Annotated in this window: 45 protein-coding genes (1 of these 45 running past the window's edge); 20 read left to right on the forward strand and 25 right to left on the reverse strand. The window is 65.8% G+C overall.

All coding sequences use genetic code 11. The annotated features are described in order from the left end of the window. Window positions 1–274 (reverse strand): cupin domain-containing protein (locus G3N96_RS12320; RefSeq protein ID WP_206137380.1); only part of this gene is annotated, 274 nt, incomplete at its 3' end. Window positions 275–403: 129 nt separating this feature from the next. On the opposite strand from G3N96_RS12320, the gene G3N96_RS12325 reads away from it, so the two are divergent. Beyond that, a complete protein-coding gene (locus G3N96_RS12325) occupies window positions 404–733 on the forward strand; it encodes a carboxymuconolactone decarboxylase family protein (protein WP_011351062.1) in 330 nt (109 codons plus the stop codon). Window positions 734–951: 218 nt separating this feature from the next. After that, the gene (locus G3N96_RS12330; protein ID WP_206137381.1) at window positions 952–1,785 is read left to right on the forward strand and encodes a class II glutamine amidotransferase; all 834 of its coding nucleotides are present in this window, start codon (window positions 952–954) and stop codon (window positions 1,783–1,785) included. A 24-nt stretch (window positions 1,786–1,809) separates the two neighbouring features. On the opposite strand, the gene G3N96_RS12335 is transcribed toward G3N96_RS12330, so the two are convergent. The 7 genes from G3N96_RS12335 to G3N96_RS12365 all read right to left on the reverse strand — a co-directional run bounded on the left by G3N96_RS12335 (window position 1,810) and on the right by G3N96_RS12365 (window position 15,944). Next, entirely contained in the window at window positions 1,810–2,484 is a 675-nt protein-coding gene (locus G3N96_RS12335) for a GNAT family N-acetyltransferase (RefSeq protein ID WP_206137382.1), read from the reverse strand. Next, on the reverse strand, window positions 2,481–3,809 hold the full coding sequence (locus tag G3N96_RS12340) for an aminotransferase class I/II-fold pyridoxal phosphate-dependent enzyme (protein ID WP_206137383.1): 1,329 nt from the start codon (window positions 3,807–3,809) through the stop codon (window positions 2,481–2,483). The genes G3N96_RS12335 and G3N96_RS12340 overlap by 4 nt, the downstream gene beginning before the upstream one ends. A 64-nt stretch (window positions 3,810–3,873) precedes the next feature. Further along, window positions 3,874–4,791, reverse strand: a complete 918-nt coding sequence (locus G3N96_RS12345; RefSeq protein WP_206137384.1) for a UDP-3-O-acyl N-acetylglycosamine deacetylase — start codon at window positions 4,789–4,791, stop codon at window positions 3,874–3,876. Then, window positions 4,788–12,422, reverse strand: coding sequence for a type I polyketide synthase (locus G3N96_RS12350; protein ID WP_206137385.1), 7,635 nt, complete (start codon window positions 12,420–12,422; stop codon window positions 4,788–4,790). Before G3N96_RS12350 ends, G3N96_RS12345 begins: the two co-directional genes overlap by 4 nt. Before the next feature lie 3 nt (window positions 12,423–12,425). Further along, entirely contained in the window at window positions 12,426–13,958 is a 1,533-nt protein-coding gene (locus G3N96_RS12355) for an LTA synthase family protein (RefSeq protein ID WP_206137386.1), read from the reverse strand. Next, window positions 13,955–14,746 carry an SDR family NAD(P)-dependent oxidoreductase gene (locus G3N96_RS12360; protein ID WP_206137387.1) on the reverse strand — a complete coding sequence of 264 codons (792 nt, stop codon included), beginning with the start codon at window positions 14,744–14,746 and terminating at the stop codon, window positions 13,955–13,957. The genes G3N96_RS12355 and G3N96_RS12360 overlap by 4 nt, the downstream gene beginning before the upstream one ends. Further along, window positions 14,739–15,944: a capsular biosynthesis protein gene (locus G3N96_RS12365; RefSeq protein ID WP_206137388.1), complete on the reverse strand. Its 1,206-nt coding sequence runs from the start codon at window positions 15,942–15,944 to the stop codon at window positions 14,739–14,741. Before G3N96_RS12365 ends, G3N96_RS12360 begins: the two co-directional genes overlap by 8 nt. 429 nt (window positions 15,945–16,373) lie before the next feature. Between G3N96_RS12365 and G3N96_RS12370 the strand changes: the two genes are divergently transcribed. The 4 genes from G3N96_RS12370 to G3N96_RS12385 are packed head-to-tail and all read left to right on the forward strand — an operon-like array spanning window position 16,374 to window position 20,303. After that, window positions 16,374–17,525 carry a hypothetical protein gene (locus G3N96_RS12370; RefSeq protein ID WP_206137389.1) on the forward strand — a complete coding sequence of 384 codons (1,152 nt, stop codon included), beginning with the start codon at window positions 16,374–16,376 and terminating at the stop codon, window positions 17,523–17,525. A gap of 12 nt (window positions 17,526–17,537) precedes the next feature. After that, window positions 17,538–18,329 carry an ABC transporter permease gene (locus G3N96_RS12375; protein ID WP_346778888.1) on the forward strand — a complete coding sequence of 264 codons (792 nt, stop codon included), beginning with the start codon at window positions 17,538–17,540 and terminating at the stop codon, window positions 18,327–18,329. Then, on the forward strand, window positions 18,326–18,982 hold the full coding sequence (locus tag G3N96_RS12380; protein ID WP_071333970.1) for an ABC transporter ATP-binding protein: 657 nt from the start codon (window positions 18,326–18,328) through the stop codon (window positions 18,980–18,982). The genes G3N96_RS12375 and G3N96_RS12380 overlap by 4 nt, the downstream gene beginning before the upstream one ends. A gap of 28 nt (window positions 18,983–19,010) precedes the next feature. Beyond that, window positions 19,011–20,303, forward strand: a complete 1,293-nt coding sequence (locus G3N96_RS12385; RefSeq protein ID WP_346778889.1) for a glycosyltransferase — start codon at window positions 19,011–19,013, stop codon at window positions 20,301–20,303. A 21-nt stretch (window positions 20,304–20,324) separates the two neighbouring features. On the opposite strand, the gene G3N96_RS39855 is transcribed toward G3N96_RS12385, so the two are convergent. From G3N96_RS39855 to G3N96_RS12415, 6 genes are all read right to left on the reverse strand, one after another. Next, window positions 20,325–22,289, reverse strand: a complete 1,965-nt coding sequence (locus G3N96_RS39855) for a GSCFA domain-containing protein (protein ID WP_346778890.1) — start codon at window positions 22,287–22,289, stop codon at window positions 20,325–20,327. A gap of 78 nt (window positions 22,290–22,367) precedes the next feature. Continuing rightward, window positions 22,368–23,267 (reverse strand): NAD-dependent epimerase/dehydratase family protein, encoded by a 900-nt coding sequence (locus G3N96_RS12395; RefSeq protein ID WP_206137391.1) that lies wholly within the window; start codon window positions 23,265–23,267, stop codon window positions 22,368–22,370. Between the two features lie 23 nt (window positions 23,268–23,290). Further along, window positions 23,291–26,311, reverse strand: coding sequence for a glycosyltransferase (locus G3N96_RS12400; protein ID WP_206137392.1), 3,021 nt, complete (start codon window positions 26,309–26,311; stop codon window positions 23,291–23,293). Window positions 26,312–26,372: 61 nt separating this feature from the next. Beyond that, window positions 26,373–27,494 carry a glycosyltransferase family 1 protein gene (locus G3N96_RS12405; protein ID WP_206137393.1) on the reverse strand — a complete coding sequence of 374 codons (1,122 nt, stop codon included), beginning with the start codon at window positions 27,492–27,494 and terminating at the stop codon, window positions 26,373–26,375. Window positions 27,495–27,600: 106 nt separating this feature from the next. After that, on the reverse strand, window positions 27,601–28,638 hold the full coding sequence (gene gmd, locus G3N96_RS12410) for a GDP-mannose 4,6-dehydratase (protein ID WP_071333965.1): 1,038 nt from the start codon (window positions 28,636–28,638) through the stop codon (window positions 27,601–27,603). 211 nt (window positions 28,639–28,849) lie between these two features. Then, window positions 28,850–30,016 carry a polysaccharide biosynthesis/export family protein gene (locus G3N96_RS12415; protein WP_206137394.1) on the reverse strand — a complete coding sequence of 389 codons (1,167 nt, stop codon included), beginning with the start codon at window positions 30,014–30,016 and terminating at the stop codon, window positions 28,850–28,852. Between the two features lie 526 nt (window positions 30,017–30,542). Between G3N96_RS12415 and G3N96_RS12420 the strand changes: the two genes are divergently transcribed. From G3N96_RS12420 to G3N96_RS12435, 4 genes are all read left to right on the forward strand, one after another. Next, window positions 30,543–31,691, forward strand: a complete 1,149-nt coding sequence (locus G3N96_RS12420; protein WP_206137411.1) for a glycosyltransferase family 1 protein — start codon at window positions 30,543–30,545, stop codon at window positions 31,689–31,691. Further along, entirely contained in the window at window positions 31,692–33,662 is a 1,971-nt protein-coding gene (locus G3N96_RS12425; protein ID WP_206137395.1) for a capsular biosynthesis protein, read from the forward strand. It abuts the gene before it with no gap. Window positions 33,663–33,745: 83 nt separating this feature from the next. Further along, on the forward strand, window positions 33,746–35,173 hold the full coding sequence (locus G3N96_RS12430; RefSeq protein WP_206137396.1) for a mannose-1-phosphate guanylyltransferase/mannose-6-phosphate isomerase: 1,428 nt from the start codon (window positions 33,746–33,748) through the stop codon (window positions 35,171–35,173). Window positions 35,174–35,367: 194 nt separating this feature from the next. Continuing rightward, complete coding sequence (locus tag G3N96_RS12435) at window positions 35,368–36,180, forward strand: mechanosensitive ion channel family protein (protein ID WP_174953947.1); 813 nt, start codon at window positions 35,368–35,370, stop codon at window positions 36,178–36,180. A gap of 79 nt (window positions 36,181–36,259) precedes the next feature. On the opposite strand, the gene G3N96_RS12440 is transcribed toward G3N96_RS12435, so the two are convergent. Next, complete coding sequence (locus G3N96_RS12440; protein WP_185634109.1) at window positions 36,260–36,943, reverse strand: DedA family protein; 684 nt, start codon at window positions 36,941–36,943, stop codon at window positions 36,260–36,262. A gap of 173 nt (window positions 36,944–37,116) precedes the next feature. Between G3N96_RS12440 and mutL the strand changes: the two genes are divergently transcribed. Together mutL and miaA are read left to right on the forward strand one after the other, a co-directional pair. After that, on the forward strand, window positions 37,117–39,102 hold the full coding sequence (gene mutL / locus G3N96_RS12445) for a DNA mismatch repair endonuclease MutL (RefSeq protein WP_206137397.1): 1,986 nt from the start codon (window positions 37,117–37,119) through the stop codon (window positions 39,100–39,102). Continuing rightward, window positions 39,099–40,079, forward strand: a complete 981-nt coding sequence (miaA, locus tag G3N96_RS12450) for a tRNA (adenosine(37)-N6)-dimethylallyltransferase MiaA (protein ID WP_206137398.1) — start codon at window positions 39,099–39,101, stop codon at window positions 40,077–40,079. The genes mutL and miaA overlap by 4 nt, the downstream gene beginning before the upstream one ends. Before the next feature lie 5 nt (window positions 40,080–40,084). On the opposite strand, the gene tetR is transcribed toward miaA, so the two are convergent. Then, window positions 40,085–40,717, reverse strand: coding sequence for a tetracycline resistance transcriptional repressor TetR (gene tetR, locus G3N96_RS12455; protein ID WP_206137399.1), 633 nt, complete (start codon window positions 40,715–40,717; stop codon window positions 40,085–40,087). 63 nt (window positions 40,718–40,780) lie between these two features. On the opposite strand from tetR, the gene tet reads away from it, so the two are divergent. After that, complete coding sequence (tet, locus tag G3N96_RS12460) at window positions 40,781–41,980, forward strand: Tet(A)/Tet(B)/Tet(C) family tetracycline efflux MFS transporter (RefSeq protein WP_206137400.1); 1,200 nt, start codon at window positions 40,781–40,783, stop codon at window positions 41,978–41,980. Between the two features lie 62 nt (window positions 41,981–42,042). On the opposite strand, the gene purM is transcribed toward tet, so the two are convergent. Then, window positions 42,043–43,098, reverse strand: a complete 1,056-nt coding sequence (gene purM / locus G3N96_RS12465; RefSeq protein WP_206137401.1) for a phosphoribosylformylglycinamidine cyclo-ligase — start codon at window positions 43,096–43,098, stop codon at window positions 42,043–42,045. A gap of 250 nt (window positions 43,099–43,348) precedes the next feature. Between purM and hda the strand changes: the two genes are divergently transcribed. Genes hda through panB form a run of 6 tightly spaced genes read left to right on the forward strand, consistent with a single transcriptional unit; the run spans window position 43,349 to window position 48,438 of the window. Next, window positions 43,349–44,083 (forward strand): DnaA regulatory inactivator Hda, encoded by a 735-nt coding sequence (gene hda, locus G3N96_RS12470; RefSeq protein ID WP_006484992.1) that lies wholly within the window; start codon window positions 43,349–43,351, stop codon window positions 44,081–44,083. Window positions 44,084–44,094: 11 nt separating this feature from the next. Then, window positions 44,095–44,772 carry an HAD family hydrolase gene (locus G3N96_RS12475; protein ID WP_089424564.1) on the forward strand — a complete coding sequence of 226 codons (678 nt, stop codon included), beginning with the start codon at window positions 44,095–44,097 and terminating at the stop codon, window positions 44,770–44,772. Between the two features lie 5 nt (window positions 44,773–44,777). Further along, window positions 44,778–46,316, forward strand: coding sequence for a polynucleotide adenylyltransferase PcnB (pcnB, locus tag G3N96_RS12480; protein WP_206137402.1), 1,539 nt, complete (start codon window positions 44,778–44,780; stop codon window positions 46,314–46,316). A gap of 35 nt (window positions 46,317–46,351) precedes the next feature. Further along, window positions 46,352–46,894: a 2-amino-4-hydroxy-6-hydroxymethyldihydropteridine diphosphokinase gene (gene folK / locus G3N96_RS12485; protein ID WP_206137403.1), complete on the forward strand. Its 543-nt coding sequence runs from the start codon at window positions 46,352–46,354 to the stop codon at window positions 46,892–46,894. Continuing rightward, on the forward strand, window positions 46,891–47,577 hold the full coding sequence (locus G3N96_RS12490) for a deoxynucleoside kinase (RefSeq protein ID WP_089460444.1): 687 nt from the start codon (window positions 46,891–46,893) through the stop codon (window positions 47,575–47,577). Before folK ends, G3N96_RS12490 begins: the two co-directional genes overlap by 4 nt. Window positions 47,578–47,622: 45 nt before the next feature. After that, entirely contained in the window at window positions 47,623–48,438 is an 816-nt protein-coding gene (gene panB, locus G3N96_RS12495; protein WP_206137404.1) for a 3-methyl-2-oxobutanoate hydroxymethyltransferase, read from the forward strand. 119 nt (window positions 48,439–48,557) lie between these two features. On the opposite strand, the gene G3N96_RS12500 is transcribed toward panB, so the two are convergent. From G3N96_RS12500 to grpE, 5 genes are all read right to left on the reverse strand, one after another. Beyond that, window positions 48,558–50,501: a bifunctional anthranilate synthase component I family protein/class IV aminotransferase gene (locus tag G3N96_RS12500; RefSeq protein WP_206137405.1), complete on the reverse strand. Its 1,944-nt coding sequence runs from the start codon at window positions 50,499–50,501 to the stop codon at window positions 48,558–48,560. 13 nt (window positions 50,502–50,514) lie between these two features. Beyond that, window positions 50,515–51,651: a molecular chaperone DnaJ gene (gene dnaJ, locus G3N96_RS12505; protein WP_043189531.1), complete on the reverse strand. Its 1,137-nt coding sequence runs from the start codon at window positions 51,649–51,651 to the stop codon at window positions 50,515–50,517. Window positions 51,652–51,916: 265 nt separating this feature from the next. Next, window positions 51,917–53,869 carry a molecular chaperone DnaK gene (gene dnaK, locus G3N96_RS12510; RefSeq protein WP_124576547.1) on the reverse strand — a complete coding sequence of 651 codons (1,953 nt, stop codon included), beginning with the start codon at window positions 53,867–53,869 and terminating at the stop codon, window positions 51,917–51,919. A gap of 148 nt (window positions 53,870–54,017) precedes the next feature. Beyond that, complete coding sequence (locus G3N96_RS12515) at window positions 54,018–54,488, reverse strand: thioredoxin family protein (protein WP_206137406.1); 471 nt, start codon at window positions 54,486–54,488, stop codon at window positions 54,018–54,020. A gap of 10 nt (window positions 54,489–54,498) precedes the next feature. Next, window positions 54,499–55,044 carry a nucleotide exchange factor GrpE gene (gene grpE / locus G3N96_RS12520; RefSeq protein ID WP_124576545.1) on the reverse strand — a complete coding sequence of 182 codons (546 nt, stop codon included), beginning with the start codon at window positions 55,042–55,044 and terminating at the stop codon, window positions 54,499–54,501. Between the two features lie 355 nt (window positions 55,045–55,399). On the opposite strand from grpE, the gene G3N96_RS12525 reads away from it, so the two are divergent. After that, a complete protein-coding gene (locus tag G3N96_RS12525) occupies window positions 55,400–55,561 on the forward strand; it encodes a hypothetical protein (protein WP_006476841.1) in 162 nt (53 codons plus the stop codon). Here the strand turns inward: G3N96_RS12525 and G3N96_RS12530 are convergent. The 3 genes from G3N96_RS12530 to hrcA form a co-directional block, all read right to left on the reverse strand. Beyond that, complete coding sequence (locus tag G3N96_RS12530; RefSeq protein WP_011351021.1) at window positions 55,533–55,940, reverse strand: RNA-binding S4 domain-containing protein; 408 nt, start codon at window positions 55,938–55,940, stop codon at window positions 55,533–55,535. The genes G3N96_RS12525 and G3N96_RS12530 overlap by 29 nt on opposite strands. A gap of 5 nt (window positions 55,941–55,945) precedes the next feature. Then, the gene (gene hemH / locus G3N96_RS12535; protein WP_206137407.1) at window positions 55,946–57,010 is read right to left on the reverse strand and encodes a ferrochelatase; all 1,065 of its coding nucleotides are present in this window, start codon (window positions 57,008–57,010) and stop codon (window positions 55,946–55,948) included. Window positions 57,011–57,157: 147 nt separating this feature from the next. Next, window positions 57,158–57,671, reverse strand: the 3' portion of a protein-coding gene (hrcA, locus tag G3N96_RS12540; RefSeq protein ID WP_031399637.1) for a heat-inducible transcriptional repressor HrcA. The gene runs 509 nt beyond the window's last position; 514 of the gene's 1,023 nt are visible here — the last part of the coding sequence; its start codon lies off the right edge, out of view; the stop codon is at window positions 57,158–57,160.

Below are 57,671 nucleotides of genomic sequence, written 5' to 3' on the forward strand. Positions count from 1 at the left end.
AGACGTGTGCTCGTCCGAGCTGCCGGCCGGCCCCTGCGTCGAGCAGGTCGTGCGCGCCACCCGCGGGCAGCAGCACGAAATCGCCGTCGGCGAGCTGCAGCGTGCGCCCGTCCGCGGTACGCAGCCGGCAGGTTCCGGCCAGCACCAGGTGAAACGCCGCCTCGCCGGACGGCAGCGGGTCGTGCGGCATCGCGAACGGCCCGTCGAGCAGGCAGCGCACGTCGAGCTCGACATGGCTGCGGCCCAGCGACAGGAGTTGACTCAACGCATCCATGAGACGATCGCGCTAAAAAATGACACTCTAGCGTATCGAAACCCTCAGCGCGAGCGATCAGAATAGCCCTGCATCGCCCGAGATCGCGGCACCCGCCGCCCTCCTCACCCCTACTCGAAAGGACGCATCATGCTGAACTGGAACGAATACCGGAAGGAACTCTCGACGCGCATCGGCGAGATCGCCAAGCTGTCGCCCGATACGCTGGCTGGCTACAAGGCGCTGTCGGGTGCCGGCGCCAAGACGGGCCACCTCGACGCGAAGACGCGCGAACTGATCGCGCTCGCGGTCGCCGTCACGACGCGCTGCGACGGCTGTATTGCCGTGCACACCGCGGAAGCGGCCAAGCATGGCGCGACCAAGGAGGAAGTGGCGGAAGCGCTCGGCGTCGCGATTGCGCTGAACGCGGGCGCGGCGCTCGTCTATTCGGCGCGAGTGATGGACGCGCTCGGCGAGTGAACCTGATGGCCGCGGCGCTGCCGTCAGGGGGCGCCCGGCCGCATTGGTCGCATGGGCTACATGGCCGCGCGGTTGCGCATCGCGCGTCCGTGCAGGCAACCGATGTATGAAGATTGGCCAGCTTACCTGCCCGAATGACTGGCCACGTGCACCCGGGCACGGATACGCCGCGAAGTCGGCTACCATGCTGCGAACGATCCATCGTGAAGGAGCGCTCCATGTGCCGCTGGCTCGCCTATACGGGTAATCCGATTCATCTCGAGACCGTCCTGTTCCGCGCGAAGCATTCGCTGATCGACCAGAGCCTGCATTCGGAGCTGGGGGCGACGACCACCAACGGCGACGGCTTCGGCATCGGCTGGTACGGGCGCCCCGACGAACTCCCGTTCCGCTACCGCTCCGTGCATCCCGCGTGGAACGACCGCAACCTGCGCGAAGCCGCACGCGCGATCCGCTCGCGGATGTTCATCGCGCACATCCGCGCGGCCACCGACACCCCCGTACAGGAAACCAACTGCCACCCGTTCCGCCACGGCCGCTGGCTGTTCGCGCACAACGGGCTGATCCGCGACTTCCACAAGCTGCGCCGCGACCTGACGATGAAGGTCGATCCCGCGCTGTTCCCGACACTCGAAGGCTCGACCGACTCCGAACTGATGTTCCGCCTCGCGCTGACCTACGGCCTCGAGCAGACGCCGCTGCCGGCGCTCGAGCGGATGGTCGGCGTGGTCGAGGAGAGCGCCGCGCGGCATCGCGTGGCCGACCCGCTCAACATGACGATCTGCGCGACCGACGGCGAACGGATCATTGCAGTGCGCTATTCGAGCGAACGGCAGTCGCGCTCGCTGTTCCACAGCACGTCGTTCAAGCACCTGCACGAGCTGTATCCGCACAACCCGCGCATCGCCGAAGCCGGCGACGACGCGTTCATGGTCGTGTCCGAGCCGCTCGTCGACTTGCGGGGCGCGTGGGAGGAAGTACCGGAGAGCACGGCAATCGTCGCGCAGGGGGCCGATGTGCAGCAGCGGCCGTTCGGGCCGCGGCGGAAATAGCGCGGCAGGCTGCCATACGCGCCGTCAGGCGCGACGATCAAACCGCATCCGAACCGAATCAAGTCCGGCGGGCAGCCGGCGCGAACGGGCGCGCGGCCGCGGCATTGCGGTGAACCCGAGCCGTTCGTACAGCGCGCGGGCCCTCGCGTTGCGGGTCAGCACGTCGAGGACGACATCGCGGCTGCCGTCGGCCGGCAATGCCCCCGTGTCCAGCGCGTCACGGAACAACGCGCTGAAGATCCCCGTCCCGCGCTGTCGCTCGTCGGTTGCGCAATGCGCGACGAGAATCTGCGAACGCTTCGGTGCCGGAATTTCCGTTTCGAGAATCAGCCCGCGCAACAGCTGCCCGATCGTGCGGCGCACGCCGAAGAAGCGCGCCAGTGCCCACACAACATGCACGTCGTCGAACATCGTCCGTTGCCCGTCGTGAATCGCCATCACGGCGAGCACGGTGCCGTCGTCAGCGACCGCGACGCGATGCCGGCGCCACGAAAAGCGCCCATGGCGCGACCGGAATGCCTGCTGCAGGAAAGCGATGCAGCGCGCATCGCTTTCGCCGAGAAAAAACCCGAATTCCGCCACACCGGACGCAAACACGAGCGGCCCGCACGACGCCGCGTCATTCGCCTCGGCCGCACGAAACCGCACGCGCTCGCCGGCACGCGGAGCCGCTTGCGCGAACGCACCGGCCAGCGTCATCCGCTGCGCCCCGCGAGTCGCGATAACACGGCGACCGTCCGGCTGATCTGTTCCGGCTCGTGCGTCGAGCAGATGAAGAAGCGCAGGCGCGCAGCCTTTTCCTCGACGGCCGGATAGAAGATCGGCTGCACGTTGATCCCTTCGTCGAACATCGCATTGGCCCATTGCGCGGCCTTCAGCGAGCTCCCCGTGATCACCGGCACGACCGCGAACCCGGCACTCGTGCCCGTGTTCAACCCGGCGGCGCGCGCCTCGGTCAGGAACTGCCGCCCGCGCGCCTGCAGTTGCGCGACGCGCTCCGGCTCGGCCTGCAGACGCTCGAGCGCCGCCAACGACGCTTCGGCGAGCGTCGGCGCGAGCCCGACGCTGTACAGGAAACCCGGCGCCAGATGGCGCAGCATGTCGACCAGCGGCTGGCAGCCGGCGATGAACCCGCCGCAGCCGGCCAGCGTCTTGCTCATCGTGCCCATCCACATGTCGACCTGGTCGGGCGCGACGCCGCAGTGCTCGCGGATGCCCTTGCCGGTCGCGCCGAGCACACCGAGCGAATGCGCCTCGTCGACCAGCAGGAATGCACCGTGGCGCGTCTTCACGTCGACGAAGCGCTGCAAGTCGGGGAAATCGCCGTCCATGCTGTACAGCCCTTCGATCGCGATCAGCACGTGCCGGTATTCGCGGCGCACGCGCGACAGCAGTTCGTCGAGCGCCTGCCAGTCGTTGTGCGCGAAGCTCAGCCGCTTCGCGCCGCTCAGCTGCGCGCCCTGCACGATGCTGTTGTGCGCGAGCGAATCGTGGACGACCAGATCGCCGGGGCCGAACAGCGCACCGATCACGGTCACGTTCGTCGCATGGCCGCTCACGAACGCGACACAGTCGTCGGTCTCGTAGAACGCGGCCAGCGCGCGCTCGAGGTCGCGCTGCACCGGACGCTCGCCCGCGACCATCCGGCTCGCGGAGGCCGACGTGCCGTAACGGTCGATCGCGGCTTTCGCACGTGACGACACGGCCGGATCGCCGGCCAGGCCGAGGTAGTTGTAGTTCGCGAAGTTCAGGTACTCGCGGCCGCCGATCTGCGTCGTCGCACCGGCCACGCCTTCATGCACGCGGAAAAACGGCGAGTCGACGCGCAGCTTCTCGCCCATCTCGCGCATGATCCGGACCTGCTGATACTGCGGCATCGATTCGAAGCGGCTGCGCGCCGACGCGGTCTGTGCGGCCTGCGTGCCGGGCACGCCCGGTGCCGCGGCAGCATCCGTTGCGCGCTCCAGTTGCCGTTTCAGCGCTTTCGCCGCCAGTTGCTGGCGAAGATGCTCTCCCAGTGCCATTGCTTCCTTCGCTTTATCTCGAAAAGACGCTATGTTACGCCGCGCAATATGAAAAAGCGTGGTGTCACGCGTCGGGAAACTCAGTCCACTGCCATGCGTCGGGTTGGGCCAGCAGCGCGTCGACCAGCCGGAAATTCATCTCGTGGCTCGGCCGCAGCGCACTCACGCGCGCCAGCAGCGGCGCGCCGGCCAGCGCCAGATCGCCGACCAGGTCGAGCACGCGATGCCGGACGAACTCTTCCGGCAGCCGCATCCCGCCCAGCACGCGATTGCCGACGATGGACGCCGTGCACGACGGCCGCGCGCCGCGCAGGATCGGCACCCCGCGCAGATAACCGGCGACGATCGCGGGTACCGCCCACTTCACGCGGCCGTACGAGCGCGACGGCGCGATTTCGGTCGCGAATGCGGCCGGCGTCAACGCACCGTCCCAGTGCATGTCGCCGAAGCCGCGCAGGTCGTTGCGCACGCTCAGTTCGTAACGCGGCGCCGGCTCGATCCGCATTTCGCGCCGCTGGTCGCCGTTGCCATCCGTGACGACGACGGGCCGCAGCACGCGGATGAAGCGCTTCGGCGCATCGAGCGCGACACGGCCGCACGCGCGGATGGCGTCCACCCACGGCGCGGCGCTGCCATCGAGAATCGGTACTTCCTCGGCATCGATCTCGACGATCGCGTGATCGATCTCGCACGCGAGCAGCGACGCGAGCAGATGCTCGATCGTGCGAACGCCGACGCCGTCGGCATTGCGCAGCATCGTGCACAGCGGCTGCGCGCGGCGCAGCGCGGGATCGACCGGCAGCGTCGCGAGCGTGCGCCCCTGCGCGACGCGACGGAACGTGATGCCCGTCACGCCCTCTTCCGGACGAGCGGGCAGGATCCGTACACCGACCCGGCGCCCCGTGTGCAGCCCATGACCGTCGATCGCCAGCGGTCGTGCCAGCGTGCCCTGCTGCGTTGACCAGCCGGACGGCGCGCTCATCGCGCGACCGCCAGCGTCGGCGACGCCTGGCCCGCCACGGACGCCTGCCGCGTATCGAGCATCGCACGCGCTTCGCCGTCGATCGCATGCTTCGCCGCGAGCGCCGCGACGGCCTCCTGCGCGGCATCCGTCGCCGAACCGGCATCCGCATCGGTCGACGCGCCGATCGAATCGACGATACGTCCGGCCAGCGTCGTCACCGACGCGCCCTCGGCAATCGCCATCACCGACAGCTTGACCTCGAACGCTTCCTCGACCGCGAGGCCGAGTTCCATCCCCATCAGCGAATCCATGCCCATGTCGAGCACCGACTTGTCGAGCGCGATGCGGTCCGGCGTCATGTGCAAAATCCGCGCGATCTGCGCCTGCAGCGTCCGCGCCACCAGCGCGATCGCTTCGTCGCGCGGCAACGCCAGCACTTCTTCCCGCAACTGCGTGCCGCCGTCGCGCGCATCGCCGCCGCTCGCGTGCGATTGCAGCAGCGAATACCGGCGGGCCTTCGCGGCCGGCATGCCGCGCGCTACCGCGTGCCAGTCGAGCCGGACCACGGCTTCGCCTGCCGCGCCCGCCACCAGTACGCGCTCGAGCGCGACCATCGCCTCGTCGGACGTGATCGACGCACCGCCGATCCGCGACTGCAACGCCTCGCGCGTATCCGCGTGGCGCGCGAGGAAGCCGACGTCCTCGAGCGGCCCCCAGGCCATGAACGTACCCGGCAATCCCTCCGCGCGACGATGTTCGACGAGTGCCTCGAGGAAGGTGTTGGCCGCGACGTAGTTCGACTGCCCCGGATTGCCGAGATAGGTCGTCGCCGACGAATAGACCACGAACAGGTCGAGCGGCAACGCGCGCGTCGCGCGATGCAGGTTCCACGCGCCGGCCACCTTCGGTGCGAGCACCGCGGCCATGCGCGCATCGTCGAGATTGCGCACGAGCCCGTCGTCGATCGACATCGCGGAATGCAGCACGCCCTTGAGCGGGCTGCCGCGCCGGACGGCCTCGATCATCGCGTCGACTGCCGCTGCGTCGGTCACATCGCACGCCACGACATCGACCGTGACGCCGAGCGTCGTGCGCCAGCGCTCGACTTCCTCGCGTGCGGCAGCAGCGAGCTCGCCGGAACGGCTCGCCAGCGTCAGCCGGCGTGCGCCACGCTCGACCATCCAGCGCGCGCTCGCGAAACCGAGCCCGCCCGTGCCGCCAACCACCAGGTACGTGCCATGCGGATCGAGCGCGAGCGAACCCGCGCGCGTAACGCCGCGCGTCGGGGCCGGCGTGCCGGACGGATAGGTCACGAGCACCTTGCCGATCTGGCGCGCCTGCTGCATGTAGCGGAACGCATCTTCCGCCCGTTCGGCCGGAAACGCGCGATACGGCAGCGGATGCAGCACGCCTGCCTCGAACAGCGCCATCACTTCGCCGAACAGGCGCGCGGTCAGCTCCGGCAACGCCCCCATCAACTGGTCGGCGTCGATGCCGAAATAGCTGATGTTGTTGCGGAACGGCCGCAGCCCGATATGGCTGTTTTCGTAGAAGTCGCGCTTGCCGAGCTCGAGGAAACGACCGAACGGCCGCAGCGTATCGATGCTGCGCACCATCGCTTCGCCCGCGAGCGAATTCAGCACGATGTCGATGCCCTGGCCACCCGTCAGCGCGCGAATCTCGTCCGCGAACGCGAGGCTGCGCGAATCGAGCACGTGGTCGGCGCCGAGCAGGCGCACGAACTCGCGCTTCTCGTCGCTGCCGGCCGTCGCGAACACTTCCGCGCCGAAGTGGCGCGCGAGCTGGATCGCGGCGATCCCGACCCCACCCGCGCCGCCGTGCACGAGCACGCGCTCGCCGCGACGCAGACGCGCGAGCTCGACGAGTGCGTAGTACGCGGTGAAGAACGTGGTCGGTACGGTCGCCGCTTCCTCGAACGACAACCGCTCGGGTTTCAGTGCGATCGCTTGCGCGCGCGTCCTGACGCGCGTCGCGAACGAAGCCGGCGCGAAGCCGAGCATCGCATCGCCCGGCGCGAATTCCGTCACGGCGTTGCCCACCCGCACGACGCGGCCGGACAGTTCCATGCCGATCGTCGCGCCCGCGAAGCCGGTCTCGACCGCTTCATCGGACAAGAGCCCCATCGCATACATCACGTCGCGGAAATTGAGGCCGGTGGCAACGGGCTCGATCTCCACCTCGTCGTCGCCCAGCGGGCTTTCCGGCAACGCGAACCATTCGAGATTGCGCAACGAGCCCGGCGCATCGAACGCGAGCACGGCCGCACGCGCGATCGTGCCATCGTTGCGGGCCGCCGCCTGCGCGGCCGTCAGCATGCGCGGCACCTGCCGCCCGTGTGCGCCGAGGACGACCTCTTCCTCGACCGCCGCGCCGGTCAGCTCGCGAATCAGCGCGTCGGGGATCCGGTCCGCCGCCCGATCAACGTCGATCAGGCGGCACGCGAGTTCGGGATGCTCGTTCGCCAGCACGCGACCGAGACCCCACAGCGTGGCCTGTTCCGGATGCGCATTCGCGGTCCCGGCGAACGGCGCGCCGCCGCGCGTGACGACGGTCAGCCGCGAGGCCGCGTTCGCGTTCGGCTGCGCACCGAGCGTGCGAACGAGTTCCGCAAGAGCGATCACGCCGTTACGCTGCGCGGCCATCAGGCCATCGCCCGTCGCCGATTCGGCGAGCGGCGTTTCCGGCGCGCAGAAGACGACATGCGCCGGCCGGCCGGCCGGCAACGACGCGATCGCATCGGCCGCGTGCGTGACGTCGACGATATCGGCCGGATAGCCCGCGCGCGCCAGTGCGTCGGCCAGCCGCCCGCCGAAACTGCCGGCGGCATCCGGTGCGTGCACGACGAGCCATTGCTCGCTGCGTGCAAGCGTATCGAGATCGCTCTGATCCTCGCCGCGTTGCGCGACCACGGCACTCGCGGGGTTGCGCGCGATGACGAACGTCGGCGTGCCGTCCAGATCGAGCGATTGCTCGACGTGCCGCACGACGTCGACGAAGCCCGCGCGTTCGAGCGCCGCATCGAGATCCGCCGGTGTCAGTGGCGCGGACGCATCGGCTTCCGTCGACGAAGCCTGCGCGCCGAATACGATGTCGGAGAAACGGCCACGACGCGACTCGGCCAGCAGCAGCAATCCGCCAGGCGCCAGCCATGACCGCATTGCATTCAGCGCGTCGGCCACATCGTGCCGGCCGCTCAACGCGCGGTTCGCGACGATCAGGTCGTAAGGGCCGGCTTCGTCGGCCGCCAGCGACAGCCGCTCGCCTGACTGCAACGCAACCGTGCGCACCGCCGCTTCCGCATCCGCGTCGAACCCGGCAAGTTGGCCGGCAGTCGCCGCAATTGTGTGATCGCAGCGCGCGGCCGCGAGATGCATGCCGAGCGTCTGCAGCACGTCGCCATCCGTCGCGCCCAGCTCGAGCACGCGCAACCGGCGTGCCGGTTGCCATGCGTCCACCGCCTGCTCGACGCTCGCGGCCAGCAACGCGTGCACGTGCTGCCACGTCGGCGATGCGGCCAGGAGTTGTTCGACCAGGCTATGCCCGGTCGGCGACAGCAGACGGGCACCGTCCTTCGCGCCATTCAGCACGTCCGGCAACGCGGCGCCGCAATGCGCGAGCAGCGTCAGCTCGGCCACGTGCCCCGGCGATTCGGCCAGCAGCCCGCGCCACAGCTCGTCGAGCGGCGGCAACGCCGCGCACGCCGCGTCGTCGCGCACGAGCAGCGCGCCAGCGCGATGAGCGAGACCGTCCTCGACCAGCATGTCGGCAAGACGTGCGGCCAGTGCCTCACGCCCGGCCGCCGGCTGCCATGTGCCGGCGAATGCGCCGAGCGCATCGAACGCGCGGAGCGCGTAGAGGCTCGCCAGCACATCAAGCAGCGGCAGGATTTCGGTCAGATGCTGCGTCCGGCGGCCGTCGTGCCCGGCTGCATCGAGCCGCGCGGCAGCATGCGCGAGCAACGTGTCGGGGGCCGGCAAACCGGCTGCATTGACGTCACCCGGCAGCGGCACCTCTTCAAGACGGTAGACGAAGCGCGCGGGCGGGTTCTGCCGGCGGCCGACGAGGTCGACGCGCCGGAACCGGCAAGCGCCGAGCCGCACGACGATCGCGCCGCGCGCGTCGAGGAATTCGAAATGCGCGACGATCGAATGCGGGCTGTGGCGATCAATCCGCACGAGCACCCGCTCGACCGTGTCGCCGCGCAGATAGTCGACCCGGCCGATCTGCACCGGCACGTAAGCCGGATGCTCGCCTTCGCGCGCATGCGCCGCCAGCAGTGCGAACAGCGGATGAAACCCGCTGTCCATCAGCGCCGGATGCAGCAGATAGGCGGACAATGCCCGCGCGTCGCCGCATGCGGCCGGCGCTGCAATGTCGGCCAGCGCCGCACCGTCATCCGCGGCGACCCGCACGGTGCGAACCCAGCGGAATGCCGGACCGTAGCTGAGGCCAATGGCCGCCGTGTTTGCGTACAGCGTGTCGCCTTCGGCGGCGGGCACCGCGAGCAGGCGATCGAGCGCATCGGACGGCACGACGCTCGCATCGCCGAGCGTGTTGCCGCTTTCCAGCATCCGCCCCGTCACGTTCAGCGTCCATGCCCCGTCGGACATCCGGTCGCGCGTCTCGATCGTGAAGGTCGCGGTACGCGGCTCGATCACGAGCCGGAACAGCTTCGCCTGCTGCGGCTGGAATACCACCGGCGTGCGGATCTCGACGTTTTCGAGTGCCGCATCCGGCGTATCGAAGAAGGTGCGTGCCGCGGCGAGCGCCATTTCCACGTAGCCCGCACCCGGGAACGCCACGCCGCCGTCGACGACGTGATCGGCCAGCATCGGCAGCTTCGCCGGATCGAGCTGGTTTTCCCACGCGAATGCGTGTTCGTGCAGGCGGTAGCCGAGCAGCGGATGCTCGCGACGACGATTGACGAGGCCGTAGCCTTCGACGGTCGGCGTCAGCCAGAAGTGGTCGCGCTGCCACGGATAGGACGGCAATGCCGCACGCGCATCGCCCGGCGCGAAGCGGTCGGGATCGACGCTCGCACCGTGCGCGATCGCCGCGAGAATCGCTTGCCGCAGCGTCGCCGCGCTGCCGTGATCGCGCTTGAGCGTCGGCAGCGCCACGCCGGTCGCGCCGGCGGCCGCGAATGCCTGCTTCACGTACGTGCGCAGGATCGAATGCGGCGAGACCTCGACGAACAGCCGGACGCCCTGCTCGATCAGATGTGCGATGCCGTCGCCGAAGCGCACCGGCTCGCGAATATTGCGCCACCAGTAGCGGGCGTCGAGCTCGGTGCCGGCCAGCGCGCCGCCGGTCACGGTCGACACGAACGTGCCGTTGCCCGGCTGGGGCCGCAGGCTCGCCAGCTCGGCCAGCACGACCGGCTCGATGCGGTCCATGTGGCTGCTGTGGAACGCGTAGTCGAGATCCAGCATCTGGAAGAACTTGCCGCTGCCGCGCAGCGCGGCCTCCAGTGCCTGCAAGCCCTGCAGCTCGCCCGCGAGCGTCACCGCGTCGGGGCTGTTGATGCCCGCGATCTCGACGCGCCGCGCCAGCCCGTGGCGCGCGATCAGTTCGCGCGCCGCCGCGTCGCCGATGCCGACGGCCGCCATCCGGCCGCTGCCGCGCGTCATCGCCTGCGCGCGGCTGCGGATCTTGATCACGCGAACCGCGTCGGCGAGCGACAGCGCGCCCGTCACCCACGCCGCGGCAATCTCGCCGACGCTATGGCCGATCGCCGCGTCGTAACGCATCCCGCGCGCGTCGATCACGCGAATCATGCCGACCTGGATCGCGAACAGTAGCGGCTGCGCGTTCTCCGTCGCGGCGAGCCATTCGGCGCCCGCGCCGGCCAGCCATTCCGCGCTCGCGCCGCCGCGCATCACGTCGACGAGCGACGAGCTGCCATCGGCACACCACAGCGCGTCGACTTCGTCGAGCGCCGCGCGGAACACGGCGTTCTCCGCATAGAGTTCGTTGCCCATCCCGACCCACTGGCAGCCGTTGCCCGAGAAGACGAGCGCGGTGCGCACCGCATCGGCCGGGGCCTGGCCGGTTGCCACGCAGGCCGGCAGCCCTTCCGCTGCCGGCTGGGCCAGTGCCGCAAGCGCGGCGCGGCCTTCGGCTACGCTGGCCGGTGCAACGATTGCGCGGTGTTCCAGCCATTGGCGCCGACGTGCGGCCGCGGCGGCCAGCGCCTGCCAGTCGCCGCCGTTGTCGAGCATTGTCAGATAGCGGCCCGCGAGCGCGCCGAGCGCATTCGCGCTGCGCGCGGTCAGCACGAGCGGCGACAGTTGCGCGTGCGTCGGCTCGGGCGCGGCCGTCGACGCCTCGTTTGCAACCGGCGCCTCCGTCAGCACGACGTGCGCGTTCGTTCCGCCGAAGCCGAACGAGTTGACGCCGATCGTCAGGGGCGCGTCGCCCGCGTCGAGCGGCATGTAGCGATCGACGACACGCAGGCGCCCGCCGTCGAAATCGATCCCGGGATTAGGTGTGACGAAGTGCAGCGAGCGCGGCACCGCGCGATGCTTCAGGCACAGCACGGCCTTCAGCAAGCCGGCCATGCCGGATGCCGTTTCGAGATGGCCGATATTGGTCTTGACCGAACCGATCAGCAGCGGACGATCCGCCGGGCGCTCGCCCGACACGACGTCGATCAGCGCACGCGCCTCGATCGGATCGCCGACCGCCGTGCCGGTGCCATGCGCTTCGAGATAGGCCAGCGACTGCGGATCGATGCCCGCGCGCGCGTAGACGCTGCGAAGCAGCGACGCCTGCGCGGCCGCGCCCGGCACGCTGATGCCGCCCGGCGTGTGGCCGACCGAGTTCACGCCGGAGCCGGCGATCACCGCGTGGATCGTGTCGCCGTCGGCGAGCGCGCGATCGAGCGGCTTGAGCAGCACGAACGCGCCGCCTTCCGAGCGGACATAGCCGTCGCCGGTTGCATCGAACGTGCGGCAACGGCCGCGCGGCGACAGCATCGACGCCTTGGAGAAGCTGACGAAACCGAACGGGTGCAGCAGCAGGTTGACGCCGCCCGCGAGCGTCACGTCGGCTTCGCCGGACTGCAGCGCCTTGACGGCCTGGTGGAGTGCGACGAGCGACGACGAGCAGGCCGTGTCGACGGACATGCTCGGGCCGCGCAGGTCGAACAGGTAGGACACGCGGTTCGACGCGATGCTCAGGGTGTTGCCGGTCGCCGAATATGGATCGATCACGTTCAGATCGTCCATGTTGCGGTTGCCGTAATCCATGCTGGCGGCGCCGACGAAGACGCCGCAATTGCTGCCGCGCATGTCGGCCGGGCGCACGCCCGCATCCTCGAATGCTTCCCATGCAAGTTCGAGCAGCAAGCGCTGCTGGGGGTCCATCTGGGCCGCTTCGCGCGGGGAAATGCCGAAGAACGCGGCATCGAAGCCGGCGACGTTGTCGACGACGCCGGCCGAGAACGTGTAGCTCTTGCCCGGCTCGCGTTTGGACGGGTGCTGGTAGAAGTCGGTGCCGAAGCGGTCGGCGGGGATTTCGGTGACTGCGTCGCGTTCGTCGCGCAGCAGTTGCCAGAAGTCGCCGAGATTGTTCGCGCTTCCGGGAAACCGACAAGCCACCCCAATTATTGCAATCTTGCTGTTCATCTTTTATGTCGCTTTCTCGGATGCGTGCGGTTCTTCCGCGCGATTTCCGTCGTCTTGTACCACATGCAGCAGCGCCGCCCCAAGCTCTTCGGCTGCCAAATTCCGGCATTCGGGAGCATCTGTGCCGTAATTTCGCCAAATGAAGTAGTCGCTGGTTTGTGGAGAAACGCCCAGCTTTTCGAATACGTGAGGTAACGCGGGAACGTGGTCGCCGTAAAAACAAACGACTGTTTCACGATCACTGGTGCGCAAATGATCGAGCAAGCGCCCGATCATTGCGTCGGCGTTTTCAATGTGGCGAAGGTATGCAGTCAGGTCGCGCCAGGAAGTGCCCTCGCCCAGAGTATGCCTTGAAGACGATTCCCCAGGCAAAACCTGCTCCAGGTGCAGCGGGCCGTGATTTTCCATCGTCATCGCAAAGACGAAGCGCGGGCAGTCGCCGCCCGCCTCATCGAGTTCCGCGAAGATCGACTCGGACACTGCGGCATCCGCCACGTACGGACCGGCACGGGAGGCCGATTCAAAGTGGCGGATATCGAGAAAACGCGTGAAGCCGAGCAACGGAAATACCCGGTGCCGCCCGAAGAAATCGGCGTAATACGGATGAATCGCGACTGTATCGTAGCCGCAACTATTGAACCAGGATGCGAGCGAAGAGATTTTATTTCTTACAAATGCGTAAGGATAAAAGCGCGCATATCCAAGCGAAAAGGATTCCGTGCCGGTTAGCACCGCGAATTCCGTTCGCATGGTGTTTGCCCCCCACGCAGGGACCGTCATCTCGCCATGCCAGACGGCCTCGCGACGCGCCTCGTCGAAGCGCCTGAAGAGACTCGGCTCGACCGCCTCTCCAAGCCGGCGCGCATCGAAGAACGATTCGCTCTGGATCATGATCACGTCAGGGCGCCGACCCGGCTTGCCGGTTGCGAACGGTCCGGCCGCCACAACTTCGCGGAACCGGCGAAACGTCGCGGGACGCAAGCCGTTGAGCAGATAGCCAACGAACACAGCAAAAAAACCGTGGCGACGCTGGTCGGCATCGGGATCGAGTGTCAGCGGCACACGGGCGGCCACGAGCACGGCCAGCATGAACGACAACCCGACCGTGAGCCAGGCCAGCATGCCGGAGCCTGCAGGTGCGGGGCGCTCGACGACGAAGCCCGCGATCACGAGCACGATGCCGGCACCGATCGCGACAACCTTGCCGACGCTCAGGAACGGCAGGTAAAGACGGGGATGCGAGAACAACTGACTGAATAGGCTCAGATCGGTAAAAACGAACGGCTCACGCAACGACTCGTACTTCGCATTACTGACTGCGGCGACAAGACCGATGAGCGCCAGTGCCGTGCAGGCCGAGATAAGCGGCCGCGACGTGACGGCGAACACCGCGTCGAACAGGAAGACTACGGAAAGAATGTGAAGCACTGACGACAGCGGCGGTCGCCGCAGCGGCGCGCGCGGGACAGCGATCGCGTCGACCGCGAACGACAGCGCGACGGCGGCCGTCAACGTCACGGCGAGACGCGCGCTCAATTGGCCCGGTCCTTCGACGGCAGATACGAAAGGCGGTCGAGGATCGCGTCGGCGAGTGCGGCGGGCAGCAGCGGCAGGAGGCGCATGCCGAATGCGAGCAACCCGGGAAATGCGATCTCGCTTCGGCCCGCATCGAGCCGTCGGCGGATGTAGGCGGCCGAGCGTTCGGCGCTCCAGAGGAACGGCTTGTCGCCAGGGAATACATCGCTCATGGCCGTCTTCACGAAGCCGGGCAGGATGACCGTCACGCCCACGCCGTCGCGCGCCAGCAGCGGGCGCACGGAATCGCCATAGGCCTTGATCGCGGCCTTGCTCACGCAATAGGCCGGTGAGATCGCCATGCCGCGCAGTGCCGCGATCGAACTGACCATCGCGATCCGGCCGCGCTTGCGCGCGCGCATCCGGTCGACAACCGGCAGGACCGTGTGCAATGCGCCGTAGAGATTCGTGTCGATGACGTGAGCCGTGCGCTCCAGGCCCTCCCAGTCACTCGCATCGGCGATCGTGCTGGCCACGCCGGCGTTTGCGATCAGGAGGTCGATCGGGTGACGGGTGTCGAACTCGGTCAACCACGCGGCAATCGACGCCGCATCGCGTACGTCGACCGTGCCCGTATGGACCGTGGCGCCGCGCGCCCGGCAGGCAGCTGCGGTTACATCGACCTCGGCGGTATTGCGGCCGACGATGCCGAGCGTCGTCCCCGGCTGCGCATAGGCGAGCGCCAGCGCACGGCCGAGGCCGGCACTCGCGCCGGTGATGACGATGCTGCGCGGCAGTTGATCAGGCATCCGCGCGATCCAGGCGCTCGACCGCTCCCGCGACCGCCATCTCGATGCCGGTTCGGGTGTAGAAATCGCCGTTGATTTGCGTGTGATGCATCACGTAGTCGAGAAACGCCTGGTACAGCACGCTGTCAGGCGGCCCGGCGTCGCGCCAGAATGCGTCGAGCCCACCCTGCCACGTCAGCCCCGGCATATCGTAGATCGCCGTGCCAAGTGCGATCAGAGGCCGCCGATGGTGCAGCGCGGACAGCCCAACGGTACTGTTGACCACGACGACGCCACGCGCGTGCTCGAGCAGCGTCGGCAGATGACCTGCGTCGACGAACCGCAGACGAGCACCGATCCCAAGTTCGGCAGCACGTTGACGCACATGACGGCGATAGTCGATCAGCCCCGTATCGAGCGGGTGATTCTTGATGACGAGATGCATGTCCTCCCGCGCATGCCGGGCGAATGACGCGAGCACCTGGTCAATTGCGGCCAGCACGCCATCGAATGGTGAGTGAGCGACGATCTGGGCATCGGAATTCAATTGGAGCGGGAACAGGTAGTACGGATGCCTTGAAACTAGCAATTCGTCCGTGACCTGCTCCGCTTCGCTGGCATAGCTCCGCTTGCTGAGCATGCGGCTCGCCAGCCCCGAGTATTCGACCAGCCCGTTGCGCGGCCGATGGCTGCGGTAATGCGGGAAGCGGGCCGCAAAAAGCGTATTGGCGACGCGATAGCTGATATCGTGGAACGCGCGCTCGTAGAGATTGTAGCCGGTCGGCTGACCCGGCGCGCTCGACGGCGTGCTGACGCGCTGGTCGAGATACCACGACGGATCTCTCGGCAACCGGGAGCGGCCGTTGACGCCATGCCGCTCGAGCGTCAGCCAGTGCGGGCGGATATAGCCTTCTTCGAACACGTGGACGTTCAGCCCGCCGGCCTGCGCTACGTCGTGCATGGGTCGATGAATGTCACGGCAGTCTCCAAACATGATGACGTCCGAAATATCCTTTGAACGCACGATCTGCGCGTACCAGTCAGGCAAGCCCGCCGGCTCGCCACGGTAATCCAGCGCCGCGTTCGCACCGCCATACAGGAGATCGCCGCCGCAGAAATTGACCCGGTGCGTCGCATGCCCACGCCTGCGCAGCGCGCCGGACAAACGACTGAAAAAAGGTGAAGCCGTGCCCTGCAATACAAGAAACGAGCGAGACATCGAATGTCGACCGACAAAACGAGCCCCGCCGAGCATGTCGACGGGTCGACTCGAACTCGGCCCAGGCTCTCCATTGAATAACAGCGGGCACTGTCAGCCGCTCCGGGAGACGCGAATATAGCATTGAGGACGCAATAAATACAGACCGTGCCAAATAGCCACAAGTTGGCGGATTTCGCATCGGATCGTATAATCAGCGGCCCCGGGCACTTTAAGCCGCCCGACGGAATCCTGCCGGCGCGATGCGCGCCAATTCCTAACTAATTCCTTACCCGGTGGGCCGTGCAGCCTCCCCACGAAGGCTGCGAAAAATACTGCCGTGGAATAATTGCTTGTTATGCTTGACCGACATTCTGCTCTTTTGTCATAAATTCGCCACAGTATTTTTGTGGAGTTCAAAGAGCCAATCAGTCTGGATGAGAGAAGTTGGTGGAAAACGTATCAGGTAGCACGGCGACATCGCCCGCGCAGCGGCCTGGAAAACTCGGTGCGCGGATCAAGAAGATCAATCGGCTGTTCGCCGCGACGGTTATCCTCCCGACGGCCATTGCAACACTTTACTTCGGCCTGATTGCATCCGACGTCTACGTTTCGGAATCGCGCTTCGTCGTCCGCTCCGCATCGCGCCAGACGCAGACGAGCATGGTCAGTGCACTCCTGCAAGGCACGACCTTCGGGAAGGCGCAGGACGATACCTATTCCGTAATCGACTACATCCAGTCCCGCGACGCGTTGCGGGAACTGAACCAGCACAACTACATAGTCGACGCATACTCGCAGCACGGCGATTTCGTCAGTCGCTTCCACAGCTGGATCGACAACAGCTTCGAATCGCTGTGGAAATACTACGGCCAGCACGTCGTGACGGTCGACTTCGACTCGGCATCGGCAATCACGACGCTGCAGGTGCGCGCCTATACGGCACAGGATGCGGCCAGGATCAACTCGACGCTGCTCGACATCAGCGAACACCTGGTGAACCGTATGAACGAGCGGGCGGCCACCGACACCGTTCAGTTCGCGCAGGCCCAGGTCGAACTCGCCACCGCGAAGGCCAAGGACGCTGCAGCGGCGATGGCGACCTATCGCAATTCGCACACGGTCTTCGATCCCGACAAGCAGTCGGCGCTGCAGTTGCAACAGGTCACCTTGCTGCAAAACCAGATGCTCGCGGCGCGTTCGCAACTGCTGCAGCTCCTCGCGATCTCGCCGCAGAACCCGCAAATTCCGGTTCTGAAGACCAACATCGCGGCGCTCGAAGCACAAATCAAGGATGCCACCGGCAATGTCGCGGGTGGCAAGGGCTCGCTGTCCGACAAGGCTGCCGCATACGCACGCCTGCAACTGGATTCGCAATTCGCCGACAAGCAACTCGGGTCCGCCATGTCGGCCCTCGAGAATGCGCGCGCGGAAGCCCAGCGGAAGCAGTTGTATCTCGAGCGGCTCGTCCAGCCGAACACGCCCGACGTGGCGATCGAACCGAAACGCCTCAAGCGGATTTTCGAGGTATTCGCTGTCGGCATGATTGTCTGGGGCGTGCTGAGCCTGCTGCTGGCAGGCGTACGCGAGCACCACGACTGATCGGAGCGCACGGTGACACACGACACACCGCTCTACCGCTCGTTCCAGATTCAATGTCGCGTGGTTGGCGCGTTGCTGATGCGCGAGATTCTGACGCGCTATGGCCGACACAATCTCGGATTCCTGTGGGTTTTTCTGGAGCCGATGTCATTTACGCTGGGCGTGACCGCGCTGTGGACGGCAACCAAGGCCACCCACGGCCTCAATCTGCCGATCACGGCATTCGCGGTCACCGGCTATTCGACCATCCTGCTTTGGCGGAACTGCGCGAACCGCTGCGCCCTTGCCATCGAACCGAATCAGAGCCTGCTCTACCACCGCAACGTGCGGGTAATCGATTTCTTCATCGCGCGCCTGCTGGTCGAGATATCCGGTGCGACGAGGTCATTTCTGTTCCTGTCGATCTTTTTCATCATGTTTGGCATGATGGATCCGCCTCACGACATTTCGCTCGTGTTGGGCGGGTGGATCTTCCTCGTCATACTGGGCTCGGGTCTTGGCTTCACGATCGGCGCACTCAGCGAGCGCAGCGAAACGATCGATCGTCTCTGGCATACCGTCGCCTACCTGCTGTTTCCGCTGTCCGGCGCGGCCTTCATGGTCCAATGGTTGCCTCCCGCCGCACAGAAGATCGTGCTGTGGATTCCGATGGTGCACGGCCCGGAAATGCTTCGTGCAGGTTACTTCGGCTCACTCGTGAAACCCCATTACGATGTCACGTACATGGTTATCTCGGATCTTGTCCTGCTGCTGATCGGGCTGTGGCTCGTGCGTGATACCAGCCTGCGAGTGGAACCGGAATGATCGAACTCACCAACGTCATCAAGACTTACCATACGCGCCAAGGCAGACGCACGGTCCTGGATCGTATCAACCTGCGGGTCGACAAGGGTCAGAAGCTGGGGATCCTCGGCCGCAACGGCGCCGGCAAATCGACGATGATCCGCATGATCAGCGGTGCCGAGTTGCCGACGTCCGGCCGGGTGGCGCGCACCATGAGCGTTTCCTGGCCGCTTGCATTCGGCGGCGCATTCCAGGGCAGCCTGACCGGCATGGACAATCTGCGCTTCATCTGCCGCGTCTATGGCGCCGACGCGGCGCAGGCGGAGCCGTTCGTTCAGGAGTTCTCGGAATTGGGCTACTACCTGCGCGAGCCCGTCAAAACCTACTCGGCGGGGATGCGAGCACGGCTGGCTTTCGCGATCTCGATGGCTATCGAATTTGATTGTTTTCTGATCGACGAGATCATCGCCGTCGGGGACAGTCGGTTCCATGAGAAATGTCACCACGAACTGTTCGAACGACGCCGCGACCGCTCGCTGATTATCGTCAGCCACGATGCAGGCTACATCCGGCAGCACTGCGATCATGCAGCGGTCCTCGTAGAGGGCAAGCTGCATACTTTCGACGCGATCGACGACGCCTACTCGTTTTACCAGAATACGATTCATCAATGACGGTCGGATCGCTCCGATAACACAAGACGTGCGCGCAATTCGCCCCTCCCTGCTGGTTCGCCTGCAATGCAACCTGGCGACGAAGCTTCCGTCGCCGCTGATGGCCATAACGCGTCGCTACCTGCGAGGGCGCGCGGTACGCAAAGCTGCACCGGATGCACATCGCACACGGCAGTTGCTGATCGACGTCTCGATCATTGCGCGACATGATGCAGGCACGGGCATTCAGCGCGCCGTACGCTCGCTCTCACAGGAACTCCTGAAAGCGCCGCCGCCCGGATTCGAAGTGCGTTTCATTCATGCGACGCGCAAACGCCCCTATCGCTACGCACATGCGTACACGGCAGCACTGACCGGAGCGGCAGCAGCCGATACATCCGACGAGCTCGACGCCCGGCCGGGCGATCTATTCATTGGCCTGGATCTCGCGAGTCGCATCCTGCCGGCGCGGCGCACCGATCTCGTCGCGCTGCAATTACGCGGCGTGCGGTGCGCATTCGTCGTCTATGACCTGCTGCCCGCCACACATCCGGCCTGGTTTACCAAACGCTCGTCGACGGCCTTCCGCAAATGGCTCGCAAGCCTTGCGCTGCACGCCGACGCGCTGTTCTGCATTTCCGACGCCGTTGCCCAAAGCACCCGTACGTGGTTTCGCACCCACTACCGGCTGCCGGCCGGCGCACCCGCCGTCGATTGGTTTCATCTTGGCGCCAATTTCGATGCATGCCCTGACGAACCGGCACGGCCGGCGCGCGCGATATCGCCCGCTCAGCCCGTGACATTGCTGATGGTGGGAACGATCGAGCCACGCAAGGGGCATGCACTCGCGCTCGGCGCACTCGAGATCCTGTGGGCGCGCCGGGTACCCGTCAGGCTGGTTGTCGTGGGCAGAAAGGGCTGGCGTGCAGATGACATCGTCGAGCGCCTGCATCATTGCGAGCAGATCGGTCATCCGCTGACCTGGCTGCGAGACAGCAACGACGCGATGCTGGAACAACAATATCGTGACGCGCACGGTGTACTGATGGCATCCGAAGCCGAGGGATTCGGCCTACCGCTCGTCGAGGCCGCTCGTTACGGACTGCCCGTACTGGCGCGCAACCTCCCGGTCTTTCGAGAGATCGCGGGATTGAACGTCGAATATTTCGATTCGGTAACCGCGATCGCGTTCGCGGACGAGTTGGCGGGATGGGTGGAAAAGGTTCGGGCCGGCATTGCGCCCGACAGCCGGCAGATCCGGCCGCTGACGTGGCGCGAAAGCGCCGCATGCTTCAGTGAGCTGATCAGCGGCCTCGATCGCATGGAACCGCTCACGCACTGAGCGCGCGAGCGGTTCCATGCGTCAGCCAACCTGGAAGTTGGCAATCGCCTCCTCGTCACACACGATGCTTGCGAGCTCTCGATGCGCGCGAATCGCTGCGTCGGATTTCGCATCGTCGGACGTCATGTAGTGGCTCAGGAAGAGGCGCATGACATGCGCCACGCCCGTCTCCGTCACTGAGCGGAGATCCTCCTCGAAGTAAGCGCCCCGCGTGTACGCCCCCGTAATGATCTCATAGGAAGGGAAATACTCAACGTGTGCATTCGCCGCACGGATCTCATCGGCCGCCACCCGCAACACGGACTTGCTGTAGGTGGTCGACGTCAGCACATGTCGCGGCTCGAAAGTTGCGATCAAAGGAACTGGAGATACCGTCAGGATCACCTTGGCGGCCGGATTGATCACCCGCAGCAGATCGAGGAACGCCTGCACGTCCGCAACCACTTCGCCAGCGGTGAAATTGACGAACTCGTAGCGTTCGGGATCCATGCTGCCGCCTGCAACGCCTGGCGCAAGCGGATAAACCGCGCCGTCCTCTTTCGAGCGCCAGCCTTCAGTCAGGCCGAGCGTGAAGACGAGCACATCCATCTGCTCGAACATCGCCCTGACAGCCGCGAAGTGCACGTCCCTCGCACGCACCAATTCATCGAGATCGGCGAATCCGTCTGGCTCGATTTGCGGTCGGAAGGGATCGACCAGACGCCCATCGTCGCGCGGCCAGTAATGCTCCGCCGGAACGAAATCGCCGTTGATACGCTGGATCAACTGCAGAAGCTGACGCGCAGTATAGACATTCCCGTAGCGCGCGGAGAATACGCCGAAATTGCGTGCATGGGCCTGCGAAGCGTCGAGCTCCGGCGGCGCCGTCTCACTGACAAGATAATTGAAGCCGTTCGCGCTCAGGGTTCGCGCAATGTGCTGGGCAAAGCAGCTGCCGGCGGTTGCCACCTTCTGCTCACTCGCGACCGTGAAGCGCGGAGGCGAAACCGGATCGACATCCTGCATCGCCGGCTCGGCGACCGCACGTTTCCAGAAATGGAAGTCCGGCAGGCCGCGGTAAGGATTACCCTTCCCCGGTGCGTGCTTGACGCGCCCCTGCGGCTCGATCCGCTCCCCGCTCGCGGTGAAGCCGAGCAGGTGGTCGTACTCTTCGAGACGGAAATTCAGCGGCTCGAGCGTATCGCGCTGGAACTCCGCGTAATGGGCCACCGATTCCTCAACGAACTGCCGCAGGCTGATCGTGCCGTGCGGGTCATGGCGCTTGAACGCATAGTCACCCGACAAACCCAGTGACTCGGCAATCTCGGGATAAATCGGCCAGACAGGCATCGTGCGCAAGTCGTCGACCACATAGCGCGCGGCGTTGCGACTTTGAATCTCGATGCCGAGCTTGGTGAGCAGATCCGCGCAGACATCCGCAATCACATGAATCGACGGATGGTTGAACGAGCACATGAAACAACCGGACTTGGACCAGTTGTCGATGCGCTCCGAGAGCGGCAGGCCAATTTCGTCGGCCTCCTGAAGAAAGGCCGCCTTCGCCGTAGGCCATGCATCCAGATAGCCGAGCCGCGAGAACGTCTCGTGCCCGAACGATGCAACGATCTCGTCGACCGACAACCCGCGCACATAGCCATGCAGCACGATCGCCGAATTGTAGTGAGCCATCGGCGTGTAGACCGTATCGACCTTGCCATCGTGCCGGGTTCCGCGAACGTACGTCATGTCCGGATGAAAAGCCGGGAACGCGAAGCTCGGGAAATAGTGAACCTTGTGCGCATATTCGGGTGCGATATGCGGCTCGATCATTTTCTGCGCCAGCACGACATCGTAGTCACGCAGAAGATCGCTCAGTTGCACACTACCGTCCCAGAGCTTGGTGATCACGACAAACTCGATGTCCAGCGTCGCATTCATCGCCATCAGGCACTTCGACAGACCTTCACCCTGGCAATTCGAAGCAATCGCGATTTTCGTATCGGAAATTCACTTGTCATGTGTTCAGAATTCGCGTGTCACGCGAGCGCCCGTGTCGCCACGCGCCACCCGCAACTGCACATGCCATCAGCGCAAACCTTCCTCGGTTGCCGCAACGAGCATCTCGCGCATCACGTCCGTAATCGGCTGCAACGGCCGGCGATCCGGCAGCAGACGATCGAGCTTCTCAGTGCTACCGAGCAGGCGGAACACCTCGTTGGCACGCATGAATTCCGGCGCGGCAACGACTTCGATCTTGTGTCCGCAGATGTCCGCAATCACGTCGAGCAATTCCTGCACCGACGTCCCGCGTCCCGAACAGATATTGACCACTTCACCGTACGACGCGTCCTGCCCGATCAGGCTGGCCAGTATGTCACAACATGAATGAACGTCGATGTAGTCGCGCACCGGCTCGAGACGGCCGAGCCGGATCGACGGCTCGCGCCGCGCGAAATGCCGGACCAGCTTCGGTACGATGAAGGAGCTGCTCTGCCCGACGCCGATCAGGTTGAATGGGCGCGCGATCGTGATGTCGTGCCGATCGCCGAAATTGCTGACGACCCGCTCGCACGCGAACTTGCTGATGCCGTAGTGACTGACCGGTAAAGGCACCAGATCTTCCGACAGCAGGCTGGTCTTCTGATTGCCGTAGACACCCGCCGTGCTGACGAATATGAACCGGCGCCGGCTGCCGAGCGAATCGACCGCCTGCATCAGGTTCTCCGTACCGACGAGATTGGTCTCGTAGTATTCGAGCGTTGCGCCCTGCGTCACCGATGACAGTGCCGCGAGATGAATCACGACCTCCGGATCGGCCGCGCGCACCACTTCGTGCACCCGATCGCGATCGCGCAGGTCGCATACCTCGGCACCGTCGCCGCCACGCGTCGTGGTTCCGACGACCGTGTGCCCCAGTTCCTTTAGTTGATGGACGAGATGCCGTCCGACGAAACCTGTTGCGCCCGTCACCAAAATTGAAGCCATCGTGACCCTCTCTCTCCGATTCGTTATGCCGACCGCGTCAGCGTCGATGCCGCCGCCGATCGTGCTTCATTGGCCCGCACCTTTTCGGCGTGGGCTTCGTACAACGCGTCGAGCAGCATTTCTGTCGACTGTTTCCAGGTGCGCGGCTTCCAGTCGCGCCTGATGTGCATTTCCCGCTTCGCCACGGCTTCGGGATGCGTGATGTAGTAACCAATACGATCCGCCCACGCGAACGTATCCAGCGGGTCGACATACTCGACTAGGTCGCGCCCCGTCTCGCGCAACGGATCGACGTCCGCCGTCAGGCAGAACTTGCCGTAGCTGAGGCTCTCGGGCAACGTCAGGCTCCATCCCTCGTAGAACGACGGAAGCAGCGTGAATCGGCAATGCCGGTACAGCACATCGAGCTCCTCGTCGGTCGGGCTGATCAGCAGGATACGGTCCTTCATCCGCGCATCCGCGCGGAGAATCGTCAGGAAATCAGTGGATTTCCAGCCCTCCTTGCCGATGAACACGAGTTTCGGCAGATTGGTCTGGCCACGCGCATACAGCGTCACGTAGGCCTTGTACAACGTCTCGTGATTCTTGCGCGGCTGAATGGTTCCGACAGTCATGATGAAATCGCGGCCCACGCCAAGCCGGTCGAGCACGGCCTGATCCTCCACGTTCGTGCCGCGATGCTCGACATTGATGTCCGAGCCGAACTCCATGTAGTCGCTTCGCGGCGTCTTCCAGCCGTTCTGCTTCTGGATCGCGATGCCATCGCGCCGGGCGGTCTGGCCACCGTAGACGATGTGGTCGAAGTTCTGCGACGCGAATTCCACGAAGCGGTGATAGCCCTCGCAGGTCTCGGGCTGGTGCAGGTGCGGTACGAGCAGCGGCGTCAGGTCGTAGATCAGCTGGGAAGCGACAACCGCATTTCCTTGCCGGCTGGCGCGCGCCGCGGCGCTCATCAGCTTCTGCTCCCATTCGATGCCGGCGAAGAACACGATCGAGTTGTCCGGGAATTCGTGAATGATCGCCGGGTGACCTTCATATGCGCCATGCGACGCCCGGAACGGGCTGCGATAACCGGTGCCGTCAGCCTCGTGCTTGTGCCAGAAATCGTGGAAGCTCTTGTACGCGACCGTCAGATCCGAATCGTTGAACAGCCACAGCAGCATGTCGTGCGGAATCTCGAACATGTGGCCGTGATCGTGCGCGAAGAAGTGCGTATTCGGTGCCAGTTCACGCAGATAGCGAGCGAACGTGAGCTCGGCGCGAATGATGCCGTTGACGCCACCCTGCCAATGGAGATACGTCAGCGTCAGATCCATCCAGATTTCGGGCTCCCGACGCGTCGGCACGGCAGTCGCCACGAAGCGCTTCACGTGCTGGTGAATCGCCTGCGCGGTGTCCTTCCACGTCGTGATGGTCCAGTCTTCCGCGATACGACGCTCGTAGCGATGCAGCGCAGCGTCGTCGGTGGCGTAATGCAGGATCTTGTCGGCCCACGAGCGCGCATCCCACGGCGATGCGTAATCGATCAGGTCGCGACCGATTTCCCGCAGCGGCGGCGTATCGGCGGACAGGCAGAACTTGCCCTGGCTCAGGCTTTCCGGCAGCGTCAGGCTCCAGCCCTCATAGAGGCTCGGCAGGACGGTGAAGCGGCAATGCTTGTAGAGCGCCGCGAGTTGGCTATCGGTCGGAGACAGTCGCAGCACCTTGCCCACCAGACGGGGATCGCGGTCGATCGAATCGACGAGATCAGCCACCTGCCCAAGCTGCCGCCCGCAGATGACCAGTTGCGGGGTGTCTTCCGGCCTCTCGGCGAGCGCCATCAGATAAGCACGGTACAGCGTATCGTGGTTCTTGCGCGGCTCGATCGAACCCACCGTGATGATGAACGGACCGGTAATGCCGACTTCCTCGAGGAGCTTGGCGTCCTGCGACGAATCGGTCGACTTCATGATGTCCGAACCGAACTTGACGGCCTCGCCAGGCGGCGACGGCCAATTCATTTCCGCCTGAAGCGCACGCGTGTCCTTCTTCGCCGTTTCACCGCCGAACAGCGTGAAGTCGGCGGTCTCCGAGATCCACTTGATGTAGCCCTCGAACTTGTTCTGGCCGATCTCCGAGTACAGATGGCGCGTCTCCGGACGCAACAGGATGATGTCGTATATCAGGTAGACCACGAAGATGTGCGGGAACGCCGCCTTCACCTTCGAGAAATAGGCTTCCTTCTGGCTGTCCATCCAGCCCACGCTGACCACGACGTCTCCCGCGCAATACGGATGGTGGAGCGTGCGCGGGTCGGGCAAGTCAACCTGCACGCTGCGCGCGGTCGACGGCTGGCCGGCTGCCTTGCCGGACTGATAGCGGTCGAAGAACTTCATGTACGCGTCGATGACGTTCGGAGCGTCGAATAGCCACGCAAGCTGCTCGTCCGGAATCTCGACGAACCCGTTACCCTTTTGTATCGAGAAGCGCACGTTCGGGTCGGTCTTCTTCAGGCCCCAGGCAATTTCAAGTTCGGCGCGCACGATGCCGACCACGCCGCCCGTCCATTCCATCGACGTCGTCAGGTCGAACCAGAACACCGGCTGGTTGCGCGGCGTCGCGCGCGTGGGGCCGCGACGGCCGGAATCAACGACCGCAGGGGGGGCGCCGACCGGCGCAGCAGGGGTAGGCGTCTGCACCGGAGAAGCCGCGAGAGCAGGCGATGCGACACCCGTTCTTGCCGGTGCCGGACGCGAGCGAAACAGTCGTAGCAGGGACTTCATCGGCGCGCGAGCCGCCAGATAGCGCGCGACGAACGCGTCGAGCCCTTCCATTTGCACGCGGTGCTGCTGCCCCTCCGCCGACAGATGCAGATCCGCGATCACGCGCGCCTTGCCATCTGCGCGACCGAGCAGCCCGAGGTAATGCTGGCGGCCGCCCGCATCCGGCGCGCGCCCCAGCAAGGTCCGATAGGCGCGATCGACGAATGCTTCTCCGTCGAGAGCAAGGAGTTGCTCAACAGTCGCCCAGTTCGGCGTGTGGATGTCGTGGTGGTGATTGCTCATGTTGTAATTGAAAATGTCTGTTCCGGAAGCGGCTCTGCCGCGCCCGCATGTCGACGCGCATTCACTGCGCCAGTTTCCTACAAAGCGCCAACGTCCGATCTCCGCACGTGGACCAGCGATGCCGCGAAGCGACTTCGAGCCCTCGGCCGATCGCATCGGCACGCCACGCATCGTCGATCAGCACGCGCTCGATGCCGCCCAGCAGTTCGTCGTCGTGATCGGGTTCGACGAGCCACGCGGCCCCGCCCGCCACTTCCGGTAGCGACGTGCTGTTCGACGTCAGCACCGGCGTTCCGCTCGCGAGGGCCTCGAGAACAGGCAAGCCGAAGCCTTCGTAGACCGAAGGAAAGAAGAATGCGTGTGCACCGGCGTAGAGCGACGGCAACGATGCTTCCGGAACAAAACCGAGGTAACGCAGCCACCCGGCCTGCTCCGCCTGCTCGATCTGGGCGAGCAACGCATCGTTGAGCCACCCTTTGCCGCCCGCCAATACCAGCGGAAATCGTTGCCTGAGCGACACCGGCAGCCGCCCGTAAGCGCGAATCAGTCGATCGACGCGCTTACGCGGCTCGAGCGTCGACACGCACAGTGTATAGGTGCCCGCCCGCAAGCCGAACACGGCCAGCGCCGTCGTCAGCTCGTCCTCCGCGTGTATGCGGTACGCATCGCTGACACCGAGCTGGATGGCGGTGATGCGCTCGAGCGGCCAGCCGAAATAGGCCGCAACCTCATGACGGGTGGCCTCCGAATCGGTAATCAGATGCCGCGCGCGCGCAAGGGTCGACGCGAATCCCGTTTCGAAATGACGGATCCGCTCGATCGGATGGGTTTCCGGAAACTTGAACACCGAAAGGTCGTGCACTGTCACGACGCCGCTTTCCGCCGCCTCGGGAAGAAAATAATTGGGACCGTGACAGAAGTGGCTGCCGATCTCGCGCGCAAGACGCCAGCGCGCCAGCCTGCGCGAATGCAGCAGCTTTCCCCAGCCGGACTTCCTGGGCGCGCCTGCGAGGCCGCCTGGCCGCAGCAGAAGTGCCGGGTCGTTGACCCAGCGCGCGCCGTGCAGGAAACGGACCGGCTGCTCGCACGATGTCGCGTGGTAGTGCCGGGCAAGCTCCCACGTGTAGCGACCGATGCCGGTCAGCGGATGAGCAATTGGATCAACGGATAGGATCAGCTTCACACAACGGTTCCATCTTTTTCCACGCCCCCGACGGCGCACCGCCCCGCAGCGGGCAAGCCGTCGCGGGGCGGTGTACGACGCGTGCCGCCGCTGGGGCGGCCCGCCTTCAGAACGACGCGCCTGCTTCGTTACGCCGAATATCCGCCTCCACCATCATCTGGCACAGTTCTTCGAGCGTCGTGCGCGGCTCCCAGCCCAGTTCCTCGCGTGCCTTGCGTGGATCGCCGATGAGCAGATCCACTTCAGCCGGACGATAGAACTTCGGATTAATTCGGACGAGTGTCTTGCCCGACGCGCGGTCGATACCAATTTCCTTTTCGTCGCGGCCTTCCCATACGAGGTCGTAGCCAGCCGCCTTGCCTGCCATCGTCGCGAAGTCACGCACGGTTTCGGTACGATTGGTCGCGAGTACGTAGGTATCGGGCTGATCAGCCTGCAGCATGCGCCACATCCCTTCGACGTACTCCTTGGCGAAGCCCCAGTCGCGCTTTGCATCGAGGTTGCCAAGTTCCAGCACGTCCTGCTTCCCGAGGCGAATGCGGGCCATGCTGTCCGTGATCTTACGCGTCACGAATTCACGGCCGCGCAGCGGGGATTCGTGGTTGAACAGAAGACCGCTGCAACCGAAGATGCCATAGCTCTCGCGATAATTCACCGTCATCCAGTGCGCGAACAGCTTGGCCACTCCATACGGGCTGCGCGGGTAGAACGGTGTGCTTTCAATCTGCGGAATCGCCTGTACCTTGCCGAACATCTCCGACGTGCTCGCCTGATAGAAACGGATGCCGGGGTTGACGATGCGAATGGCCTCCAGCAGATTCAGCGCACCAACACCGGTAATGGACGCGGTCGTGTTCGGCTGCTCGAACGACACGCCGACGAAGCTCTGCGCGGCGAGGTTGTAGACTTCCGTCGCCTGGCTCGTCTGCAGCAGACGGATATTCGCGCTGAGATCCGTGAGATCGTACTCAACGAGATGCAGATTCGGATGGCCCATGATCCCGACTTCTTCGATGCGCCAGAAATTCACCGAACTGGTCCGACGGTACGTGCCGTACACCGTGTACCCTTTCTCCAGCAACAGTTGCGCGAGATATGTTCCGTCTTGACCAGTGATGCCGGTAATAATTGCTGTTGCGCTCATCGATACTCTCAAAGATAGTCAGAAAAAGTCTCTGCTTTCAGTCGGGCTGGCTGATGGCCTCATTCCCGCGGCGATGCCGCCCGCCGTCACTGCACTACAAACGTCCGCTTGCCCCGGCATGTGGCCGGCCGCAAACGCTCAATCGCTCCGAAAATGGAAACGCCGGCGCGCGATGCGCGCGCCGCCTAGTGATGCCGTTCCGGCTACCCGCTTAGCGGAAGGTTTGCACGCCCGTAATAATCGGATATGCCACAGAGAACACGACATTCAGGAATTTCTGCACTTCTGCGATCGGGGCATTCGAGACGTACAGCAGATCCTTGTTGTCCATCATGAAACTTTGCGCGACGAAGAACGAATTCGGATCGCGCAAATTGACCCGATAAACAACTGGCACCTTCCCGTCCACAGTCGTACGCACCGGCGAAATCGGCCAGTCAAGCGCACTGGCATCCTCCAGCCGGAAAATGAATACCCCCTGCGCATCGGAGCGCGAGTCCTGTAGCCCGCCCGCACGAGCGAGCGCCTGAGCAAGCGTGATCCCTTGCGCTTCGAAATTGATTTCCTCGTTCTTGCCTGTCGCACCGAGCGCCATGAAACTGTATGGCTGAAACAACGCAGTGACGACGTCGCCCGCATGCAGCGGAATGTTTTGTCTCGGATCCCTGATCACGGTTTCGAGCGGCATCGCCACGACCTTGCTGCCGCGCGTAACCTGGATCGTGACCTTGTCGATCGGCTGACGCACGCCACCTGCACCCGCCAGCGCATCAAGCAAGCGCTCTCCGCGAGCAGTCAACGGCAAGCGGCTGCTGGTCGTCACGTCCCCGACGACCGTCGCGTACGACGTCGCGTTACGAGCCAGCTTGACCAGGACTTGCGGATCGTGGGCAATGTTCCGGAGCCGGGCCGCGATGTCCCGCTGCAGCTGCGCCGGCGTGCGTCCCACCGCCTTCAGCTGCCCTGCGAACGGCACGTTGATCGACCCGTCGCCATCGATGGTCTGGTCCGGCAATACCGTCACGCGCGCGTTGCTCGGGCCGCCCTTGACGTCCGTCTGCGCGGCGCCGAACAGAGTCGCGGGCGGGGCCTCCCAGATCGATACCTCGATCGTGTCGCCCACCCCCAACTGCTGCTGGAATTCGGTCCCGCTGCCCAGCACCGCCGCAAAACTCGACGTGCCGCGCTCGGCGAACAACTTGCGGGCAATCTGATCCGTCACATCCACAATCTGGATGCCCTCCGGATTCGCGCTTCTCGCAGATTGATCAATCTGCGAACGACTCGGTCCGGACGTCGGAATACTCGAGCATCCGGCAAGCAAAGCCACACCTAGGACGCACCCTACCCAAAATGATCTGCTTGACGAAAGCTGCATGTATTGCAAAATCGAGATATGAATTTGCTGCGGATTGTCGCATGTTGTCGACCGGCGTGGCGCATCTCATGCAAAATATATGAGATACGCAACAACTGGAAGCGCCCGGCCCGATCATAGCAAACAGTCATTGCACTTCTGTGTCACGCACCTTTCTGGACGCCCCCCCAGACTCATATCGTATCGGGCAGTATCCAGCGAGAGTCAAAAGCCCTCAATTATCAAATGCTGCGAATTGAAGCAGGCGCAAGCCAGCCTCGGCGAAAGCCGCTTCTCGGGCGTTTTATCAGTACCGCACAAGACTTCCGGCGGACATCAGACAAGCAACGCCGCGACGGTGACTTCCCGTGCTTTTTACGTTTGCTTATCGAAGGCCGTTCTTATTTCAAAATAGAGATAAGAATTTTCCAAGAATTGTCGCATGTTGTCAGCTAGAATGGAGCATCTCAAAAAAATTATGGGATACGACGCTGGCTCCGGCACGCGGCCGTTCACACTCTTACAAAAGACCATTGCACTTCTTTCTGTGTCACCGATCTTTCTCGACGTTACCCGCCTTCTGACTCGCCTCCGTGCTGGACAGCATCCAACGGGAGTTGATCGCGTCGGCTTGGCTTACGTCGAGAATTATGGTGATCGTGCACGCGCGGTTCTCAGCGAACGTGGCTTCTCCGTTGTTTTATCGGTATCGGAGTCTCGGCGATTATTCGAGCAACTGCTCTCGGGATCCACGCGCCCTCCCGCACTCCCGGCTCTCGTGCTACGTGCATGCGTCAGCGGCACCGGCTTCGGCAAGATGTCCGGCATCCTGCTTCATACCAGTCACAACGGCATGGAGTATCCGCGCTATTACACGACCATGAAACGGCGCGGAATTGGCCCGGTATTCATGGTCCACGACCTGATTCCGCTTACGCATGCCGAATATTGCCGCCCTGGCGTCGAAGCGACGCATCGCGTCCGCATCCATACTGCGTTCAGGCATGCGAGCGGCCTGATCGCCAACTCGCAGGCCACACTAGATTCGATCATTGACGAGGCCCAACGATCAGGCTTGCCGTCGCCGCCCTGCACGGTAGCGCCCCTCGCGCCGGGCCCCATTCCGCGGCGAAGCGCAACGCGCCCGCTCGAGTCCCGCTACTTCGTGATGCTCGGCACGATCGAGCCGCGCAAGAATCATTGGCTGATCCTGCATGTATGGCGCCGGCTCGTCGAACGGTTCGGCAGCGCCGCACCCAAGCTCGTGATCATCGGGCGCCGCGGCTGGGAATGCGAGAACGTCGTGGACATGCTGGAGCGCAGCCGTCCGCTGCGTGATGCGGTCATCGAGGAATCGAACTGCCCGGACGAGCGACTGAGCGCATGGCTCGAGCACGCGCAGGCGCTGCTTTTTCCTTCTTTCGTCGAAGGCTACGGCATGCCTTTGATCGAAGCCTTCGACCAGCAGATTCCCGTGATCGCGAGCGACCTGCCCGTCTTTCACGAAATCGCCGGCGATCTACCCGACTATCTGGATCCGCTTGACGGCATCGGCTGGTTCGAACGCATCGTTGCCTATGCCGGGTCCGACACTACGGAGCGTACAGCGCAACTCGCCCGGCTCGGCCAGTTTCGCGCGCCGACCTGGGCCGATCATTTCGCCCGTGTCGACGCATTTCTGGCTTCGCTCAAGTAGATGACGTCCACGTTGCCCGCCTCCGTTCCCGCCGCCATGCCGACCGACGCGCGCTCGTCCGGCGCCGCCACGTCCGTGGCCCCGGGACACGTCGCCGCATCCGGCCGCGCCAGGCCGCTGCACCTCGGTCGCACCGGGCAGCACGGCCCGATCTGGGCAACATCGTGTCGCGGCCACGCCGCGCTGTCGTGGTTCGAGTTTCCGGCCGGCGGCAAGGACGCCCTGATCGCGGCCATCGATGCAGCGTTGCAAAGCCGCGCTGCCCCCGTACCTGCCGGCGATGCCGCACGCCTGATGGCGCGCGTCGTGGAAGTCGGGGCGACCGGCGGACGACACCGGCATGCACCCTGCCCTTCGGCACTGCTCGCGCCGCGCGTTCGCACCCGCGTGCTGCTGATCGACGAACGTGCCCGGGCGCCGCGTGTCGGCGGCGGTGTCGCGCATCGCCGCGACGCCGCGTTCGACGGGATGGTCGCCGCCGCGCGGACGGCCCATCCCGACGCGGAATTCTGGCTGGCGCGCTCGAGCGACGGCGGCACCGGTCGCTGGCTGTCGACAGCCACCCGCTCGCTGCCGCCCGGACTGCACACGGTGCCCGGCGACGGCGCATTGCCTGCCATGCTGCGTCACATCGACCACGTCTACGTGCTCGATGCATCGGAAGGCATGCTCGCGCTGCTCGCGAATCGACGCGTCCATGTATTCGGTAATCCATACTATGCGGGATGGGGCCTGACCAGCGACGCCGCAGCCCTGCCCGGACGCACCGCGCGCCCCGACATCGCCACGCTGTTCAGTTGCGTCTACCGGCAGCTCGCACGTTATCGCGATCCGGTCACGCATCAATCCGGCTCGCTCGATGCGTTGCTCGACCTGATCGAGCTTCAGCGCACGGTGCGAGGCCGCTATGCCGACCTGCAAGCGGTCGCCTGCGTCGGCATTCAATGGTGGAAGCGCGGATTCGTCACGCCGTTCGCTACGGCGGGCGGCGGCACGGTGCGCTGGCCCGGCACCGCGGCGGAAGTGGCGGCGCACGAACAGGCGCTGCTCTGGGGGGCACGCGACAGCACGGGGCTGCCGCCGGGTATCGATGCCGTGAGGATCGAGGATGGCTTCCTGCATTCGCACGGACTGGGCTCGGACATGATCGCTCCGCGTAGCCAGATCGTCGATCGCACCAGCCTCTACTTCGACGCCAGTCGCCCCAGCGACCTGACTGCGATCCTGAACGACACGGATTTCGACGACGCGGAACTCGCGCGTGCAGCCGCGTTGCGCCGCCAGATCGTGGCCGCCGGCTTGACGAAGTACAACCTGGGACGCCGCCCTCCGGCCTGGCAAGCACCGCACGGCGCGACCGTGGCACTGGTCATCGGCCAGGTCGCCGACGATGCGTCGATTCGCCTCGGCACCGGTGCAATCCAGACGGCGGCCGCCCTTCTCGAGACGGTACGGAAGAAGCGCCCGCACGCCTATATCGTCTACAAGCCGCATCCCGACGTCCTGTCGGGTAATCGGCGCGGGCTCGTCGACGCAGACGGCCTGGCCGATGTCGTTGATCGCGATGCCGATCTGCTGTCGCTCATCGAAATCGCGAGCGAGGTCCACACACTGTCGTCGCTCGCGGGCTTCGACGCGTTGCTGCGCGGCAAACCGGTCTCTACTTACGGCCTCCCGTTCTATGCGGGCTGGGGACTGACCGACGACGCCATCACCCCGCAGCCCTGGCGCCGGCGCACGTTGACGCTGGACATGCTGACGGCCGGCGCCCTGATCCGCTACCCGCTGTACTGGGACTGGCAGCTCCGGCTCTACACCACCCCGGAAGCCGTCGCGACACAACTGGCACCCGGCGCCCGGCGTGCATCGGGCCGCCTCCAGGGTGACCGGCTCCGGCCGCTCCAGAAAGCCGGCCGCTGGATCCGCAACGTGCTGCAGCACCTCCTGTGGCATGCGCGGGAGCGCACATGAGCTGATCCACGCCCCGCAACAGTGCGGCATGCATGTCGATTCGAATCCATCTTACGTTCGTCAAGAGTTAGGGAGTTACCACGATGCACATCTGTCCAGTCATCCTGTGCGGCGGCAGCGGCACCCGCCTTTGGCCCATGTCGCGCGGCGGCTATCCGAAGCAGTACCTCAAGCTGACCAGCGAGAACACGCTGGTCCAGCAAACCGCGCTGCGCCTGCGCAGTCTCCAGGGAGCATCGGCGCCCATCATCGTCACCAATAACGACCAGCGATTCCTCGTTGCCGAACAACTCCGTCAGGTCGACATCACGCCGTCGTCGATCGTGCTCGAGCCGGTCGGCCGCAACACCGCGCCCGCGATTGCGATCGCCGCGCTGCTTGCGCTGCACGATTCGCCCGATGCGTTGCTGCTGGTGCTGCCGTCGGACCACGTCATCCTCAACGAGCCGGCATTCATCGCAGCGGCCAATGAAGCGAGGCTGATCGCGGCCGACAAGCATCTCGTCACGTTTGGTGTCACGCCGACCGAAGCGCACACCGGTTTCGGCTACATCCGCCGCGGTACGGCCATTGCCGACGGCAAGCAGGTCTACAAGGTCGATGCATTCGTCGAAAAGCCCGACGCGCCGACTGCCGAGCGCTTCGTCGCCGACGGCAACTACTACTGGAACAGCGGCATGTTCATGCTGAAGGCCTCCACGTACATCGAGGAACTGCATCGTCACGCGCCCGAGATCGCCCGCCAGGCCGAGCTCGCGTTCGCATCGTCGCGGCGCGACAACGACTTCCTCCGCCTCGACGCGGACGCATTCGCGGCCATCCCCAACGTGTCGATCGACTATGCGGTGATGGAGAAGACCGAACGCGCCGCCGTCGTCACGGCTGCCGACCTCGGCTGGAACGACATCGGCTCGTGGAGCGCGCTCGCGGAAATCGCGGATGCCGACGAAAAGGGCAATGCGCTCATCGGCGACATCTTCACCGACGCCGTGCAGAACTCGTATATCCGTGCGGAACACCGTATGGTTGCCGCGATCGGCCTCGACAACATCGTCATCGTGGAAACGGCTGACGCCGTGCTGGTCGCGCATCGCGACAAAGCCCAGGACGTCAAGAAGATCGTCGAGTGGCTGAACGAGTCTGGCCGGCACGAGTCGGTCACGCACCGCCGCGTCGTACGCCCGTGGGGATCGTACGAAGGCATCGACCAGGGCGACCGCTTCCAGGTCAAGCGCATCATCGTGAACCCGGGCGCACAGCTGAGCCTGCAGATGCACCACCATCGCGCCGAACACTGGATCGTCGTGAAGGGCACGGCAATGGTCACGAACGGCGACAAGGAAATCATGCTGACCGAGAACCAGTCGACCTACATCCCGCTCGGCGCGACGCACCGGCTGACGAACCCCGGCAAGATTCCGCTCGAACTGATCGAAGTTCAATCGGGCGCGTATCTGGGCGAGGACGACATCGTTCGCTTCGAGGATACTTACGGCCGGGCGCCGAAGTAAGCGACGCCGTTCCGGATCGCCGCCGCCGGCCGCGATCCAGCACCCGCCACGGGCAGCACGCACACGCGTCCTGCCCGTTTTTCATTACGTCAAGCAATGTCAGGCAGGTTGCCCGCCCCTCCCAGGTCAGGTTATAAAAGCGCCACCCATCCGGTGCATGCGCCGCCCTTTCTACCCCTGACTTCGGAGAACGCATGATCGATCTCGCCACAGCCCAGCAATTCCTGATGACCCGCGGCCTCGACTTCGGCCTCAACCTCCTCGCCGCGATCGTATTGTGGTTCGTCGGCCGCTGGGCGATCCGCATCGGCACGCGCCTGCTCGGCAAGGTCGTGCGCCGCAGCGGCAAGGTCGACCCGACGCTCACCGACTACCTGACCTCCGTCGTCGGCGTGCTACTGACGATCCTGCTGATCCTCGCGATCCTGCAGATCTTCGGCGTGCAGACCACCTCGTTCGCCGCCCTGCTCGCCGGCCTCGGCCTCGCGATCGGCACCGCCTGGGGCGGCCTGCTCGCGCATTTCGCCGCAGGCGTGTTCATGCAGGTGCTGCGCCCGTTCAAGATCGGCGACGTGATCAACGCGGGCGGCGTCACGGGCACGGTCAAGGAGCTCGGCCTGTTCGGCACGACGATCGTCACGCCCGACAACATCGTGACGATTGTCGGCAACAACAAGATCTTCTCGGACAACATCGCGAACTACAGCGCAACGTCGTACCGTCGCGTCGACCTGACCGCGAAGATCGCGAACGGCGTCGATGCGGTCGACGCGATCAACCGCCTGAAGTCGTCGATCCAGCAGATCCCGAACGTGCTGACCACCCCGGCGCCGGACGTCGGCGTGCTGCAGTTCACGCCGGAAGGCCCGCTGCTGTTCGTGCGCCCGTCCACGGCGCCCGAGAACTACTGGCAGGTGTATTGCGACACCAACCGCGTGATCATCGAGACCTTCCGCGACGCGCAATACCCGACGCCCGAAACCCCGATCTCGCATCGCAACGCGTAACGGCGGCACCGGACGAAAAAAAAGCGTGGCAGCCGCCACGCTTTTTTACTGCACCGAGACGAGAACGAAACGCTCCCGCTCAGCGCCCGCCCGCCTTCGGCGCATTATCCGACTGCTTCCCGCGCACCAGCTTCCACACCGCGCCGAGCGCGACCGGCACGATCGCCGCACCGATCCCGACCAGCACGATCACGTTCAGGTACTGGCGGATGAACGGGATGTTGCCGAAGAAATAGCCGAGCAGCACGAGCAGCAGCACCCACACCAGCGCACCGATCACGTTGAAAAGCTGGAAACGCGCGGCGCTCATCGACGATGCCCCCGCCACGAACGGCGCGAACGTCCGCACGACCGGAATGAAGCGTGCGAGCACGATCGTCTTGCCGCCGTGCTTGTCGTAGAACGAGTGAGTCTTCTGCAGCGCGGCGCGATCGAGGAAGCGCTCGAGCACCGGGATATGCGTATTGAACACCTTCGGGCCGACCCAGCGGCCGATCATGTAGTTCACCGTGTTGCCGGTAATCGCGGCGACAAGCAGCAGCACGATCAGCAGGCCGACATTCATCTCGCCCGTCGCCGCGAACGCGCCGCCGATGAACAGCAGCGAATCGCCGGGCAGGAACGGGAACACGACGAGCCCCGTCTCGCAGAACACGATCAGGAACAACACGAGATAGACCCACGCGCCGTACTGCCGGATGAAATCGCCGAGGAAGGCGTCGATATGCAGGACAAGGTTGACGAAATGAAGCAGCGTATCCAAATGCGATTCCTCGAAGGCGATAGGGCCGGAACGGCCGAAAAAGGCTGAAGCGCCCACCGGTCAAGGCCGGGCGTGTTACGGACCCATGATACCGAAACTACCTTAAGGCTCCGTGAAAAAACGTAACCGCCGGTCGCTCCGGCACGCATTCGCCGCCTCGCTATAATTCGGCCATGTCCGATATCACCGAAACGGCCGCGGGCGCCGCGCCCGCCCCCGCCCCGCGCCCGCTGCGCGCGATCCAGCCCCTGCCCGACCAGCTGATCAGCCAGATCGCCGCCGGCGAGGTCGTCGAACGCCCGGCGTCGGTCGTCAAGGAGCTGCTCGAGAACGCGATGGACGCCGGCGCCAGCACGCTGCGCATCGTGCTTGAAGAAGGCGGCGTCAAGCGCATCTCGATCACCGACGACGGCTGCGGGATTCCGCCGGACGAGCTGGCGCTCGCGCTGATGCGCCATGCGACCAGCAAGATCCGCTCGCTCGAGGAGCTCGAGGCGGTGGCCACGCTGGGGTTCCGCGGCGAAGCGCTCGCGTCGATCGCGTCGGTCGCCGAGATGTCGATCACGAGCCGGACGGCCGATGCCGCGCACGCGATGAAGATCGACGCGCAGACGGGCGTGCTGTCGCCGGCCGCCGGCGCGATCGGCACGACGATCGAGGTCCGCGAGCTGTACTTCAACACGCCCGCGCGCCGCAAGTTCCTGAAGAGCGAGCAGACCGAGTTCGGCCACTGCCTGGAAATGATCCGCCGCGCGGCGCTCGCGCGCCCGGACGTCGCGATCTCGGTGCTGCACAACGGCAAGGCGGTCGAGCACTGGAATGCGACCGAGCCGGCGCAGCGCGTCGCGAAAATCCTCGGCGACAGCTTCGCGACCGCGCACCTGCCGCTCGACGAGCAGGCCGGCCCGCTTGCGGTCTACGGCTGCGCAGGCCTGCCGACCGCGAGCCGCGGTCGCGCCGACCAGCAATACTTCTTCGTCAACGGCCGCTTCGTGCGCGACAAGCTACTGACGCACGCCGTGCGCGCGGCCTACGAGGACGTGCTGCACGGCGACCGCTACCCGTCGTATGTGCTGTTTCTTGATCTTCCGCCCGAAGCCGTCGACGTGAACGTGCACCCGTCGAAGATCGAGGTGCGCTTCCGCGATTCGCGCTCGATCCACCAGTACGTGTTCCATGCGGTCCAGCGCGCGCTGGCGCGCCATGCGGGCGCGTCGCCGGAAACCACGGCGGGCGGCCATGCCGCACAACTCTCACCGACGCCACGCGGGCCTTCTTCGTTCCTGGATACGCCGCTAGGCCAGAGCCAGCAAGGCAACGCGATCGGCGGCAGCGGCTTTTCTCCGTCGTCGTCCTCGTCATCGGGCAACACGTGGATGCGTCAGGCGCGGATGACCCAGGGCACGCTGCCCGTCGCGCAGCCGCTCGCACTCTATGACGCGCTGTTCGGCCGCAAGGACACGGGTGCCGGCACGCCGGACGGCACGACGACCATCGCCCGCGATTCGGCCGACGCGCCGATCGTACCGCTGTCGGGCTTCACCGCGTCGCCGATCGCGGCGACCACGCACGACGAGCAGCCGCTCGGCTTCGCGCTGGGCCAGATCCACGGTATTTACGTGCTCGCGCAGAACGCACACGGCCTCGTGATCGTCGACATGCACGCGGCGCACGAGCGGATCCTGTACGAACAGTTCAAGAACGCGCTCGCCGACCGCTCGGTCGCCGTGCAGGCGCTGCTGCTGCCGATCTCGATGACGGCCACGCCGGTCGAGATCGGCACGGTCGAGGAAGAGCGCAACACGCTCGAATCGCTCGGCTTCGACCTGGCGGTGCTGTCGCCGACTACGCTCGCGATCCGCGCGGTCCCGGCGCTGCTGAAGGATGCCGACCTGCAGTCGCTCGCGCGCGCGGTGCTCGCCGACCTGCACGCGTTCGGCGGCTCACGCGTGCTCACCGAGCGTCAGCACGAACTGCTCGGCACGCTCGCGTGCCACCACGCGGTGCGCGCGAACCGGCGCCTGACGCTCGACGAGATGAACGCGCTGCTGCGGCAGATGGAAGCGACCGAACGCGCGGACCAGTGCAATCACGGCCGGCCGACGTGGTATCAGCTCACGCTGAACGATCTCGACCGCCTCTTCATGCGCGGGCAATGAGCGCAGCACCGCACACCAACCCGAGCCCGACGACGATCGCCTGCCTGCTCGGCCCCACCGCTTCGGGCAAGACGGCCGCGGCGCTGGCGCTCGCCGCGCGTCGCCCGATCGAGATCGTCAGCGTCGATTCGGCGCTCGTCTACCGCGACATGGATATCGGCACCGCGAAACCGTCGCGCGACGAGCGCGCGAGCGTGCCGCATCACCTGATCGACATCATCGATCCGGCCGACGCGTATTCGGCCGCGAGTTTCCGCGCGGACACGCTGCGCCTGATCGGCGAGATCGCCGCGCGCGGTCGCACGCCGCTGCTCGCGGGCGGCACGATGCTGTACTACAAGGCGCTGACGCAGGGGCTCAACGACCTGCCGGGCGCCGATCCGGACGTACGCGCGACACTCGATGCCGACGCCGAGCGCGATGGCTGGCCCGCGCTGCACGCGCGGCTCGCGCAAGTCGATCCCGACACGTCCGCACGGCTCGCACCGAACGATTCGCAACGGATTCAGCGTGCGCTCGAAGTGTTCATGCTGAGCGGGCAGCCGATGTCGGTGCTGCTCGCCGCACCGCGCCGCACCGACGATGCGGCCGCCGCTTACCGCTTCGTGCCGGTCGCGCTCGAGCCGTCGGATCGCGCGGTACTGCACGAACGGATCGCGCAGCGTTTCGACGCGATGCTCGACGCGGGCTTCATCGACGAAGTCGAGCGGCTGCGCCGTCGCGAGGATCTCCATCCCGACCTGCCGTCGATGCGCTGCGTCGGCTACCGGCAGGCATGGGAATTCCTCGACGGCGAAACCGACTACCGGACGATGCGCGACAAGGGCATCTTCGCGACACGCCAGCTCTGCAAGCGCCAGATCACCTGGCTGCGCGCGATGCCGGAGCGGATCGTCGTCGACTGCATCGCGCCGGACTCGACGGCCTGCGCACTCGACGCGCTCGAACGCGTGCTCGACGGCCGCACGCCGGACTGACCGCGTCAGCCGCGCTCGCGCGCTGCCAGGCGCGCGCGGGCGCCGTCCACGATCAACGCAACACCGCGCTCGAACGCCTCGTCGCCGCTGCGCGCGCGCAGCGCGGCCCAGCCCTTCGCGAGCAGCGGATACTCGGCCGCGTCCGGCAGCGGCGCATCGGCGTCGCCGTCCGGTTCCGCCTGCTCTTCCAGCACCCATCCGACCACGAAGCGGCCCAGCGCATACATCATGTCGACCGCCTCGTCCGGCGCGAAACCCGCGTCGCCGAGCAGCGCGACCTTGCGTTCGATCGAGCCGAAATGCAGCGCGCGCGGCCGCGTCCCGGCATGCAGGCGCGCGCCGTCGCGATAAGCCAGCAGCGCACGACGGAAACTGCGCGCGTTGTCCAAAAGCCACGCATCCCACGCTTCGTCCGGGCGCGGCAGCGACGCATCGTGGCGCTCGAGCATGATCGCCTCGGCCATTGCATCGAGCAGTTCGCCCTTGTTCTTGAAATGCCAGTAAAGCGTCGGCGACTGCACGCCGAGCCGCTCGGCGAGCTTTCGCGTCGACAGCCCGTCGATGCCGACTTCGTCGAGCAGCTCGAGCGCCGCGCGCAATACCGTGTCGCGCGTCAGCCGCGCCGCTGTGTCCTTCATCTCTATCACCGATAGGGAAAGCTGTGGAATAATTGCCACTCTATCATCGATAGAGTCACACTCTTGAAACCGTCCCTGATTGCCATCCTGGCCACGGTCCTGCTCGACGCGATCGGCGTCGGGATCGTGATGCCGATCCTGCCCGGGCTGCTGCGCTCGTTCGCCGACGCAGGCAGCACCGACACCCATTACGGGATCCTGCTTGCGCTGTATGCGTTCGCGCAGTTCCTGTGCGCCCCGCTGCTCGGCGCGCTGAGCGACCGCTTCGGCCGCCGGCCGGTCCTGCTCGCGTCGCTCGCGGGCGCCGCGCTCGACTACCTGCTGATGGCGCTCGCGCCGACGCTCGCCTGGCTTTACGTCGGGCGGCTGATCGCAGGCATCACCGGCGCGAACGTCGCGGTCGCGACTGCCTACGTCACCGACCTCACCGCCGAACCCGATCGAGCACGACGCTTCGGCCAGCTCGGCGCGATGATGGGCATCGGCTTCATCGCGGGCCCGCTGATTGGCGGCCTGCTCGGCGCGCTGCACCTGCGTGCCCCGTTCGTCGCGGCCGCCGTGCTCAACGCGCTCAATCTCGTGCTGGTCTGGCGTGCGCTGCCGGAATCGCGGCCGCGTTCGGCCCGCGAAGGCCATGCGGTTGGCGCGCTCAATCCGTTCGCGAGCCTGCGCCGGCTGACCGGCGCGCCCGCGCTCGCACCGCTGATCGGCATTTACGTAATCGTGGCGCTGGTGTCGCAGGCGCCGGCGACACTGTGGATCCTGTACGGCCAGGAGCATTTCGGCTGGTCGACGCCGATCGCGGGGCTGTCGCTGGCGGGCTACGGCGCGTGTCACGCGCTCGCGCAGGCATTCGCGATCGGGCCGCTGATCGCGCGGCTCGGCGAGCGCCGCGCGCTGGCACTGGGCCTCGCGGGCGACGCGCTCGGGCTCGCGGCGGTTGCGTTCGCGACCGCCGCGTGGGTGCCGTTCGCGCTGCTGCCGCTGTTCGCGGCGGGCGGCATGACGCTGCCGGCCCTGCAGGCGATGCTCGCGCGGCAGGTCGACGATGCGCGCCAGGGTGAACTGCAAGGCGCGCTCGCGAGTGTGGCGAGCCTGATCGGCGTCGCGGGGCCGCTGGTCGTCACCGCGACCTATGCGGCGACACGCGCGACGTGGCCGGGGCTCGTCTGGGCCGCGGCCGCACTGCTTTATCTGCTCGTCCCGCCGTTGCTGGCCGGTGCACGCGCCGCGAACTCAGGCGCACCGCGCCCGTCGGCATGAAAAAAAGCCGCCCGGATCGACTCCGGGCGGCTTTCCTTGCTGCATCTGCTGCAGGCAGTGCGTCAGACCACGACCGTCTGCGCCTCGCCTTCGCGGGTCGCACGCACGGTGCCGATCTTCCACACCTGTTCGCCGGCGGCGGTCAGGTCGGCGATCGCTGCGTCGGCATCGGCCGCCGACACGATCACGGCCATGCCGATGCCGCAGTTGAACACGCGGTGCATTTCGGCATCGGCGACACCGCCGTGCTCCTGCAGCCACTTGAACAGCGGCGGCAGCGGCCACGCGTTCTGGTCCAGCTCGGCGGTGAGGCCCTCGCGCAGCACGCGCGGAATGTTCTCGACGAGCCCGCCGCCCGTGATGTGCGCCATGCCCTTCACCGACAGCTTCTGCATCAGCGCGAGCAGCGGCTTCACGTAGATGCGGGTCGGCGCCATCAGCGCGTCGGCCAGCGAGCGGCCGTGGAAATCGGCCGCCAGGTCGGGGTTCGCGCGCTCGATGATCTTGCGCACGAGCGAGAAGCCGTTCGAGTGGATGCCGCTCGATGCGAGGCCCAGCACCACGTCGCCTTCGGCGATCATGCTGCCGTCGATGATCTTGCTCTTCTCGACCGCGCCGACCGCGAAGCCGGCCAGGTCGTATTCGCCGTCCGGGTACATGCCCGGCATTTCGGCGGTTTCACCGCCGATCAGCGCGCAGCCCGACAGTTCGCAACCCTGCGCGATGCCCTTGACGACCGTTGCAGCGGTGTCGACGTCGAGCTTGCCGCACGCGAAGTAGTCGAGGAAGAACAGCGGCTCGGCGCCCTGCACGAGGATGTCGTTCACGCTCATCGCGACGAGATCCTGGCCGACGGTGTCGTGTTTGTTCAGATGAAACGCCAGCTTGAGCTTGGTGCCCACGCCGTCGGTGCCCGATACGAGCACGGGCTCCTTGTACTTTTTCGGCACTTCGAACAGCGCGCCGAACCCGCCGATGCCGCCGAGCACGCCGTCGCGCAGGGTTTTCTTCGCAAAAGGCTTGATCTTGTCGATGAGTGCGTCGCCCGCGTCGATGTCGACACCTGCGTCGCGATAGGACAGACCCTGAGCGTCGGGAGCGGATTTCGGAGGATTCATGGGGGAATGCGAGAAGGTCGGTAAAATGCGATTTTACCCGAAGCCGGCCCGTTGGCCGGAATTCCCAGCACCGAATCGTCAGGGATTGCATCTTGGTCAACACGTCCCCGTTTTCATCGCCGAGCGAACCGCGCCCAAACCGGCGTGGCGCCGTGCGTGCGGCCGCGCGTGAAGCCCGTGAAGACGCAAGCCCCGGCGCGTGCCCGGCGTACGGCGCGCGTATTTTCAACCGACCCGCATTGTGACTGTTGTGTCCCGTCAACTGACGCTCGATCTCGGCACGCCGCCGCCCGCCACGTTCGACAACTTCATCATGAACGAGGAGAACGACGAGCTCATCTCGCGCCTGCAGAAGCTCGACCTCGCGCTCGCGGCGGGCCCCGTGCCGGATCGGTCGTTCTACATCTGGGGCGAGCCCGGCTGCGGCCGCACCCATCTGCTGCAGGCGCTCGTGAGCGACGCGTCGTACGGCTATGCGCGCTACCTGACGCCGCAGAGCCCGCTCGGCGCGTTCACGTTCGACCCGCGCATCGGCATCTACGCGATCGACGACTGCGACCGGATGAGCGACACGCAGCAGGTCGCGCTGTTCAACCTGTTCAACGAAGTGCGCGCGCACCCGTCGAGCGCGTTCGTCGCGGCAGGCCCCGCTGCGCCGCTCGCGCTCGACGTGCGCGAGGATCTCCGCACGCGCCTCGGCTGGGGGCTCGTGTTCCACCTGTCGCCACCGTCCGACGCCGGCAAGATCGCCGTGCTCAAGCTCGCGGCGAAGGAGCGCGGAATCGCGCTCACCGACGACATCGCCGCCTACCTGCTGACCCATTTCCGCCGCGACATGCCGAGCCTGATGGCGCTGCTCGACGCGCTCGACCGCTTTTCGCTCGAGCAGAAACGCGCCGTCACGCTGCCGTTGCTGCGCCGCATGCTGGCGCGTCCCGGCGACGACATCACCCCACCGGGCACGGGCCCGAACCGCTTCGAGTAAAATGCGCTTCCATGACTAATCTGGCACTCTTTGACCTCGATCACACGCTGATCCCGACCGATAGCGACCACGAATGGGGCCGCTTCATGGTGAAGCTCGGCATCGTCGACGCGGAAAGCTTCTCGCGTCAGAACGATCAGTTCTTCGCCGACTACAAGGCCGGCAAGCTCGACATCCATGCGTACCTCACGGCGATGATCACGCCGCTCGCGAAGTATTCGCGCGCGCAGCTGGCCGAATGGCACGATCAGTACATGCACGAGGTGATCCGGCCCGCCATGACGCCCGCCGCGCTCGAGCTCGTGCGCAAGCACCTCGATGCGGGCGACCTGTGCTGCGTCGTGACGGCGACCAACGAATTCATCACGCGCCCGATCGCGTCCGCGTTCGGTGTCGACACGCTGATCGCCTGCGAGGTCGAAACGACCGACGGGCATCCCGATTCGCCGTACACGGGCCGGCCGACCGGCACGCCGAGCTATCGCGAAGGCAAGATCGTGCGGACCGAAGCGTGGCTCGCGTCGCTCGGCAAGCAATGGAGCGACTTCCCGCACACTTATTTCTACAGCGACTCGCACAACGACATCCCGTTGCTCGAGAAAGTCACCGACCCGATCGCGACCAACCCTGACGACACGCTGCGTGCGCATGCAAGCAACCGCGGCTGGCGCATCCTCGATCTCTTCTGAACGTCGTGATCAAAAAATTCATCCGCAAGCTGCTCGGCCAGGACGAAACCGAGCAAACGTCTCCCGCAACGGCCCCGGCCGACGAAGCGGCCCCTGCTACCCCGCGCGCCCCGAAGGGCGCCCGCGGCGGCGGCGCGAAAAAACCGCGCAGCAACCATGAACCGACCGTGGTGCCGGCCAGCGTGCATGGCATCAATCCGGCGCTGATCTCGAAGAATGCCGTGCGCGTGACCGACACGCTGCAGCAGGCAGGCTTCCGTGCCTTCATCGTCGGTGGTGCGGTGCGCGACCTGCTGCTCGGCATCGCGCCGAAGGACTTCGACGTCGCGACCGACGCAACGCCGACCGAGGTGCAGCGCCTGTTCCGCCGCGCACGCCTGATCGGCCGCCGCTTCCAGATCGTCCACGTGCAGTTCGGCCAGGAGCTGATCGAGGTGTCGACGTTCCGCGCGCTGGTCGACGCGCCGCCCGAGGCGGCCGCTGCCGAGCCGCCGAAGCGCCTGAAGCGCGACGAACTCGATCGCCGCACCCACGCGGTGGACGCGAGCGGCCGCGTGCTGCGCGACAACGTGTGGGGCGAGCAGCACGAAGACGCCGCGCGCCGCGACTTCACGATCAACGCGATGTACTACGACCCGTCGACGCAGACGGTGCTCGACTACCACGACGGGATGGCCGACGTGCGCGCTCGCCTGTTGCGGATGATCGGCGATCCGGCCACACGCTTCCGCGAGGATCCGGTGCGGATGCTGCGCGTCGTGCGCTTCGCGGCCAAGCTCGGTTTCGAGATCGAGCCGCACACGCGCGAGCCGATCAACGCGCTCGCCGACCTGATCAACAACGTGCCGGCCGCGCGCCTGTTCGACGAAATGCTGAAGCTGCTGCTGTCGGGCCACGCACTCGCGTGCCTGACGCGGCTGCGCAAGGAGGGCCTGCACCACGGACTGCTGCCGCTGCTCGACGTGGTGCTCGAACAGCCGCAGGGCGAGAAGTTCATCACGCTCGCGCTGAACAACACCGATGCACGCGTGCGCGCCGGCAAGCCGGTCTCACCGGGCTTCCTGTTCGCGACGCTGCTGTGGCACGACATGCGCCAGCGCTTCGAGCAATACACGGCCGAAGGCGAAATCCCGGTGCCGGCGCTCCATCGTGCGATGGACGACGTGCTCGACATGCAGACCGAGAAACTCGCGATCCACAAGCGCTACTCGGCCGACATGCGCGAGATCTGGGGCCTGCAGCTGCGCCTCGAGAAACGCTCGGGCCGCAGCGCGATGCGGCTGCTGGAACACCAAAGGTTTAGAGCGGGGTATGATTTCCTCCTGTTACGCTGCGAATCCGGCGAGCTCGATACGGAAGTCGGACAGTGGTGGACGGATTTCATCGAAGGCGACGCGGCCGCTCGCGAGGCATTGCTCACGCAGGGCGGCACGAAGGAAAAATCGCCCCGCAAGCGGCGCCGCCGCGGCGGCGTGCGAAACCGCAAGCCGGGTGAAGGTGCCGCCGAGCCGGCACCGGACGCCTCGGGCGGTTCCGACGACTGACGCGCTCGCCGGCGAACGACGTAGGAAGTGATGCCATGACGGTTGCATATATCGGACTGGGGGCGAATCTCGGCGATGCGCGCCAGACCCTGAAGGACGCGGTGGTGTGCCTTGCGCAGCAGCGCACCATCTCGATCCTCGGCAAATCGAGCCTGTATCGCACGGCGCCCTTCGAAGCGGGCGGCGACGACTACTACAACTGCGTCGTCAAGCTCGACACGACGCTGTCGGCCCGCGAGCTGCTCGCGCTGTGCCAGAAGATCGAACATCACTTCGGCCGCGAGCGCCCGTATCGCAATGCGCCGCGCACGCTCGATCTCGACATCCTGCTGTTCGGCGACGATTCGATCGACGAGCCCGACCTGATCGTCCCGCATCCGCGCCTCACCGACCGTGCGTTCGCGCTCGTGCCGCTCGTCGAGATCGAGCCGGCACTCGACATCCCCGCGCGCGGCCGGGCCGACGCGTTCCTCGCCGCCGTCGCGAACCAGCGCGTCGAGAAGGTGCAGACCTGCCAGTGCCTGATGCAGAAGGCGCTCGCTGCCAGCGAAGACGCCGACAAGAACCGCTGCCGATGACCCCGACTCCCCTCACCGTCACCGCGCCCGACCTGCGCGCTCCGCACCGCTATCTCGTGATCGAAGGCCCGATCGGCGTCGGCAAGACGACGCTCGCGCGCCTGCTCGGCGAACGCTGGTCGATGCAGACGCTGCTCGAGCGCCCCCAGGACAACCCGTTCCTCGAACGCTTCTATCGCGATACCGCGCGCTACGCGCTGCCCGTGCAGCTGTCGTTCGCGCTGCAGCGCGCGCAGCAGGCACGCGAGCTGATCGGTGCGCTCGACACGGGCCGCCCGGTCATCGCCGATTTCATGCCGCAGAAGAACGACATCTTCGCGCGGCTGAACCTGCCGGAAGACGAGTGGCAGCTCTACCGCTCGGTCGCGACGCACGTGGACGTGCCGCAGGCGCCGTCGCCCGACCTCGTCGTCTACCTGCAGGCAAGCCCCGAAGTGCTGTTCTCGCGCATCCAGAAGCGCGGGCTGCCGATGGAGCTGCAGATCAGCGATGCGTACCTGCGCTCGCTCGTCGACGCGTACAACGAATTCTTCTACCACTACGACCGCACGCCGGTGCTGACGGTCGCCGCGGAACACCTGAATCCGCTGGATTCCCCCGACGATCTCGCCCTGCTGGTCGAGCGCATCGAGACGATGCGCGGCCGCAAGGAATTCTTCGTCAAGGGCGAGACGACGCGCTGACGCGTCCTCGCCTGTCGTTCCACACCCATTCGAACCGGATTTCCCATGACCTATCTCCAGGAATCGAGCCGGCCTGCCGTCACGGTGCCCAAGCTGCAGGCAATGCGCGACGCCGGCGAGAAGATCGCGATGCTCACCTGCTACGACGCGAGCTTTGCCGCATTGCTCGACCGTTCGGGCGTCGACGTGCTGCTGATCGGCGATTCGCTCGGCAACGTGCTGCAGGGCCACACGACCACGCTGCCCGTGTCGCTCGACGACATCGCGTATCACACGGCCTGCGTCGCCCGTGCGCAGCCGCGCGCGCTGATCATGGCCGACCTGCCGTTCGGCACGTACGGGACGCCGGCCGAGGCATTCGCAAGCAGCGTCAAGCTGATGCGCGCCGGTGCGCAGATGGTCAAGCTGGAAGGCGGCGAATGGCTCGCCGAGACGATCCGCTTCCTCGTCGAGCGCGCGGTGCCCGTGTGTGCGCACGTGGGCCTCACGCCGCAGTCGGTGCACGCGTTCGGCGGCTTCAAGGTGCAAGGCAAGACCGAAGCCAGCGCCGCGCAACTGCTGCGCGACGCGCGCGCGGTCGAGGCGGCCGGTGCGCAGGTCGTCCTGCTCGAAGCCGTGCCGACGCTGATCGGATCCGAAGTCACGCAGATGCTGCGCGTGCCGACGATCGGCATCGGCGCCGGCGCCGACTGTTCGGGCCAGGTGCTCGTGCTGCACGACATGCTCGGCGTGTTCCCCGGCAAGCGGCCGCGCTTCGTCAAGGATTTCATGCAGGGCGAGCCGAACATCCAGGCGGCCGTCGAAGCGTACGTGCGCGCGGTGAAGGACGGTTCGTTCCCCGGCCCCGAGCATTCGTTCTGACGTCCGGCGCGGTGCCGGCGATGCATTCGCCGGCCCTCGATGAAAAAAGCGCGGCGCCCTTTGCAGGGCGCCGCGCTTTTTCTTTCTTATGCTACCGGCAGCGGTCGACTATCTGCCGGTTACTTCAGGACCGCGTCGAGTGCACCACGCAGCGCGTTGGTCAGGAGCAGCGCCTCAGCACGCGCGAGATCGCCGCGAGTCACGACCCGCTCGGTCGCGCCGAACGTACGATCGTCGAGCAGCACGCCGCGCATCACGCCCGGCAGCACGCCGGACTCGAGCGGCGGCGTCACCCACCGGCCGTCGAGCTTCACGAACAGGTTCGAGCGGCCGCCTTCCGTCACCTCGCCGCGCTCGTTGACGAACAGCATGTCGAAACCGCCGAGCGCCTCCGCCGCCTGCCACGCGCGATCGTATTCGGCGCGGCGCGTGGTCTTGTGCAGCAGCAGCGCATCGCCCGCACGGGTCGGTGCGAAGCCGTGCGCGGACGCCAGCAGCACGCCGACCGGCCCCGCCGGCAACGGCTTGAGCGGCGCCGCGATGATCTCGATCGTGCCGTCCTTCGCGAGCGCGAGCTTCATCCGGTAAGCGCCGTCGCCGTCGAGCGCCGCGCAGCGTGCATCGATCTCGCGACGTAACGCATCGGCGTCGAAGCGGAAGCCGAACGCATCCGCGCTACGCTGCAGCCGCGCGAGATGGCGATCGAGATGCCGGATGCCGTCCGCACGCGTGGCGGCCGTCGTTTCGAACAGCTGGAAGCCGGGATCGGCATCCGTCAGGAATCGCGCTTTCAATTCGCACTCCGCATATTCGTCAGCCGCGACGCTGTCGAGCACGATGCCCGCGCCGACGCCCATCGTGCCGCGGCGCCGGCCGGCGATTACCGTTGCCGGATGGCGTGCTTCGGCATCGGCCACACCTGCGCTGTCGTCACCTTCGCTGTCGTCACCATCACTGGCAGCATCGAGCGTCAGCGTACGGATCGCGACCGACAGGCAGAAATCACCGCAACCGGCCAGGCGATCGCCCGGCGCGTCGGAATCGGCGCCTTGCTTCGCAGCGTCAAGCCAGCCGATCGCGCCCGTATAGAGCCCGCGCGGCGTCGACTCGATCGCGTCGATCAGTTCCATCGTCTTGTGTTTCGGCGCGCCCGTGATCGATCCGCACGGAAACAGCGCACGCAGCATCTGCGCGAACGTCGTCCCGGCGCGCCAGCCGGCCTCGACCGTCGACGTCATCTGCCACACCGACGCATACGGCTCGACGGAGAACAGCGCCGGCACGCGAACCGTGCCGGTGCGCGCGATCCGCGACACGTCGTTGCGCAGCAGGTCGACGATCATCACGTTTTCCGCGCGGTTCTTCGGATCGTTCGCGAGGAACGTGGCCGCCGCCGCATCGTCGCGAGGGTCGGCCGACCGAGGCGCCGTGCCCTTCATCGGCCGTGCGCGCAGCACGTCGCCGTGCTTCTCGACGAACAGCTCGGGCGAACACGACACGACCCACGGTCCGTCGGGCAACGCGATCAGCGCCCCGTAGCGCACCGGCTGGCGCGCACGCAGCCGCCGGTACAGCGCGAGCGGCGTGCCGAACACGTCGAAGTTCAGCCGGTACGTGTAGTTGACCTGATACGAATCGCCCGCACGCAGCGCGTCGTGCACCGCGGCGATCGCCGCGTCGAACGCGTCGCGCGACACGCTCTTTTCGACGTGCGCGACGCCCGCGATCGACGGCGCGCCGCCGCCGTCCTGCTGCGCGAGCCACGCGTCGACTTCGTCGCGCGACAGGCGCTCGCAGCGCGCAAACAGCAAAAAGCGCAGCGGGGCGTGGCCCGGCTGCGCTCGTTGCAGGTTGCGTCCGAATTCGAAATCGCCGACGACGACCGCATGCAGCCCGTCGCGCAGATCCTGCGCCACCGCCGCGTCGACCTCGTCGAGCCGAGCCGGATCCGTGCACACGCGTTCGCGCACGAACCCCGAATACAAACGACTCGACCGCGCGAGCGCGGTCGAGTCGCAATCGTCCAAGAGCGCGAACGACGCGCTCTCGTTGCCTTCAGTCATGCTGTTACTCGAGTTACTCGAAGAAGCTCTTCACACGGTCGAACCAGCTCTTGCTCTGCGGGCTGTGACGCGCGCCGCCCTCGGCCAGCGATTTCTCGAACTGCTTGAGCAGGTCGCGCTGGTTGTCGGTCAGCTTCACCGGCGTCTCGACCTGCACGTGGACGTACAGATCGCCCGCGATGCTCGAACGCAACCCCTTGATGCCCTTGCCGCGCAGGCGGAACGTCTTGCCCGACTGCGTGCCTTCCGGCACCGGGAACGACGCACGGCCGGCCAGCGTCGGCACCTCGATCTCGCCGCCGAGCGCGGCGGTCGTGAACGGGATCGGCATCTGGCAATGGAGATCGTCGCCGTCGCGCTCGAACACCGAATGCGGCTTGATGTGGATCTCGACGTACAGGTCGCCCGGCGGCCCGCCGTTGATGCCCGGCTCGCCGTTGCCGGCCGAGCGGATCCGCATCCCGTCGTCGATCCCGGCCGGAATCTTCACTTCGAGCGTCTTGGTTTCCTTCACCTTGCCCGATCCGTGGCAATGCACGCACGGCTCGGGAATGTAGGTGCCCGTGCCGTGGCACTTCGGGCAGGTCTGCTGGATGCTGAAGAAGCCTTGCGACATGCGCACCGTGCCCTGGCCGTGACAGGTCGGGCAGGTTTCCGGCTTCGTGCCGGGCTTCGCACCCGACCCGTGGCAGACCTCGCACGACACCCAGCTCGGCACGCGGATCTGCGTGTCGTAGCCGTGTGCGGCCTGCTCGAGCGTGATCTCCATGCTGTAGCGCAGGTCGGCGCCGCGATATACCTGCGGGCCGCCACGGCCGCCGCGCGCGGCGCCGCCCGCCGCCTGGCCGAAGATGTCGCCGAAGATATCGCCGAACGCGTCCGCGAAGCCGCCGAAGCCCTGTGCGCCCGCACCGCCCATGTTCGGATCGACGCCCGCGTGGCCGTACTGGTCGTACGCTGCCCGCTTCTGGCCGTCCGACAGCATTTCATAGGCTTCCTTCACCTCCTTGAAATGCTCTTCCGCATCCTTGTTGTCCGGATTGCGGTCAGGGTGATACTTCATCGCAAGCTTGCGATACGCCTTCTTGATTTCGTCGTCGCTCGCATTCTTCGCGACGCCCAGAACCTCGTAGTAATCCCGTTTCGCCATATCGATTCACTGTGCCGCCACGCATCGCGCACACGGCGGCTCCTTTCGCCTGCAGTAAAGTCTCTCGACTCGTCTGGCGCTGCGCCCGCCGCGGACGGCTCGTGCAGCACCCGCCAAAAAACAAATGTGCCCGGAGGGCCGCGAAGCCCGCCAGGCGTGGAGTCGATCCGGCCATCCGGAAGGAAAGACAGACCGCTTGTCAGCCAACCCGTCAGCCGCGCCGCGCGCGGGTTGCGCGCGGCGTGCGGCACCGGGGCAACCCGGCTTAGTCCTTCTTCACTTCCTTGAACTCGGCGTCGACGACATCGTCGGCAGCCTGTTGCGCACCGCCCGCGTGGGCCGCGCCTTCCGCTGCACCCGCTGCGCCGGCCGCACCTGCTTGCTGGGCCTGCATGTCGGCGTACATCTTTTCGCCGAGCTTCTGCGACACCTTGCCGAGCTCCTCGACCTTCGCGTCGATCGCAGCCTTGTCGGCCGACGAGTCCTTCAGCACTTCCTCGAGCGACTTCAGCGACGCTTCGATGGCTTCCTTCTCGCCCGCGTCCAGCTTGTCGCCGTACTCGGTCAGCGCCTTCTTCGTGCTGTGGACCAGCGCGTCGCCCTGGTTGCGCGAATCGGCCAGCTCGCGCAGCTTGTGATCTTCCGCTGCGTTCGCTTCCGCGTCCTTGATCATCTGGTCGATTTCAGCCTCGGACAGACCCGAGTTCGCCTTGATCGTGATCTTGTTTTCCTTGCCGGTCGCCTTGTCCTTCGCGCCGACGTGCAGGATGCCGTTCGCGTCGATGTCGAAGGTCACTTCGATCTGCGGCACACCGCGCGGTGCCGGCGGGATGCCTTCGAGGTTGAACTCGCCGAGCAGCTTGTTGCCGGCTGCCATTTCGCGTTCGCCCTGGAACACCTTGATCGTCACGGCGCCCTGGTTGTCGTCCGCCGTCGAGTACACCTGGGCGTGCTTCGTCGGGATCGTCGTGTTCTTGCTGATCATCTTCGTCATCACGCCGCCGAGCGTCTCGATGCCGAGCGACAGCGGAGTCACGTCGAGCAGCAGCACGTCCTTGCGGTCGCCCGACAGGACCTGGCCCTGGATCGCCGCGCCGACTGCGACGGCTTCGTCCGGGTTCACGTCACGGCGCGGATCCTTGCCGAAGAATTCCTTCACCTTCTCCAGCACCTTCGGCATGCGCGTCTGGCCGCCGACCAGGATCACGTCGTCGATGTCCGACACCTTGACGCCTGCGTCCTTGATCGCGATGCGGCACGGTTCGATCGTGCGCTCGACGAGGTCTTCCACCAGCGCTTCCAGCTTCGCGCGGGTGATCTTCAGGTTCAAGTGCTTCGGGCCCGATGCGTCAGCCGTGATGTACGGCAGGTTGATTTCGGTCTGCTGGCTCGACGACAGCTCGATCTTCGCCTTTTCAGCGGCTTCCTTCAGGCGCTGCAGCGCGAGCACGTCCTTCGACAGGTCGACGCCCTGCTCCTTCTTGAACTCGCCGATGATGTAATCGATGATGCGCTGGTCGAAGTCTTCGCCGCCGAGGAACGTGTCGCCGTTGGTCGACAGCACTTCGAACTGCATTTCGCCGTCGACGTCCGCGATTTCGATGATCGACACGTCGAACGTACCGCCGCCGAGGTCATACACGGCGATCTTGCGGTCGCCCTTCTCGGCCTTGTCGAGGCCAAACGCGAGCGCAGCCGCAGTCGGCTCGTTGATGATCCGCTTGACTTCGAGGCCCGCGATGCGGCCGGCGTCCTTGGTTGCCTGGCGCTGGCTGTCGTTGAAGTACGCCGGTACCGTGATCACGGCTTCCGTGACCGGCTCGCCGAGGTAGTCTTCGGCCGTCTTCTTCATCTTGCGGAGCACTTCCGCCGAAACCTGCGGCGGCGCGAGCTTCTCGCCGTGTGCCTCGACCCATGCATCGCCGTTGTCGGCCTTGATGATGGTGTACGGCATCAGGCCGATGTCCTTCTGGACTTCCTTCTCTTCGAAGCGGCGGCCGATCAGGCGCTTCACTGCGAACAGCGTGTTCTTCGGGTTGGTCACCGACTGGCGCTTGGCCGGCGCGCCGACCAGCACTTCGTTGTCGTCCATGTAAGCGATGATCGACGGCGTGGTGCGCGTGCCTTCCGAGTTCTCGATGACCTTGACCTGGTTGCCTTCCATGATGGCGACGCACGAGTTCGTGGTGCCGAGGTCAATACCGATGATCTTTCCCATTTTTTCCTAATCTCCAGAAATGCTTGTTTGCTGCGCAAAAACCTGCGTTTTGGGGCGGTTTCGCGCGCCAGAATTCAACTCTGTTCCCGAAATGCGTCCGTCCGGTTCGTTTTCAAGACCCGACGTGCGATGCGGATATTAAATTTTTTCAATCGCCGGCGGCTAGCGGATCGCCGCCCGGCGGATCGCCGCCCGGCGGATCGCCGCCCGACGGATCGCCGCCCGACGGATCGCCGCCTGACGCGGCGATTTTCGCGCGCGCCGCCGACACCGCTGCCTGGAACTGCGCGAGGCCATGCCAGCCCGTCGCGCGGCCGAGCCGCTTGCCACGGTGGAAGAAGAACCACGTCGGCACGCCGTGCAGCCCGAAGCGGCGCCCCAGCGGGTGGTGTTCGTACACGTTGCAATGGAACCACTTCAGGTCCAGCGCGCGGATCGCGTCGGGCTGGGCGAGCATCGCCTTCTTCGCGATCTCGCAGTTGAAGCAGTCGACGCCCCAGAAGAACACCACCGCGAGCGCATCGCCCGCGCCGTCGATCGCCGCGTCGAACGTGCCGGCGTCCAGCGCCTGCATGCCGAACGCGTCGAATGCGGCCGGATCGACGCCGGCAGGCAGCATCGCGACGGCCTTACTTCGGCTGCGCGACGGTGACGAGCGCAGGACGCAGCACGCGGTCGGCGATCATGTAGCCCTTTTGCAGCACGGTGACGACGGTATTCGGCTCCTGGTCGGCCGGCACCATCGAGATTGCCTGGTGCTGGTGCGGATCGAACTTCTCGCCGACCGGGTTCAGCGCGACGACGCGGCCCTTCTCGAGCGCGCTCGTCAGCTGGCGCAGCGTCAGTTCGACGCCTTCGCGCACCTTCGCGATGTCGCCGGACGTATCGTTGACGGCCGCTTCCAGGCTGTCCAGCACGGGCAGCAGGTGCTCCGCAAAGCTCTCGATCGCGAACTTGTGCGCCTTCGAGACGTCGTCCTGCGCGCGGCGGCGGACGTTCTCGGTTTCGGCCTTCGCCCGCAGGAAGCTCTCCTGCAGCTCGGCGACCTTGGCTTGAGCCTCCGCGAGCGCCGCGTCGGCTGCTTCGGCGGCGGGAGCAGCGCCTTGCGCCGCCTGCTTCTCGCTGCCGATATCTTCGGCCGATTGGGATGCCGGGTTCTCTTGCGTGTTTTCCATGTCGCTGAAAGTCGATTAGAGGTTGAAGCCAAATCGGCAACCGCCGGACCGTATATCCGGTGGCACCGCACATTGCTGGTGCAAATAAGGGTGAAAACGACGATTTCAAGAGGGTTATTCGCCGGCATTCTCCAATACCGCGAAACAACCGCGCGTCACGCCGGGGCATCGGCCGCATAGTCCGCCAGATCGGGCGAAACGGCCGGTAACAACGCTTACCTGGCAAGTACTAGCTTGGCACAGGCCCGCTGCACTACACTCCTCTCAAGCGTCGGAAAAGCGTGTTTACCCCTAGCTGACCGCCGCCTGACATCCACCTGGCGCCGTTTTCACCCTTCAACTCGAGGGGAGTACCATGAAACTGACGTTTGCGATCTCGGTGGTCGCGCTGGTACTCATTGCCGGCACCACCACCATCTGCCTGTCGGGAGCCGTCACCGACCGCACGACCGAATACGGAAGCGCGCGGGCGACGTTCGACCAGATGTTCAGCTCCCACCAGAAAATCTGTCGATGATGCGCCGGTCGCGCTTCGTCGGCCGGCCGTGCAATTCGGCTGCCGGCTCACGATACGTGCGGCGCCGCTCCAGTTCGGCGAGCCGTGCGGCCCGCCCCGCTTCCGTCTCCGCGTAAAGCGTCTGCGCGACGCTCGCCGGCCCGCGCACGTCGCACACACCGAGCACGGCAATGTGCCAGACGATACCGTCGATCGCAATCTCGACCTCGTCGCCCACGCGCACTTCCTTCGCCGGCTTGACCGCCGCACCGCCAATCTTCACGTGCCCCTTGTCGACCGCATCGGTCGCGAGCGAGCGCGTCTTGAAGAACCGGGCCGCCCACAGCCATTTGTCGATGCGCAGCTTCGCGCCCGGTTCGGTCGAAATCTTGTAATTCATCGCGCTTAACCCACCGTTTCCGGCTGCGCGGCCTTGACCGGCCAGCCTTGCAGATTCTCGGCGACGATCTCGCCGAGCGCGCCGATCCACGCGGACGCGCCATTCAGGCACGGAATCCGGTGGAACGCCTTGCCGCCGCCGGCGAGGAACTCGTCGCGCACTTCCATGCCGATCTCCTCGATCGTCTCCAGGCAGTCGGCCGTGAAACCGGGACAGAACACGTCGGCCCGCCGCACGCCGGCCTCGCCGAACTCGCGCAGCGTCGGCGCGGTGTAAGGCTGCAGCCATTCGGCCTTGCCGAAACGCGACTGGAACGTGACGCGGCATTCGGTGGTCGACAGCCCGAGCGCGGCCATCAGCAGCGCGCCCGTCTGCTGGCACTGGTCGTGATAGGGATCGCCGAGGTCGAGCGTGCGCTTCGGCACGCCGTGAAAGCTCAGCACGAGCTTGTCGCCGGCCGCGAAATCGGGCCGGCCGTGCTGCGCCCAGTACTGGCGCACCTGCTCGGCCAGCGCATGAATATAGGCCGGATGGTCGGCGTAGTGCCGCACCGTGCGCACCTCGGGCTGGTTGCGCATGCGCGCGAGCGCGTCGAAGGCGGCGTCGAACGCCGTGGCGGTGGTCGACGCCGAGTATTGCGGATACATCGGCATCAGCAGCACGCGCTCGACGCCCGCCCGCTTGAACTGCGCGAGCGCGTGCGAAATGTTCGGGCTGCCGTAGCGCATCGCGTAGTCGACCATCACGTGATAGCCGTTCGACGTGAGCAGATGCCGCACGCTGTCGGTCTGGCGCTCGGTGTACACGCGCAGCGGCGAGCCCTCGGGCATCCAGACCGCCGCGTATTTCTTCGCGGACGCGCGGCCGCGCAGCGGCAGGATCACCGCGCGCAGCAGCACCTGCCAGACGGCCTGCGGAATCTCGACGACCCGCGGATCCGACAGGAATTCGGCCAGGTAGCGCCGCACCGCGCGCGGTGTCGGGGCGTCGGGCGTGCCGAGATTGATCAGCAGCACGCCGATGCGATGGGCAGCCGCGGTGCTCGAAGGCGGCTCAAGATCGAAACGCATGGGCAATTACGTGCTCGGGGCACGGGACCGGACGGCTCTCAATTATAGCGGCCCGCTCCGCGCCGGTCGGCTGGCCGTTCGGCCGACTGCCGGCACACGCGGTGCCGCGGCACGATGACGGGGCAGGATCGGGCCGGCGACGGCAGGCTACTGCTGGCTCAGCGTGAGCGACAGCAGGCGCGCGGTGATGTCGACGATCGGTATCACGCGGTTGTACGCCATGCGGGTCGGGCCGATCACGCCGAGCGTGCCGACGATCTGCCCGTTCACCTCGTAAGGCGCGGTGACGACGCTCATTTCCTCGATCGGCACGAGCGTCGATTCGCCGCCAATGAAGATCTGCACGCCCTGGGCGTGGCTCGACACGTCGAGCAGTTGCAGGAGGCCCGTCTTTTGGTCGAATACGTCGAACAGCTTGCGCAGCCGCGCCATGTCGGACGAGAGATCCGCCACTTCGAGCAGGTTGCGCTCGCCGGAAATCAGCACGGTGTCCTCGGTGTCGGGCACCTCGGTGCTGGCCGTCACGGCGGCGTGCATCAGCGCGGTCATGTCGCCGCGCAACTGGTCGATCTCGTCGCGCAGGCGGCGGCGCACCTCGTCGAACGACAGGCCGGCGAAGTGCGCGTTGATGTAGTTGGACGCCTCGGTCAGTTGCGACGGC

This window comes from Burkholderia sp. Se-20373 (assembly GCF_017104705.1).
GTDB lineage: Bacteria > Pseudomonadota > Gammaproteobacteria > Burkholderiales > Burkholderiaceae > Burkholderia.

Coding starts and splice junctions, on each gene's coding strand:
- G3N96_RS12330 (WP_206137381.1), top strand. CDS start 952: ATGTGCCGCTGGCTCGCCTATACGGGTAATCCGATTCATCTCGAGACC.
- G3N96_RS12360 (WP_206137387.1), bottom strand. CDS start 14,746: ATGCCTGATCAACTGCCGCGCAGCATCGTCATCACCGGCGCGAGTGCC.
- G3N96_RS12425 (WP_206137395.1), top strand. CDS start 31,692: ATGACGTCCACGTTGCCCGCCTCCGTTCCCGCCGCCATGCCGACCGAC.
- G3N96_RS12430 (WP_206137396.1), top strand. CDS start 33,746: ATGCACATCTGTCCAGTCATCCTGTGCGGCGGCAGCGGCACCCGCCTT.
- G3N96_RS12350 (WP_206137385.1), bottom strand. CDS start 12,422: ATGAACAGCAAGATTGCAATAATTGGGGTGGCTTGTCGGTTTCCCGGA.
- G3N96_RS12400 (WP_206137392.1), bottom strand. CDS start 26,311: ATGAGCAATCACCACCACGACATCCACACGCCGAACTGGGCGACTGTT.
- G3N96_RS12515 (WP_206137406.1), bottom strand. CDS start 54,488: ATGCTGCCTGCCGGCGTCGATCCGGCCGCATTCGACGCGTTCGGCATG.
- G3N96_RS12530 (WP_011351021.1), bottom strand. CDS start 55,940: ATGAATTACAAGATTTCGACCGAACCGGGCGCGAAGCTGCGCATCGAC.
- miaA (WP_206137398.1), top strand. CDS start 39,099: ATGAGCGCAGCACCGCACACCAACCCGAGCCCGACGACGATCGCCTGC.
- dnaK (WP_124576547.1), bottom strand. CDS start 53,869: ATGGGAAAGATCATCGGTATTGACCTCGGCACCACGAACTCGTGCGTC.
- G3N96_RS12500 (WP_206137405.1), bottom strand. CDS start 50,501: ATGACTGAAGGCAACGAGAGCGCGTCGTTCGCGCTCTTGGACGATTGC.
- G3N96_RS12490 (WP_089460444.1), top strand. CDS start 46,891: ATGACCCCGACTCCCCTCACCGTCACCGCGCCCGACCTGCGCGCTCCG.
- G3N96_RS12340 (WP_206137383.1), bottom strand. CDS start 3,809: ATGGCACTGGGAGAGCATCTTCGCCAGCAACTGGCGGCGAAAGCGCTG.
- dnaJ (WP_043189531.1), bottom strand. CDS start 51,651: ATGGCGAAACGGGATTACTACGAGGTTCTGGGCGTCGCGAAGAATGCG.
- panB (WP_206137404.1), top strand. CDS start 47,623: ATGACCTATCTCCAGGAATCGAGCCGGCCTGCCGTCACGGTGCCCAAG.
- G3N96_RS12415 (WP_206137394.1), bottom strand. CDS start 30,016: ATGCAGCTTTCGTCAAGCAGATCATTTTGGGTAGGGTGCGTCCTAGGT.
- G3N96_RS12435 (WP_174953947.1), top strand. CDS start 35,368: ATGATCGATCTCGCCACAGCCCAGCAATTCCTGATGACCCGCGGCCTC.
- folK (WP_206137403.1), top strand. CDS start 46,352: ATGACGGTTGCATATATCGGACTGGGGGCGAATCTCGGCGATGCGCGC.
- mutL (WP_206137397.1), top strand. CDS start 37,117: ATGTCCGATATCACCGAAACGGCCGCGGGCGCCGCGCCCGCCCCCGCC.
- gmd (WP_071333965.1), bottom strand. CDS start 28,638: ATGAGCGCAACAGCAATTATTACCGGCATCACTGGTCAAGACGGAACA.
- G3N96_RS12325 (WP_011351062.1), top strand. CDS start 404: ATGCTGAACTGGAACGAATACCGGAAGGAACTCTCGACGCGCATCGGC.
- G3N96_RS12345 (WP_206137384.1), bottom strand. CDS start 4,791: ATGAGCGCGCCGTCCGGCTGGTCAACGCAGCAGGGCACGCTGGCACGA.
- G3N96_RS12525 (WP_006476841.1), top strand. CDS start 55,400: ATGAAACTGACGTTTGCGATCTCGGTGGTCGCGCTGGTACTCATTGCC.
- purM (WP_206137401.1), bottom strand. CDS start 43,098: ATGAATCCTCCGAAATCCGCTCCCGACGCTCAGGGTCTGTCCTATCGC.
- G3N96_RS12365 (WP_206137388.1), bottom strand. CDS start 15,944: ATGTCTCGCTCGTTTCTTGTATTGCAGGGCACGGCTTCACCTTTTTTC.
- G3N96_RS12380 (WP_071333970.1), top strand. CDS start 18,326: ATGATCGAACTCACCAACGTCATCAAGACTTACCATACGCGCCAAGGC.
- G3N96_RS12395 (WP_206137391.1), bottom strand. CDS start 23,267: ATGGCTTCAATTTTGGTGACGGGCGCAACAGGTTTCGTCGGACGGCAT.
- tetR (WP_206137399.1), bottom strand. CDS start 40,717: ATGAAGGACACAGCGGCGCGGCTGACGCGCGACACGGTATTGCGCGCG.
- G3N96_RS12475 (WP_089424564.1), top strand. CDS start 44,095: ATGACTAATCTGGCACTCTTTGACCTCGATCACACGCTGATCCCGACC.
- G3N96_RS12335 (WP_206137382.1), bottom strand. CDS start 2,484: ATGACGCTGGCCGGTGCGTTCGCGCAAGCGGCTCCGCGTGCCGGCGAG.
- grpE (WP_124576545.1), bottom strand. CDS start 55,044: ATGGAAAACACGCAAGAGAACCCGGCATCCCAATCGGCCGAAGATATC.
- hemH (WP_206137407.1), bottom strand. CDS start 57,010: ATGCGTTTCGATCTTGAGCCGCCTTCGAGCACCGCGGCTGCCCATCGC.